The following is a 57,671-nucleotide window of genomic DNA, read 5'->3' as shown; positions in this document are numbered from 1 at the left end:
GCCGTCTCCCCCGGAGCCGGACGAGGTCCACAGTCAGGTGCGGGACACTGGTCCTCGGCCGCCTCTACGATCCTGGGCATAAGCAGGTACAGAGGAGGGTGTCGACACCCGTCGACGGGGCCGACAGGGGGAACCAGCCGATTCACCGGCGCGTGGATACGATCAGTAAGCAGTACCAGGTAAGCAGCAGGACGCGGGACGCAAGTCACGACGGAGGAGGTGCCCCATGGGAGTCCTGAAGAAGTTCGAGCAGCGTCTCGAGGGTCTGGTCAACGGCACCTTCGCCAAGGTCTTCAAGTCCGAGGTCCAGCCCGTCGAGATCGCGGGAGCGCTCCAGCGCGAGTGCGACAACAACGCGACGATCTGGAACCGCGACCGCACGGTCGTGCCCAACGACTTCATCGTGGAGCTCAGCGCGCCGGACCACGAGCGCCTGAGCCCCTACTCCGGCCAGCTCGGCGACGAGCTCGCCGGCATGGTGCGCGACTACGCCAAGCAGCAGCGCTACACCTTCATGGGGCCGATCAAGGTCACCCTGGAGAAGGCGGACGACCTCGACACCGGCCTGTACCGGGTGCGCAGCCGTACGCTCGCCTCCTCCAGCAGCCAGCAGGCCCCCGAGCGCGCGCCGGCCGGCGGCCAGCGCCCCGGCGGCTACGGCTACCCGCCCGCCGGCGCCCCCGCCGCACCGCCCATGCCGTCCGCGCCGCCGCCCGGCGCCCCCGGCGCCCGCCCCGGCGGCTACGGCTACCCGCCCGCCGCGGGGGCCCAGCGCCCCGGCGCGGCCGCGGGCGGCGGCCTGGCCGGCGCCCCGCAGCCCGGATCCCGCACCCGGCACTGGATCGAGATCAACGGCAACCGCCACCAGATCTCCCGCCCGACGCTCGTCCTGGGCCGCAGCACCGAGGCCGACGTGCGGATCGACGACCCCGGCGTCTCCCGCAGGCACTGCGAGATCCGGACCGGAACGCCCTCGACGATCCAGGATCTCGGATCCACCAACGGCATCGTGGTGGACGGGCAGCACACCACCCGCGCTACGCTCCGCGACGGCTCGCGGATCGTCGTGGGCAGCACCACCGTTATCTATAGGCAAGCCGAAGGGTGAAGCGGGGGCAATGTCAGAGCTGACCCTCACGGTCATGCGGCTGGGTTTCCTGGCCGTACTGTGGCTGTTCGTGATCGTGGCCGTGCAGGTCATCCGCAGCGACCTGTTCGGTACGCGCGTCACCCAGCGCGGCTCGCGCCGGGAGAGCGCGCGCCCGCAGCAGGCCGCCGCCCGGCAGGCCGCGCCCCCGCAGCAGCGCCAGCAGGCCGCCGGTGGCCGCCAGCGCCGTAACGCCCCCTCCAAGCTCGTGGTGACCGAGGGCACCCTCACCGGCACCACCGTCGCGCTCCAGGGCCAGACGATCACGCTGGGCCGCGCGCACGACAGCACGATCGTGCTGGACGACGACTACGCCTCCAGCCGCCATGCCAGGATCTACCCGGACCGCGACGGCCAGTGGATCGTCGAGGACCTGGGCTCCACCAACGGCACGTACCTCGACCGAACGCGGCTGACGACTCCCACACCGATCCCGCTGGGCGCGCCGATCCGTATCGGCAAGACCGTCATCGAGCTGCGGAAGTAGTACGACAATGAGCGAGCGGAGCGAGCACGCAACGGCGGCCGGCACCCCGGGCCCCGGCGCGCTCCCGACCGGAGGGTGGGCAGTGTGGCTCGACACGACCGGCTGTACCCGGGGCCGACGGGCGAGGTGGGCATGAGTCTGTCACTGCGCTTCGCCGCCGGATCGCACAAGGGGATGATCCGGGAGGGCAACGAGGACTCCGGTTACGCCGGTCCGCGACTGCTCGCCATCGCCGACGGCATGGGCGGCGCCGCCGCCGGTGAGGTCGCCTCCTCCGAGGCGATCTCCACGATCGTCGCGCTCGACGACGACGTGCCCGGCTCGGACGTGCTCACCTCGCTCGGCGCGGCCGTCCAGCGCGCCAACGACCAGCTGCGCGCCATGGTCGAGGAGGACCCCCAGCTCGAAGGCATGGGGACGACACTGACCGCGCTGCTGTGGACGGGCCAGCGACTCGGCCTGGTCCACGTCGGCGACTCGCGCGCCTACCTGCTGCGCGACGGCGTGCTGACGCAGATCACCCAGGACCACACCTGGGTGCAGCGGCTGGTCGACGAGGGCCGCATCACCGAGGAAGAGGCCACCACCCACCCCCAACGCTCCCTGCTGATGCGGGCGTTGGGCAGCGGCGAGCACGTCGAGCCCGATCTGTCGATCCGTGAGGTCCGGGCCGGCGACCGCTACCTGATCTGCTCCGACGGGCTGTCCGGGGTGGTCTCCCACCAGACCCTCGAGGACACCCTCGCCAGCTACCAGGGCCCGCAGGAGACCGTGCAGGAGCTGATCCAGCTCGCGCTGCGCGGCGGCGGCCCCGACAACATCACCGTCATCGTCGCCGACGTCCTCGACCTCGACACCGGCGACACCCTCGCCGGGCAGCTGTCCGACACCCCGGTCGTGGTCGGCGCCGTCGCCGAGAACCAGCACCAGCTGCACGACAACGGCATCATGCAGACCCCGGCCGGCCGCGCCGCCGGCCTCGGCCGCCAGGGCCAGGGACACGGCGGGGGCGGTGAGTTCGGCCCGCCCGGCTCCGGTGACGTGACCGGGTTCATCCCCACCGGCGGTTTCGGCGACTACACCGACGACGACTTCGTCAAGCCCCGCAAGAGCCGCAAGTGGCTGAAGAGATCGTTCTACACCGCCCTCACGCTCGCCGTCATCGGCGGCGGGCTGTACGGCGGCTGGCGCTGGACGCAGACGCAGTACTACGTCGGCACCAAGGGCGAGCACCTCGCGCTGTACCGCGGCATCAGCCAGGACCTGGCCTGGGTCTCGCTCTCGGAGGTGGAGAAGGACCACCCCGAGATCGAACTCAAGTACCTCCCCGAGTACCAGCAGAAGCAGGTCGAGGCGACGATCCCCGCGGGCAGCCTGTCCAGCGCCCGGAAGAAGATCGGCGAGCTGGCCGTGCAGGCCTCCGCGTGCAAGAAGCAGGTGGAGTCGGCCACGGCCCGGAGCCAGAAGACCTCCAAGACCGGCGAGGGCGAGGCCGGGGGCACCACGGGAACCACTCCCTCCTCCCTCACGTCCAAGGCGACACCGAGTCCCTCGGTGTCCGCGTCCCCGACCGCAACCGCGACCGCCACTCCCAGCCCCGGCCCCACCCTCTCGGAGGAAGAGCAGAAGGTCGTCTCGCTGTGCGGTAAGCAGTAGGCAAGCCGTGAGAGGCCCCGTCACACGATGAGCAGTACAACCAACACGCCGACGCACCACACGTCCACGATCGGCTCGATCGGTACACCGAGCCGGCGCAACACCGAGCTCGCGCTCCTGGTGTTCGCCGTCGTCATCCCGGTGTTCGCCTACGCCAACGTGGGCCTCGCCATCAACGAGCAGGTGCCGTCCGGCCTGCTCGCCTACGGCCTGGGACTCGGCCTGCTGGCCGGCGTCGCCCACCTCGTGGTCCGCAAGTTCGCGCCGTACGCCGACCCGCTGCTGCTGCCGCTGGCCACGCTGCTGAACGGACTGGGACTCGTCGCCATCTGGCGTCTCGACCAGTCCGAGCTGCTGCAGTCCATCCAGCAGGCCGGGACGGCCGCACCGCGCCAGCTGATGTACACGGCGATGGGCATCGCCTTCTTCGTCGTGGTGCTGATCTTCCTCAAGGACCACCGCGTCCTGCAGCGCTACACCTACATCTCCATGGTCGGCGCGCTGTTCCTGCTGCTGCTGCCGCTGGTGCCGGGCCTCGGCAAGAACATCTACGGCGCCAAGATCTGGATCCAGGTCGGCAGCTTCTCCATCCAGCCCGGCGAGTTCGCCAAGATCGTGCTCGCGATCTTCTTCGCCGGCTACCTGATGGTGAAGCGCGACGCGCTCGCGCTGGCCAGCCGCCGCTTCATGGGCCTGTACCTGCCGCGTGGCCGCGACCTCGGCCCGATCCTGGTGGTCTGGTTCATCTCGATCCTCATCCTGGTCTTCGAGACGGACCTCGGCACCTCGCTGCTGTTCTTCGGAATGTTCGTCATCATGCTGTACGTCGCCACCGAGCGGACCAGCTGGATCGTCTTCGGTCTGCTGATGTCGGCCGCCGGCGCGGTCGGCGTGGCCAGCTTCGAACCGCACGTCCAGCAGCGTGTCCAGGCCTGGCTCGACCCGATGAAGGAGTACACGCTCTCCCGGCAGGGCCAGGCGGGCCACTCCGAGCAGGCCATGCAGGCGCTGTGGGCGTTCGGCTCCGGCGGCACCCTCGGCACCGGCTGGGGCCAGGGCCACTCCGAGCTGATCCGCTTCGCCGCCAACTCCGACTTCATCCTCGCGACCTTCGGCGAGGAGCTGGGCCTGGCCGGCGTGATGGCGCTGCTGCTGCTGTACGGCCTGATCGTGGAGCGCGGCGTGCGCACCGCCCTCGCCGCCCGCGACCCGTTCGGCAAGCTGCTCGCCATCGGCCTGTCCGGCGCCTTCGCCCTCCAGGTGTTCGTCGTCGCCGGCGGTGTGATGGGCCTCATCCCGCTCACCGGTATGACGATGCCCTTCCTGGCGTACGGCGGTTCGTCCGTCATCGCCAACTGGGCGCTGATCGGCATCCTCATCAGGATCAGCGACACCGCGCGCCGCCCGGCCCCCGCCCCCGCCTCCAACCCCGACGCCGAGATGACCCAGGTGGTCCGCCCGTCATGAACAAGCCCCTGCGCCGGATCGCGATCTTCTGCGGACTGTTGATCCTCACCCTGCTCATCCGCGACAACTGGCTCCAGTACGCCAAGGCCAACGACCTGGCGACCGACGACGAGAACCGCCGCGTCAACATCGCGCGCTACGCGACCCCGCGCGGCGACATCATCGTCGACGGCAAGGCCATCACCGGATCGGTGGAGAACACCAGCGGCGACTACAAGTTCAAGCGCACCTGGACGAACGGCGCCATGTGGGCGCCGGTCACCGGCTACTCCTCGCAGGCCTTCGGCGCCAACCAGCTGGAGAAGCTCGAGGACGGCATCCTCACCGGCAACGACGACCGGCTCTTCTTCCGCAACACGCTCGACATGATCACGGGCAAGAAGAAGGAGGGCGGCAGCGTCGTCACCACCCTCAACGCCGCCGCGCAGAAGGCCGCGTACGAGGGGCTGAAGGAGCGTGGCAAGGGCGCCGTCGCCGCGATCGAGCCGTCCACCGGCAAGATCCTGGCGCTGGCCTCCACCCCGTCGTACGACCCGTCGAAGTTCGCGGGCACCTCCGACGCGGACGCCAAGGCCTGGAAGGCCGTCCAGAAGGAGAACAACCCCGACGACCCGATGCTGAACCGGGCCCTGCGCGAGACGTACCCGCCGGGTTCGACGTTCAAGGTCGTCACCGCGGCCGCCGCGCTGGAGAACGGCGTGGTCTCGGGCATCGACGACGCCACGAAGACGCCGGACCCCTACCCGCTGCCGCAGTCGACCACGCCCCTCACCAACGAGCACGGCGAGTGCGAGAACGCCTCCCTGCGGTACGCCCTGATGGTGTCCTGCAACACCGTCTTCGCGAAGATGTCCGACACCGTCGGCAACGAGAAGATGATCGAGCAGGCGGAGAAGTTCGGCTACAACGACGCGGAGCTGGACACCCCGGTCCGCGCCGCGGAGAGCGTCTACCCGGAGGACAACCGGCCGCAGAACGCCATGGACGGCATCGGCCAGGCCTCCAACCGCGCCACCCCGCTGCAGATGGCCATGGTCGCCGCGGCCGTCGCCAACGACGGCAAGCTGATGAAGCCGTACATGGTCGACCAGCTGAAGGCCGCGAACCTCGACACCATCGAGACGACCGAGCCGCAGGAGCTGTCGCAGGCCGTCTCCTCCGAGACCGCGCAGAAGCTCCAGCAGATGATGGAGACGGTCGTCAACGATCCCCAGGGCACCGGCGGCAAGGCGAAGATCAACGGCGTCACGGTCGGCGGCAAGACCGGTACCGCCCAGCACGGCCTGAACAACAGCGAGAAGCCGTACGCCTGGTTCATCTCCTACGCGAAGCTGTCCGACGGCAGCGCGCCGGTCGCCGTCGCCGTCGTCGTCGAGGACGGCTCGGCCAACCGTGACGACATCAGCGGTGGCGGTCTGGCGGCCCCCATCGCGAAGGCTGTGATGGAAGCAGTCATCGGCAGCAAGAAGTGACCCCGATCACGTCGCCTACACATCGGTGCACGTTGCGATACCGGTCCTGTATCGGGTGACGGGCTTGGCCAGGTCACACAGCGCCGTCCGGGTACGGTATGCCCGGACGGTAGCCTCCGGCCGCACACGTGTGCCGGTCGGGACCGACGGAGAGGGCTGGTAGGTAGCTATGGAAGAGCCGCGTCGCCTCGGCGGCCGGTACGAGCTGGGCCATGTGCTCGGCCGTGGTGGCATGGCCGAGGTCTACCTCGCGCATGACACCCGCCTCGGCCGCACCGTGGCGGTGAAGACGCTGCGCGTGGACCTCGCGCGCGACCCTTCCTTCCAGGCCCGGTTCCGCCGGGAGGCCCAGTCGGCCGCCTCGCTCAACCATCCCGCGATCGTCGCGGTCTACGACACGGGCGAGGACTACATCGACGGGGTCTCGATCCCGTACATCGTCATGGAGTACGTCGACGGCTCCACCCTGCGTGAGCTGCTGCACTCCGGCCGCAAGCTGCTGCCGGAGCGGACGCTGGAGATGACGATCGGCATCCTCCAGGCCCTGGAGTACTCGCACCGGGCCGGCATCGTCCACCGTGACATCAAGCCGGCGAACGTCATGCTGACGCGCAACGGCCAGGTCAAGGTGATGGACTTCGGCATCGCCCGCGCCATGGGCGACGCCGGCATGACGATGACGCAGACGGCGGCCGTCATCGGCACCGCCCAGTACCTCTCCCCGGAGCAGGCCAAGGGTGAGCAGGTCGACGCCCGCTCCGACCTGTACTCCACGGGCTGTCTGCTCTACGAGCTGCTGACCGTCCGCCCGCCCTTCGTCGGCGACTCCCCCGTGGCCGTGGCCTACCAGCACGTCCGTGAGGAGCCGCAGGCGCCGAGCGTCTTCGACCCCGAGATCACGCCCGAGATGGACGCGATCGTGCTGAAGGCGCTGGTCAAGGACCCGAACTACCGCTACCAGTCCGCCGACGAGATGCGCGCCGACATCGAGGCCTGCCTCGACGGTCAGCCGGTCGCGGCCACGGCGGCGATGGGCTCGGTCGGCTACGGCGGCTACCCCGACGACCAGCCGACCACGGCCCTGCGCTCCACCGACGCCGGCGCCACCTCGATGCTGCCCCCGATGAGCCCCGACGACGGCGGCTTCGGCTACGACGACCGCCCCGACCGGCGGCGCCAGAAGAAGTCCAACACCTCGACGATCCTGCTGGTCGTCGCGGCGGTGCTGGTGCTCGTCGGCGCGATCCTGATCGGCAAGTGGGCCTTCGGCGGCGGCGCCACGGACAAGCCGTTCGCGGCCCCGAACTTCGTCGGCCAGACCGAGGAACGCGCCCGCACGATGGCCACCAACGTCGAGCTGACGGTGCAGGTCACCAACAAGCCGTGCGAGGCCCAGCCCAAGGGCAGCGTCTGCGAACAGGACCCCGCGGCCGGCGCCGACGTCAACAAGGGCGACACCGTGAACCTCGTCGTCTCGACGGGCGCGCCGAAGGTGGCCGTGCCCAACGCCACCGGCAAGAGCCTGGAAGAGGCCAAGACGCTGCTGGAGGGCGACAAGTACGAGTTCGTCGTCGAGACCAAGGAGGAGGTCTCCCCGCAGGAGCCCGGCACGGTGCTGTCCCAGGACCCCGAGCTGGGCACCGAGGTGGAGAAGGGATCCACGATCACCCTCACCATCGCCAAGGCGGAGGAGAAGGCGACCGTTCCCGACGTCTCCGGCAAGACCTGTGACGAGGCCAAGGTGCAGATGGAGGCCAACAACCTCGTCGGCAACTGCGTCGAGGTCGACACCCAGGACCAGAACCTGGTCGGCAAGGTCATCCAGACCACGCCGTCGGCCAACTCCCAGGCCGACAAGGGCTCGACGGTCCAGATCCAGATCGGCCGCAGCTCCCAGACCCAGGTCCCGGGCAACCTCGCGGGCCTGAGCCTGAAGGACGCCAAGAAGGCCATCCAGGATGCTGGCCTCAACGTCGGCAACGTCACCGGCTCCAACGACGACAACGCCGTCGTCCTCAGCTCCGACCCGCAGCCGGGCAGCACGGTGAACAAGGGCCAGACGGTCAACCTGGTCACCGTCGGCGGCGGCAACGGGAACAACAACAACGGCGGCAACAACAACGGCGGGACGATCTTCTTCGGAGGAACCGACGGGGACGACTGACCCCACCGCCACCCGCCGTCTCCCAGGCGAAGACTTCGGGCCCTGCCGGATCGACCGGCAGGGCCCGAAGTCGTCTCAGGACGCGCTTCCCGCGGCGCTTCCCTCAGCCCAGCTCCTCGGGCGGGGTCCGGTCCGCGTCCACCTTCTCCACGCGCTTCAGCTCGCCCCACACGACGTACCGGTACCGGCTCGTGTAGACGGGCGTGCAGGTGGTCAGGGTGATGTACTTGCCGGCCTTCTTCTTGCCGGACTCCTCCGGGACGGCGCCGAGGACCTCGACGTTGTACTTCGAGGTCTCGGGCAGGACGGCGTACACCGTGTAGACGTACCAGTTGTCCCGCGTCTCGAAGACGATCGGGTCGCCCTTCTTCAGCTTGTCGATGTTGTGGAACTTCGCGCCGTGACCGTCGCGGTGGGCGGCCAGGGAGAAGTTGCCGTCCTTGCCGGTCGTGGGCAGCGTGGCCTTGACCGGGTCGGTGTAGTAGCCGGCGACGCCGTCGTTGAGGATCTTCGAGGAGGTGCCCTTCTCGACCAGGACCTCGCCGTTCTTCATGGCGGGCACGTGCAGGAAGCCGATGCCGTTCCTGGTGTCGAGCGCGCCGGGGCCGGTGTCCTCCTGGGCCCAGGTGTCGCGGACCTTGTCGCCCTGCCGGTCCGCCTTGCGGTCGGCGAGGACGTTGGTCCACCACAGGGAGTAGACGACGAAGAGGCCGAGCACCAGCCCGGCCGTGATGAGGAGTTCGCCGAAGAGACCGACCGCCAGGGCGATCCGCCCGCCGCGGCGCCGTGGCGCGGGCGGGGACGCGGTCGCGTCGGGGTGCTCTGCGTGCTCAGTGTCGTCGGTGGTCGCTGCCACGGTCATCTGTCCCTACTCGACGAGCGCATCCGGCTTGCCCTTGCTGCGCGGCCGTTCCTCGACCATCTTGCCCCAGACGATCAACCGGTACTTGCTGGTGAACTCCGGTGTGCACGTCGTCAGGGTGATGTACCGGCCCGGCCCGGTGAATCCGGAGTCCGGCGGCACCGGCTCGAGGACGCTCACATTGCTCGGTGAGGTCACCGGCAGCATCGACGCCATCTTGTAGACGTAGTACTCGTCCTGCGTCTCGACGACGATCGCGTCGCCGGGCTGGAGCCTGTTGATGTACCGGAACGGTTCGCCGTGCGTGTTGCGGTGGCCCGCGAGCCCGAAGTTCCCGGTCTTGGCGTCGGGCATGGCCGTCTTCAGCGCGCCTTCGCCGTAATGCCCGACCATGCCCTTGTCGAGCACCCTCTTGTTGCTGATGCCCTCGGCGATCGGCACCACCACGTCCAGCTTGGGGATGTGCAGGATGGCGAAGCCCTGCCCCGGCGAGAAGGTCCCCGGGTTGCGCTTTCCGTTGGCCCAGTCGTCCTGGAGGCTGCTGGCCTCCTGGTCCGCCTGCGCGTGCGCCCGGACGTTCGTCCACCACAGCTGGTAGGTGACGAACAGCAGCATCAGCACGCCGGTGGTGATGAACACCTCGCCGACGGCACGGCTGGCGACCACGGCCGCGCTCGGCTTGCGGGCCCGCGCCTGCCGGCGGGCCTCCACCCGTGAGAGCGGGCGCGGCTCCGACGCCGCCGAGCGGGAGGCCGCCGAGTGTGAGGCCGCCGAGTGTGCCGTTTCCGAGGAGGCGCCGCCGTGACGCCCATGGCGGCCCTTGGCGGCCTTTCTGCGGGCCGCTCGGCCGCCCGGGGTGATTCCAGTGGCAGGGGAGGCCACTGGGGCCTCAGAAGCGGATAGGGGCTCGCCGCCGAACACGGACTCGGGCGGCTGCGGTATCCGCAGGGCCACCGTCTCATCGTCGATGGGAGGCTCGTACGGCCCCCCGCCGTACAAGTCCTCGCGCTCGGGGCGCAGCGCGGTCACGCCGTGGCCCTGCCCACCACCGGGGCCAGCCCCGCCGACCTCGCCACCGCACCCTGGTCGCCGCACTCCACCAGCCAGTTGGCCAGCATCCGGTGCCCGTGCTCGGTCAGCACCGACTCCGGGTGGAACTGCACGCCCTCGACGGGCAGCTCCCGGTGGCGTAGGCCCATGATGATGCCGTCGTGCGTACGGGCGGTGACCAGCAGTTCGTCCGGGACCGTCGCCGGCTCGGCCGCCAGGGAGTGGTAGCGGGTCGCCGTGAAGGGCGAGGGCAGTCCGGCGAAGACACCCTTGCCCTCGTGTTCCACCAGCGACGTCTTGCCGTGCAGCAGCTCAGGCGCCCGGTCGACCACGCCGCCGTACGCCACCTGCATCGACTGCATGCCCAGGCAGACGCCGAAGACGGGTACGCCGGTCGCCGCGCAGTGGCGGACCATGTCGACGCAGACCCCGGCCTCCTCGGGGGTGCCCGGGCCCGGGGAGAGCAGGACACCGTCGAAGCCGTCCTGGGCGTGGGCCGTGGAGACCTCGTCGTTGCGCAGGACCTCGCACTCGGCGCCCAGCTGGTACAGGTACTGGACCAGGTTGAAGACGAAGCTGTCGTAGTTGTCGACGACGAGAATGCGCGCGCTCACTGGTTGTCCACCGTCACATCGTTGAAGGGAAGCAGCGGTTCGGCCCACGGGAAGACGTACTGGAACAGGGCATACACCACGGCCAGAACCAGCACGATCGAGATCAGCGCCTTCACCAAGGCGTTTCCCGGCAGATGCCGCCAGATCCAGCCGTACATGCCGTCCCTTCCGTCGCACCACGGCACCAGACTCACGCCGTACGTCACCAGACTAACGGCGCAGAGCCTTCGGTTTGCCTGCCTCCACAGGCTGTGTGGAGTCCAGGTGCGCCCAGACGATCAGCCGGTGACTGTGCCCCCACTCGGGTTCGCACGTGGTCAGCGTCAGATAGCGCCCGGGACGCGTATACCCCGACTTACGTGGCACAGGGCCGATCACCTCGACGTCCGTGGGCACTGTTCTGAAAGGGCCTCGGTCGACGCGATACGTGAACCACGTCGTCCCGTCGGTGAGCACCACCGCGTCCCCGCGCCGCAGCCTCGGAAAGTCCTTGAAGGGGTCGCCGTGGGTGCGGCGGTGGCCGGCGACGGAGAAGTTGCCGGTCTGCCCGAGCCGCGCGGTCCCCGCGTAGTGGCCGAGCCCCTTCTTCAGGGTGCCGGTGGCCGTCCCCTCGAGCACGGGCTTGTTCCACGTGAAACCGAACCGCGGGATGTACATGATCGCGAAAGGCTCACCGTTCCGGTACGGCTTCGGCGGTGCGGGGCTCGCCGACGCGCCGGGCGCCGGCGCGCGGGCCGGCACGGGCTCCCCCGCCCACCGGTCCTGCAGGCGGTCGACCTGGTCGTCCATGACGTGGTCGGCCTTCACGCCCGTCCAGAACAGCACGTGAACGACGAAGAGCACGATCACGGTGCCGACGGTGACGCACAGCTCGCTGACGGTCCGGACGATCACGCGCACCGGCGGCTCCCGTAAGGCGGCTACTTCCGGCTACTCCACTGGCTTCGCGTAGTGCAGATCCACTGTGCCCGAGTAACCCGGCAGAGTCACCGTGCCGTCCTCGCTGACTTTCCAGCCGAGCCCGTAGACGTTGACGTACACCATGTAGTTCTGGATCGCCGGCGAGTCCGCGAGCGCCTGCTTCAGCTTCTCCGGGTCGCCGACGGCCTGGATCTTGTACGGCGGGGAGTAGACGCGGCCCTGGAGGATCAGGGTGTTGCCCACGCAGCGCACGGCGCTGGTGGAGATCAGCCGCTGGTCCATGACCTTGATGCCCTGGGCCCCGCCCTGCCAGAGGGCGTTGACCACGGCCTGGAGGTCCTGCTGGTGGATGACCAGGTAGTCGGGCTGCGGCTCGGGATAGCCGGGGAGCTTGGCGGTGGCGTTCGGCGGGGCGTCGTTGAGCGTGACCGTGATCGCCTTGCCCTTGACCGCCTGTGTGCCCGCTGCCTTCTCCAGACGGGCGAGCTTGTCGTCCTCGGCCTTCGTGCTGCCGTCGTCGGCGTCGGCCAGTGACTCGACGTCGTCGCGCAGGGCCGCGTTGGACTCGTCCAGTTCGCCGTTCTTGTGACTGCGTTCCTGGATCAGGTCCGACAGCTTCAGCAGGGACGTGTCCGTACGGATGTTGGTGCCCTTGGCCGTGTTGAAACTGGTGAAGAAAATGAGCCCCGCGAGGGCGAAGACGCCCACGGTGAGCACCCGCACCGGCCGGAGGCGGGGCCGGCGGACGGGAGCGGAACCCGTTGAACCCGTCCCGGGGGAGTCGGCAGAATTGCTCAACGTACCCTTATCTCCTTCGGCGCCGTAGAAGCACTACGCTAACGGACGCCCGGGGGAGCGCTCAGTGTCCCCTTGTACGCTGCCCCGAGCCCGACCCAGTTCCCTGCGCGGCCACGCAGCGCATCGACAGGAGAGACCCTCGTGCCGAAGTCACGTATCCGCAAGAAGGCCGATTACACGCCGCCGCCGTCGAAGCAGGCGACCGCGATCAAGCTGAACAGCCGTGCCTGGGTCGCGCCGGTGATGCTGGCCATGTTCCTCATCGGGCTGGCCTGGATCGTCGTGTTCTACGTGACCGACGGATCCCTGCCCATCGACCAGCTCGGCAACTGGAACATCGTGGTGGGCTTCGGCTTCATCGCCGCCGGATTCGGCGTCTCCACCCAGTGGAAGTAGCCTCCCGGCCACCTCTCCCCACGGCTGTTCGCTGAGTTATCCACAACCTCGGCAGATTTCCACACCCCGCCTGGGGAAAAGAAAGACGATCTGTGGATAACCCGTCGGGGGTTGACACCGGTACGACTGACACACCGGCCTCCGCCAGACTGTTCGCCCCCCGCCTGACCAGCGAAAATACCCGGTCGATGGCGGGGGGCACACCTGTTCCCGCACGCTGTGCACAAGATCGGGCACTCTGTGGACACAAGGTCGCTCAGGTGAGCTGACCGGTCCTCAGAAGGGTCATCACCACGGCCACGGCGAGCACCAGCGCACAGGCGCCGCCCTGCACCAGCACCCGCCGCTCGCGCGGGGCGTGGACCATGCCGTACCCGATGACGACGCCGGCCACGAGACCGCCGATGTGGGCCTGCCAGGAGATGTTGAAGCCCGGGCTGAAGGTGAAGATCAGGTTGATCACCAGCAGGGCGATGATCGGCCGCATGTCGTAGCGCATCCGCCGCATCAGGACGGCGGTGGCGCCGAAGAGGCCGAAGACGGCGCCCGAGGCACCCAGCGAGGGCTGGTTCGGGGCGGCGAGGAGGTAGGTCAGCGCGCTCCCCGCGAGGCCGGAGACGAAGTAGAGCGCCAGGTAGCGGGCGCGGCCGAGGGCCTCTTCGAGAGGGCCGCCGAGCCACCACAGGCTGAGCATGTTGAAGACGATGTGGATGTAGCTGCCGTGCAGGAACATCGAGGTCAGCAGCCGGTACCACTCGCCCTCCGCGACGCCCCCGACCTCGCCGAGGAGGGGGATGTAGGCGCGTCCGAGCAGGTCGAAGCTGTCGGTGAAGCGGTCGCCGACGGAGAGCTGGACCAGGAACGCGGCGAGGCAGAGACCGATCAGGACCTTGGTGACCAGGCGGGGGTCGGCGGCGACGGTGCCCCCCGCGAGCGTGCGCGGGCGGGACGCCGAGGGCGCGTGGCCCGTGCCCGACCCGTCGCGGACGCAGTCGGGGCACTGGAAACCGACGGAGGCACTGACCATGCACTCGGGGCAGATCGGACGCTCACAGCGGGTGCAGCGCACGCCGGTCTCACGGTCGGCGTGCCGGTAGCAGGTGGGCAGGCCGCTGTGGGCGTCGTCCTGGCGGCTGCCGGGCGCCTGGTCCATGGGGTCCCCCAGAGTCGTCGTATGCAAGCCTTTGCCCCGCTCATCCATACGGACGAGCGGGGCAATTGGTTCCCCGGGGGGAACCGTGCGTCAGGCGGGCGGTCAGCGCTGCTCGACGACGACCGACTCGATGACGACGTCGTTGAGCGGCCGGTCGGTCCGCGGGTTGGTCTGCGTGCTCGCGATGGTGTCGATGACCTTCTGGCTGGCCGCGTCGGTGACCTCGCCGAAGATGGTGTGCTTGCGGTTCAGCCACGCCGTCGGGGCGACGGTGATGAAGAACTGCGAGCCGTTGGTGCCCGGACCCGCGTTGGCCATCGCCAGCAGGTAGGGCTTGTCGAAGCGCAGGTCCGGGTGGAACTCGTCCTCGAACTGGTAGCCGGGACCGCCGGTGCCGTTGCCCAGCGGGTCACCGCCCTGGATCATGAATCCGCTGATCACCCGGTGGAAGACCGTGCCGTCGTAAAGCCTCGCCGAGGACTTCTCACCGGTGGCGGGGTGGGTCCACTCGCGCCCGCCGGTGGCGAGGTCGACGAAGTTCTTGACCGTCTTGGGGGCGTGGTCCGGGAAGAGCCGGACCTCGATGTCGCCGTGGTTGGTCTTCAGGGTGGCGTACAGCTGCTCGGCCACGATCTGCCTTCCGTTGTCTTCCTGTGACCCCCCGATCCTCGCACGCCCGGGGCGCTACGTCGCCCGGCGGCCTCCTCCCGCGCCGTAAGACGCCGTTTCGGGGTACGGAAAAGCGTCCGCGTCGTCCGGGACGGGAGCGAGCGGAGCCGATCCGTGGCATTGTCGACGACAAGCTCCTGTTGCCCCGTATCCATCCCCTCTTGTATCCGATCACCACAAATCGGGACGTTCGGCACCCGTATGCCCGTCCGCGCATGCCCCGGCGGCCGTCGGCAGGCATGATCCGTAAAAGGGTGGAAAGTCGAAATACCGTACGCCACCGAGGAGGAGGAACCCGTGACCCGCATCGACAGCGTGCGCGCCGCGACCGGTTCGGCGAAGGACAGCGTGCTGCACGCCGCGGAAGTGGTGGCGCCCTACGCCGACACGGCCAAGGAGAGGGCCGCGCTCTATGCGCACGAGGCCCGCGTACGGCTCGCGCCCAAGGTGTCGCAGGCCGCCGGACAGGCCCGCGTCCACTACGACGCTCACGTCGCCCCTCGCCTGGAGCAGGCTCGGGCGCACGTCCCGCCGAAGGTCGACCTGGCCGCACACGAGGCGGCCGCCCGTACGCGCCTTGCCGCCCGGCAGGCCGCCGTCTACTCCCGGCCCAAGATCGAACAGGCCGTGGCCGTGGCCGGGCCCGTGACGTCGGAGGCAGCTGCCCGGGGCGCCGCAGCACTGGCCGCGTTGCGCGGCCAGGTGACACCCAAGGAGATCGAGAAGCTGGTGCGCAAGCACCGGCGCCGGGCCAGGGCGGGCAAGCTCGCCAAGGCCCTGGCCGTGGTGGGCGTCGTCGGCGCCGGCGCCATGGCGGCCTGGAAGTGGTGGGACAAGCAGGCCAACCCGGACTGGCTGGTCGAGCCGCCCGCCGCCACGGAGGTCCCCGCCGGAGGCGGTCTGACCTCGGTGGACGGCACCGGCGCGACGACCGCCCTCGACCCCGAGGTGCAGGCCAAGGAGGCCGAGGAGGAAGCGGCGAACCGCGAGGACCGCAGCTGAGGCAGCACTGAGGGCCTTCGCCGAAGCCGGAGGCCTTCGGTGAGGCCTGGGGCTTCGCCGAAGGCTCGAAGGCCTGAGGCTTCGCAGAGGCCGGAGGCCCTCGCTGAGGCCTCGGCGCGGACGTCCCGGCTGAGGCGCCCACCCGGAAGTACGGCGACACGACGCACCGCGAGCGATCGCAGGGCGTTTCACGTGAAACACCCCTCTCACCTCGTCGTCCGAGGTGAAAGGGGTGTTTCTGCTGCTGTGGAGCCTAGGGGAGTCGAACCCCTGACATCTGCCATGCAAAGACAGCGCTCTACCAACTGAGCTAAGGCCCCTCGACAGAAGCGTCCGGCCGGAGGAACCGCGTACCGGCGGGCGCCGCAGACCAGAGTACCGGGTCACCCCCCGGATCTAGCAAAAAGATTGGGGGTCCCCGCGGATGACCACTCTCCGTAAGATGCTCGGCGTGGTTCGCTACAGCGAACCGCGGTTTCTGGGGAAGCGATGGGGAGACGCACATGGACGCCGCACAGCAGGAAGCCACCGCGAGAGCGCGGGAACTGCAGCGGAACTGGTACGGGGAGCCGCTGGGGGCGCTCTTCCGTAAGCTCATCGACGATCTTGGCCTCAACCAGGCTCGTCTCGCGGGGGTACTGGGTCTGTCGGCGCCGATGCTGTCGCAGCTGATGAGCGGCCAGCGGGCGAAGATCGGCAACCCGGCCGTGGTGCAGCGCGTGCAGCTGCTCCAGGAGTTGGCGGCCCAGGTCGCCGACGGCAGCGTCAGCGCCGCCGAGGCGACCGAGCGCATGGACGAGATCAAGAGGTCGCAGGGGGGATCGGTGCTCAGCAACACCACGCAGACGACGAGCGGTTCGGGGGCGCCCACGGTCAAGCGGGTGGTCCGTGAGATCCAGTCGCTGCTGCGCTCGGTGGCCGCCGCCGGCGACATCATCGAGGCCGCCGACTCCCTCGCCCCGAGCCACCCCGAACTGGCGGAGTTCCTCCGGGTGTACGGCGCCGGCCGCACCTCCGACGCCGTCGCGCACTACCAGTCCCACCAGAGCTGAGCCCAAGGCCCGGTGACCGAAGGGGGTTCGGCAGCCGGGCCGGCGGGACGCAGGGGGCGTATCGCTCACCACGGGGGATGAATCGCTGGTTACGGGGGATGGGCCGCTCATGACGGGGGATGGGCCGCTCATCACGGGGGATGGATCGCTGGTTACGGGGGTTGTATCGCTCATCTCGGGGGTCGTATCGCTCATCCCGGGGGTAGCGAGGGGGTAGCAGGGGGAAACCGCAGGGGGAGGAGCGACGCACTGCCATGGGTGAGGTCTTCGCCGGACGGTACGAACTCGCCGACCCGATCGGCCGTGGAGGGGTCGGCGCCGTCTGGCGTGCCTGGGACCACCGGCGCCGCCGCTACGTGGCCGCCAAGGTGCTCCAGCAGCGCGACGCCCACGCGCTGCTGCGCTTCGTCCGCGAACAGGCGCTGCGGATCGACCATCCGCACGTCCTCGCCCCCGCCAGCTGGGCCGCCGACGACGACAAGGTCCTGTTCACCATGGACCTGGTCGCCGGCGGTTCGCTGGTCCACCTGGTCGGTGACTACGGCCCCCTGCCGCCCGCGTTCGTCTGCACGCTTCTCGACCAGCTCCTGTCCGGGCTCGCCGCGGTCCACGCGGAGGGCGTCGTGCACCGCGACATCAAGCCCGCCAACGTGCTGCTGGAGGCCACCGGAACGGCCCGGCCGCGGCTGCGGCTGTCCGACTTCGGCATCGCGATGCGGTTGGGCGAGCCCCGTCTGACCGAGACCAACCTCGTAGTGGGAACGCCCGGTTACCTCGCGCCCGAGCAGATGATGGGCAGTGACCCTGATTTCCCCGCCGACCTGTTCGCCGTGGGTCTGGTCGCGCTGTATCTGCTGGAGGGCGCCAAGCCGGACGCCAAGGCGCTCGTCCAGTACTTCGCGGAGCACGGAACTCCCGCCGCGCCCAAGGGCATTCCGGAGCCGTTGTGGCAGGTCGTGGCCACGCTCCTGCAGCCGGACCCGCAGGCCCGTTTCCGCACGGCCACCGGGGCGCGCAAGGCGCTGGCCGCGGCCGCCGAGCTGCTGCCCGAGCCCGGCCCGGACGACGAGCAGATCGAGATCTTCGACCAGATCGGGCCGCTGCCCTCGGGGTTCGGCCCGAGCGGCCCGCTGCAGCTCGCCTCGGGCGTCACCGTGACGCCGTCCGCCTTCGAGCGGACGTCCCCACAGCGGGAGCGGCAGGACCAACGGCAACAACAGGAGCAACGGGACACGGGCAACCGGCCCTCCGCCGGCCGGCACTCCACGGGCCGGTCGTCTCCCGACCGGATGTCCGACGACCCGGGCACGGATTCCCTCCCGGCGTGGCCCGGCACGGGGTCCGTGAGCGCCGGCGGGGGCACGGGGTCCGTGGGCGCCGGCGCGGGCACGGGGTCCATGATGAGCTCCGGCGACGGCCTCGGTGGCGTGACGTACGGCGCCGGTACGGGGAGCGTGCCGTACGGCTCGGCCACCGGCTCCGGCGCGTCCGGATCCCTTCCCCGCGGAGTCGGACCACGCGGACCAGGCACGGCACCGGACACTGGGCCACGCACCGGACCAGGCACGGGCACCGGCACCGGCCCGGAGTCCGTCCCGAGCGACCCACGTCAGCCCGCGCGACCGGCGCGTCCACCGGCGGCCCCCACCCCGGCCCCCTCGATGTCGGACACCGGCAGCTTCCACCTGCCGCCCCCTCAGCCGGCCCACACGCCCACGTCCTCTCCTCCTGAGCCCACGCACACGCCCGCCCCGGCGTCCGCTCCCGCTCCTCCTCCGCCTCCGCATCACTCCCACGCCGTCTCGCCGTACGAACCCACCTACGCGCTGCGTTCCCACGCACACCGCGCCGACGCCTCCACCGCTTCGTACACCGCTCAGAACCCGCGGCCCCCGGCCCCCGCCCAGCCGTCCCACCCGGACGCGGCTCCCATACGGCCGCACCCGACCCGGCGGGGGCACCGCCGCGTCCGTTCCGCCCGCCGTCCCGGCCCGCCCGTGAAGGTCGCGCTGCCGCTCCTGCTGCTCGCGCTGGTCTGTTACGCCGTGGGGTTCTGGGCCCTGTCGCGGATCTGAGCCGAGGCCCGGCGCCGGGCCGTGACCGTCCACACGCCGAGCACCAGCAGCAGCGCGCTGCCGGTGCCGATGCCGCCCGCGGCGACCGCCTTCATGGCGGTACGGCCGTCCCCGCCGTACCCGTCACCGCCTGCGGCCGGGCCACCGGCACCCGCGCCCCGACCTGCCCGCGCGCCCGCCTCGAAGACACCGCGCGGCACCGGCTGCCCCGCGTACCCCGGCGCGGACCGCGCCGTCCCGTCGACCCGCACGCGCAGCCGCAGGCCGTACGGGCCCTCCCCGAAACGGTCGGCGACCCGCGCGGACAGGTGCAGGACGAGGTAGTAGGAGCCGGCGAACCGCAGGCCGTCGGCCGGGGCGTTGGGGGCGTACCGGTTGACGTACCGGACCGGCGGCATCGGGGCCAGGGCGGCCGAGGTCTGTCTGCCGCCGTAGCCGATGCTGGTGGCCTCGACCTCGGCGCGCACCGGGTTGTGGAGGGTCATCTCCAGCGCGGGCACGACGAAGCCGGTGTCCTTGTCCGCGCTGTCCAGGTCGACGGTGGCGGACAGCTGCTGCCCCCAGTCGACGGGCACCTTGTAGAAGAGGGTCTGCCCGGGGGTGATCTCGTCGCGCCAGACGCCCTCCCCAAGAGCGGTCGCGGCGGCGAAGCCCGCACCGCCCCGGAGGCGTACGGGCTCGGCGACGGGGGGCGTGGGGGTGGCGGAGTCCCACTCCTCGGGCACGTCCGTGGCGCCGGTCCTCTCCAGGGGTGGCTCGGAGACGGGTGCGAGCTCCAGCTCCCAGGGCTGGTCCGACTCGGGGCCGGAGCCGGTGTCCGTGCGCTCGACGACGACGTAGTACGTGCCGGCCTCCTGGCACAGCCCCTTGCCGGGCTTGATCTCCCGCGCGCCCCAGGCGGTGAGCGGGCGCGGGCTGCGGGACGCCCCCACGGTCACGGTGTCGCGCGAGCAGCCGACGCTGTCGGCGTTCTGCACGGAGACCTTGATCCCGTCGCCGCTCGCGAGGGTGGCGTCGGCGCGGGGGACGGCCGTCACGGAGACGTAGGCGTTCGAGGTGTCGTCGAGTTCGAGACGGTAGTAGGCCTTGCCGCCTGCCGTGAAGGAGCTCCGGTAGGTGGTGCCGGGTTCCAGGCGTTCGGCGTTGCCGGTGCCCGTCGCGGCCGGGACGCTCCGGGCGTCGCCGTCGAAGCCGTAGGACGGCACGGCCGCCACGGCCACGGCTCCCGGGAGACCCGCCGACGCCGCACAGACCACCAGCGCCACGGCGGTGACCCGCACGACGGCCCTGACCACGACAGCCCTCACCACGACAGCCCTCACCACGACAGCCCTGACGACGACAGCTCGCCATACAGCGGGTCGCCATACAGCGGGTCGCCATACAGCGGGTCGTCCTACGGCGACCGCCCGTCCCGCACGCCGGCCCATGACACGCCCCCTCGTCCGCTCGCCGGCACCTGGTCCTGCCAGGGACCCGACCGTGGGCCATCCTGCCCCGCCGGCCCCCGCACCACCCCCGCATTCCGCACGAGCGTCCGATACGTACCGCCGCGTCCACGCCCTCTCACCGGAGACGGCGCGCCGCGCAACACAAAACCCCGACCGCGAAGCACGGCCGGGGTCTGTTCAGTTTCCGGTATCGGTACTCACGAACCCGTGGGCACGGAGTCGGTCGCCTCCGTCCACAGATCCTGCTCGGCGCGATCCGCCTGGATCTGGCGGTACACGAGGAGCCCGCCGATGGCGGCCAGTGCGACCAGGAGAAGCTTCTTCACCGCGCGACCTCGTCTTTCGTTGACGTAGGGGACCTCTGGCGCCCGACTATACACACCGACCGATATCGATCGGTGACCTGCGTCGGGCCCTCAACTCCCGCCCTCGGCGGCGCATTGGACGGCTCGGGGGGCAGCGGATCAGGCGCTCCGACCGGAGGGTGATCACGCCGCCACGGAGAGCGATTTCGCCCTGCCTGATCCTGTTTCTACTATTTTTCTCCCCTTTTGCGGCCATCCGAGTGGTGTTCATCGGAACATCCCCACGCCATGAGCGTCGGTCCACCACTTCGTTCCCCCCATACACATCATGAGGAAAGTACGCAAATCGCCCAGTCCGAAAGTGAGGGGACATGGCCGAGAACCGGGTCATGCAGCTCTGGACCACCATCATTTCCGCCCTCGTCGCCCTGTGCGCCGCGCTCGGATTCGTCACGGCGGCCGCCACGACCGCGGTAGCGCAGACCGAGCCGACCCGCAACAGCGACCTGAGCGACAGCACCGTGCACCCGGCCGTGCCGGCGGTGTCCCCCTGGTCCCGGCTCCTCGCCCGGTCCCTGCCCCCCACGATGAAGCAGCGCATCCGCGCCGAGGCCCACGGCAAGTCGCCCAGCTGCCGCCACCGCCCCCTCCCGGAAGCGGAACCGGCCGACCAGCTCCCGACGCCCTGTGACCCCGAAGCCGCGACGGACGATCTCAGGGCGCCGGTGCCGCTCCAGCGCTGAGCCCCCGGCCCGCAGCATCCGACAGCGCGAACCGACCGACCTCGACACCACGCTCACAGGCACGAGCACCAGCACCGCTGGTACTGCGACTCGTCCCACCAGCACCTGCACCACCAGCCCCACGGCACCACCAGCACGTAACGGCGACTCGCGTACAGCCGGTACAACGCCCACGAAGCAGGCCCGGAAGCTCCCCCAGGAGCCACCGGGCCTTCGGCGTGCGCGGACGTCCGGCGAGTCCCACCGTCAGCGCAGGGTCCTCTCCTCCCGTGCCGACTCCCTCGCGCCATCCGGCCGAGAAGCGGCGCACGCACACGGATAAGGGGAGTACGCGCCCCGTTCGTACGCCCCTGCCGGGCGGAGCCCTCCGAGCGGCCGTAGGCTGAGCCGCGGTTGTCAGCTTGTCGGCGGCACGCCAAACGACGGACGCCACACGGGACGAGGGACCAGGGACGACGGAGGCGTACGGCGTGAACGAGGAAGACCGGATCGACCGACCGCACGGCCGCGACGCCGCTGTCCGGCACCCCCGCGCCCCGTCCGTCCGTGACAACCGGCGGCACCAGTGGGAGAAGGACCGGGCGCGCGCGCCGCTGACCGAGCGGGCCGGTACCGGGGCGACGGAACGCGACACCGGCCTGGAGTCCCAGGACCTCGTGTTCCACGCGACGTACCGAGAGGTCAAGGCGCCGGGCGACCTCGCGGACGCGTTCGGGGTCCAGGACCGCACGGTGCTCGTCGAACGCACCTACCGGACCAGGTGCGCGGGCGAGAGCGCTCCCTTCGGCCTCGTGACCTCCTACCTCGTCCGCGACATGATCGCGGCCAACCCGGACCTGCTGGACGAGACCAAGGAGCCGTGGCCCGGCGGCACCCAGAACCAGCTCCACACCGTCGGCATCGAGGTGGACCGTGTCGAGGAACGCGTCACCGCCCGTGCGCCGACCCCCGAAGAGGCCCGGGAACTGGACCTGCCGGCCGGCACACCGGTGATCCTGCTCCGCAAGACCTCCTACGACATCGACGGCCGCGCGGTGAACATCGCCGACGTCACCCTGCCAGGCGACCGTACGGAGTTGCTCTTCACCACCCGCCTGGAAAGGTGGTGAGCGCGGTGGGCTCCGCCGTGGACGCCGCCGCGAGCCGGCGCATCGTCGTCCTCACCGCCGTGCACGCCCCGTCGGCCCCGTACCTGCCGGAGGCCTACGCGTCGCTGTGCGAGCAGGAGTTGTCCGACGGCTGGGAGTGGCACTGGGTGATCCAGGAGGACGGCACGACGGACGAGGTCTCCCCGTACGTCCCCGACGACCCGCGGGTGACCTTCCGCCAGGGGCGCCGGGGCGGGCCGGGTGTCGCCCGCACCATCGCGCTCGCCCACGCCGAGGGCGCGTACGTGAAGGTGCTGGACGCGGACGACCGGCTCACCCCGGGCGCCCTGGCCCGGGACCTGGCCGCCCTCGAGGGCGACCCCGCGATCGGGTGGGCGACCTCGCGCGTCCTCGACTTCCTTCCGGACGGGTCGACGGTCGGCTTCGCCGGAGACCCGCCCGACGGGCCGATCGAGCGCGGTGACGTCCTCGGCTTCTGGAAGGAGAACGACTTCCGGGCGCCGGTGCACCCGGCGACCCTGTGCGTACGGCGGGATCTGCTGCTCGCGCTGGGCGGCTGGATGGCCCTGCCCGCGTCGGAGGACACCGGGCTGCTGCTCGCCCTCAACGCGGTGAGCCGCGGGTGGTTCTCGAAGGAGGTGGGGCTCCTCTACCGGAAGTGGGGCGGTCAGGCCACAGGACAGGCGGCACACGTGGACCCGGCCGAGCGCGATGCCCGCATGGCCGTCGTGGAGGCGAGGGCGAGGGCGCTGGCGTCGTTCCGGTGGCGTCGCCCCTGAGCGGGGTTTCGGCCGGCCCCGGTACGGGTGGGCCGGGCTACCTGATGACGATGGCCTGGGAGGGGCACCTCTCCGCCGCCTCCCGCACCCGCGGATCGTCGCCCGCGTCCTCACGCCCCGGTATGACGGCTCCGAACCCATCCGCCTCGGTGAAGACGGACGGCACCCTGTAGACGCACTCGCCGGAGCCGTAGCACTGGTCGGGGTCCACGGAGATCCTCATGTGCACTCCAGTCGCGATGCGAACCAAGAGACCGTCACGACCTGACTGCCCTCCGTGCGGCTCGCTCAACCGGCTCGGTGGCCGGCCACGGCCATCCAGTGGGCGACCCTGCGCAGGGTGGCCTCGTCGAGCCGGTCCACGACGGTCCGGACGGCCGCCACGTCGTCCGGTGCCAGGTCGTAGAGGCCCGCTCTGCTCAGACCGGCCATGAGCACCTGGTGCCGGCGATCGTGCATCCGCTCCGCGAGTCGGCTCGGCTCCCCGGCGCCCTGGGACGCCGACCCGGACGTGGATCCGGACGCCGATCCGGACGCCGACCGGGACGACGTGTCCGGCGCTACGGCCGTGTCGGCCCTGGCTACGGCCGTGTCGGCCGTGGCTACGGCCGTGTCGGTCGTCGGGGCGGCCGTGTCGAAGCGCCGCCACGCGCCGTCCTGCGGGCCCCACAGCGCGACGGTGACCTCGTCGCCCCGCGCCCGCATGACCTGGGCCATCTCACCGATCGCGTACACCACCGGTGAACGGTCGGGCGATTCCGCACCCAGCCGCCACGTCCCCGACGACGCTTCGTAGAACATCGCGGCCCAACGGGGAACCCCCGGCGGCTGCGGGCTCTGGGCACGGGTCTCCATGGCATCCACCCCTTCGGAAGCGGCACGGCAGGGCGACGATAACTGACGGGCCGTCAGCTAGCCAGGGGTGTGAGGGCCCTCAGCCGAAGCCGTGGGCGTGGCCGAACTCGTCGCCGTGCTGTGGGGTGCCGTGCTGTGGGATGCCGGGGGCGTTCAAGCGCTCCCCTGCCGCACGCCGCACCGTTCGGCACCGGTCCCTCCCCTCGTGCGGACCGCTGCCGAACGGTGCGGGCGGCGTCGGTCCGCGCCGTGCGGGCGTGGACCGAGGTAAGCCGGGAACCCGTGGCGATGGAGGCAGCAGTCCGGACGTGGGACTGCTTGACGGGTTCCCGCACGCTCATGCGACGGGAGTGTCGCGACCGTCTGGGACATCCGGCGGAAATTGGCCGGGAACATGCGGCGCCATGAGCTGTCTCCTAGCGCTGAGCTGGTGGCCTGTGTGGGCGACGCCCGGTGGATGCGCTACTGCGACGGGATCCTGCCATCCCAGGGGTCGTTCGGAGGAGGTTCCGGTGTCCGGTCAGCCGCTTTACCGCAGGTCAGCTGTATAAAGTGAGTTTTCCGGACCGGATGCCAGCTGCGGGGGAGTAAAGGGGTGGAGACCTTGGGTTCCGGCTCGGGGGCACGCACAGCCTTCGCGGAACGTCTCGCGCTGCTCTACAAGGAGGCCGGCAACCCTCCCCTCAAGCGCGTGTCCGAGGCCGTCGCCCGTCTCCAGCGGTCCGACGAACGAGGCCGGCCCGTACGGGTCTCCGCCCAGCGGATCAGTGACTGGCGACGGGCGAGGAACGTGCCCGCCCAGTTCGCCGCCCTGGCGGCGGTGCTCCACGTCCTCATCCCCGAAGCACGCCGCCTGCGTCCCGTGCCCGTGTCCACGGGTCTGTACGACCTGGCCCAGTGGCAGCGCCTGTGGGAGCGCGCGCTGGCCGACCCGGTCGGTGACGGCCCCGAGCCGTCCGAGGAGGAGAGGCCCTCCGGCGAACCCCCGCCGGTGCCGCCCGGCGTCTGCCCGTACCGGGGCCTCGCCTCGTACCGCCAGGAGGACGCCCGGTGGTTCTTCGGCCGCGAGCGGAGCACGGAGGCCCTCGTCGCCCAGCTCGGCGCCGCGGAGGAGACCGGTGGCCTGGTGATGCTGGTGGGCGCCTCGGGAGCGGGCAAGTCCTCCCTGCTGAGCGCCGGCCTGGTGCCCGCGCTGCGCAACGGCCCACCGGGCGGGCCGGTGTCCACCGCCACCGAGGACGGCCGGTGCAGGAAGGTCCTCCAGCTCGTCCCGGGAGCCGATCCCCTCGGGGAGCTGACCCGCTCCGTCCCCGGACTCGCCGAGGTCCTCGCCGACGTCGCCCGGACCACCGCCGGGGGACCCGGTGCGGCGAAGGAGCCCGGCGCCCCGGACTTCGCACAGGCGGTACGGGACGCCGTCACGGCATGGGCCCACTCCGAACCCGCCGCCCCCGAACGCGCCGCCCCCGAGGCGACCGCCTCCGAACCCGCCGCCCCCGAGTCCGCCGACTCCACCGTGGTCTCGGGCCTCACCGAGGTCTCGGACTCCGCCGAGCCCGCCCGGCCCTCCACAGGCTCCGCGCCCTCCACAGGCTCCGCACCGTCCACAAGCTCCGCGCCCTCCGCGAGTTCCACGCCCTCCGCGCCCCCCACATCCGCCGCGGTCTCCCCGTCCCCCGCGGCCCCCGCATCCCCCGCGCCCTCCCGAGACCGCCCGGTCGTCATCGTCGACCAGTTCGAGGAGACGTTCACCCTCTGCCCCGACGAGGCGACCCGGCGCACCTTCATCCAGCTCCTCCACGCCGCCTGCACACCCGCCGCCCCGGGCGACCCGGCCCCCGTCCTCGTCATCCTCGGCATCCGGGCCGACTTCTACGAGCAGTGCCTCGGCTACCCCGAGCTGGCCGACGCGCTGCAGCACCGGCACATGGTGCTCGGCCCCCTGACCACCACGGAGCTGCGCGAAGCGGTCACCGGACCCGCCAAGGCCGTAGGGCTCGAACTCGAACCCGGGCTCGCCGAGTTGATCGTCCGTGAGGTCAGCGCGGACGGCCCCCGAGGCGCGCACGACGCGGGCGTGCTCCCGCTCCTCTCCCACGCCCTGCTCGCCACCTGGCAGCGCCGCAAGGCCGGCAGGCTGACGCTGGCCGGCTACCGCGCGGCCGGCGGCATCCAGGGAGCGGTGGCGGCGACCGCCGAGCGCGCCTGGTCCAGTCTCGACCCGGCGGCGCGTACGGCCGCGCGGCTGCTCCTGCTCCGCCTGGTCCGCCTGAGCGAGGACACCCAGGCCACCCGCCGGCGCGGAACCCGGCGCCAGCTGGCGGCGGAGTCGACGGACCCGGACAAGACCGAGGAGTCCCTCGAAGCGCTGGTCCGCGCCCGGTTGGTGACGCTCGACGCGGAGACCGTGGAGATCACCCACGAGGCCCTGCTGCACGCCTGGCCCCGGCTGCGCGACTGGATCGACGAGGACCGGGGCGGCAACCTGCTCCGCCAGCGCCTGGAGGAGGACGGCAGGGCCTGGGAGAGCTCGCTCCGTGACTCGTCGCTGCTCTACCGGGGTTCCCGTCTCGAACAGGCCCGCGCGTGGGCGGAGTCGGCCGGCGACACCTACCTGACCCGGAGCGCGGTGGAGTTCCTGGCCGCTTCGGTCAGGCTCCGCAAGCGCACGGTGTGGATCAGCCGGGCCGCCGTGTCGACCCTGGTCGTCCTGGCGATCGTGGCCGTCGGCGCGGCGGTCGTCGCCTGGCAGCAGCGCAATGACGCCGTGTTCGAACAGGTCGTCGCCGAGGCCGACCGCGTCCAGTACACGGACCCGTCGCTGTCCGCCCAGCTCGACCTGGTCGCCCACCACCTGCGGCCGGACGACGAGGGCACGATCAACCGGCTGATCTCGATCGTCAACGCCCCGCTGGCCACCCCGCTCCTCGGCCACACCGGCGCCGTCTACCTCACCTCCTTCAGCCCCGACGGACGGCTGCTGGCCACCGCCAGCTACGACCGGACCGTACGGCTGTGGGACGTGAGCGATCCGACGCGGCCCGAGCCGCTGGGCAAGCCCCTCAGGGGCCATACGAGTTGGGTGAGCAGCGCCGTCTTCAGCCCGGACGGCCGCACCCTCGCCAGCGCCGGGGACGACGGCACGATCCGGCTGTGGGACGTACGGGACCCCGGTCGCCCGAAGCCGCTCGGTACGCCCCTGACCGGGCACAAGGGCACGATCTACCTGCTCGCCTTCAGCCCGGACGGGCGCACGCTGGCCTCCGTCGGCGAGGACAGCACCGTACGCCTGTGGAACATGGCCGATCCGGGCCGTCCCGCGTCGCTGGGCGCTCTGACCGGACACACCGCCGCCGTGCGCTCGGTCGCGTTCAGCCCCGACGGACGGACGCTGGCGGCCGGCGGCGACGACGACACGATCATGCTGTGGGACGTCACCGCCCCGGCCCGTCCGGACCTCCTGCGGACGCTGACCGGCCACACCGACCTGGTGCACTCGGTGGCCTTCAGCCCCGACGGGCGCACCCTCGCGAGCGGCGGCGCCGACGACACCATCCGCCTCTGGGACGTGACCCACCCGCGCCGGGCCGCCCAGCTCGGCCCACCGCTCACCGGCCACACCGCCCCGATCTGGTCGGTGGCCTTCAATTCCGACGGCACCACGCTCGCCGCGGCCAGCGCCGACAGCACGGCGAGTCTGTGGAACGTCAGCGATCCGGCGTACCCGTCCCAGGTCGGCGAACCCCTCGCGGGGAGCAGCGGCGAGATGTACGCCCTGGGCTTCAGCCCCGACGGCCGCACCCTCGCCACCGGAAGCGGCGACAGCAAGGTCCGCCTGTGGTCGATCCCCACATCGGACATGATCGGCCGCAGCGGAGCCTTCCGCCCGGACGGGCGGGTGCTCGCCACGGCCGCGCGCGACGGAAGCGTCCGGCTGTGGAACGTGGAGACCCCCGACCGCCCGGTTCTGCTGAACCAACCGTTCATGCCCGGGGACGGCGGACAGCGCTCGCTGGTGTTCTCCCCCGACGGCCGCACCCTCGCGGTGCTGACGGGCAGCCGCGCGGTCCACCTGTGGAACGTCACCGACCCGGCCCACCCGGTCTCCTACGGGCCGCCCATCGAGCTGCGCACCCGGTTCATGGGCCCCGAGGCGCTGGCGTTCAGCCCCGACGGCCGCACCCTCGCCACCGCCTACGACGACCGCACCCTGCAGCTCTGGAACATCGCCGACCCCTCCCGCCCCGTCCCGTTCGGCGCCCCGCTCACCGGCCACAGGGGTTACGTCAACGCCCTGGTCTTCAGCCGGAACGGCCGGACCCTGGCCAGCGGCAGCGCGGACGGCACCATCCGCCTCTGGGACGTGACCGACCCCCGCCACGCCGCCCCCCTCGGCACGCCCCTCAAGGGCCACGCCGGACCGGTCAACACCCTCGTGTACAGCCCCGACGGCCGCACCCTGGCCAGCGGCAGCGACGACGACACGGTCCGCCTGTGGAACGTCACCGACCCCCTCGAGGCCACCCAGCGGCACTCCCCCCTCACCGGCCACACCGAAGCGGTCGTCTCCCTGACCTTCAGCCAGGACGGCCACACCCTCGCGAGCGGCGGCAACGACAACACGGTCCGCCTGTGGAACGTCACGGACCCCTCCGACGCGACCCCCATCGGCCAGTCGATGAGTCCCAACGCCAAGACGGGCAACTTCCTGTCCTTCAGCCCCAAGAGCCACATGATCGGGGTGTCGAGCGGCACGGACACCGTCCGGCTGTGGAACCTCGACGTCGACCAGGCCATCGACCACATCTGCTCGACCACGCGGGGCGTCCTGACCCGGGAGAAGTGGCACGAGTACCTGCCCCGCCTCTCGTACGAGCCGCCCTGCGACGAGTGACAGGAAAGTGATCCCGGTCACAACACCGGAGTCCACTCGAGCAGTCCCTCCCCCCGGCCCACCAGCCTTGTTAGCCTTGGCCATAGCCCGGTCGCTAGTGCATCCCCCGTCGCTAGCGGCCGGGCCTTCGCATGCCCTCCGCGACCAGCCCTCACGCCGGCAGGCGCCGCCCTGCCCCTCGACGGTGATCTTCTGTGCCCCCCAAGAAACTTTCAGAAGACAAACCGCTCGACTCATAAGGTGCCGGAATGAGTTACGGGCGACATAAAATAAAAAACGCTCTCCCCAACGTTTTCACGCGCCACGGTCACTCATTTGCCGCGCATCCGGAGGAGAGGAAGCGGCGTTAGCGAGGTATGACGAAAGCTAGGTTCAATGGCTTGCCTCACCGCAGTGCAAGGAAGGATAATCTGCCTGCGAGCCGTGATGTGACAGCGGGACAATCCACTTACCCGCCCGGTGTCGCACATTCGGCGCTTGAGGTACGTGACACCTTGCACGGGGACGGCGCGCGGGTCGAGCTCCTGGTGACCGAGTCACTGCTCCGCGAATTCCTCACACTGCTGGAGGCGGCCCAGGAGGAACTCAATCAGCGGTGGAAGGGCCGGGAAGACTCCGGCTGCCACGCGGACCGCGCCTGACGGGGGCGGATTTCCATGAATCACGACTATGCGGATCCCGCCTTTGTGCGGCGTGAATGGTATTCCGACGCATACCCCTACAGGTCGGGGACCAGCCGGCACGGTACCCCCGTCGACACCCTGCACTCAGGGGAACCCTTGGTACCCCCCGACTCGGGCTGGGACCCGGTTGAGGAACTCGCCTACCTCTTGCAGGAGGCCGCTCCGGCGGAGCAGGCGGCCACGGTGCCGCCACCTCGCAGCGAGCCACCGGCCGGCGTCGACTTCACCGACCCGATGGAGAACCTGGCCCAGATCACCGCTCAGCTGCCACCCATCCGACGCTCCTCCGCCGGGCACCGGAAGATCCGAGTCAGGAAACTCCGACTCAAGTGGTTGCAGACCGGTAGCTTCGTCATCGTCGCATTCGTTGCCGTCATCGTGGCAATGGTGAGTGTCTTCGGCGGAATGGTGGCCTACGGACCTCTGCAGAACATCACGTCCGGCACGAAGGGCGGGATGATTCCCTGGTGGCCCGTTCTCGTGTACGGCCCCTGGATGGTGGCCTCTCTCTCCATTCTGCGCAGCGCCTTGCACCAGCGCCGGGCCCTGCACTCATGGTTCATCGTTCTGCTGTTCTCCTCCGTCGCGATGATGCTGTGCGTAGCACAGGCCGAAAAAACCTTCACCGGTATCGCCGGAGCCGCTCTGCCCGCCCTCGCGTCTCTGGCGTGCTTCCAGCAACTCGTCCGACAAATCACCTTGACTCTGCCACCGCAACAGGGCACGCGCCGCCACCGCCGGTAGCGTCACCACCTCATACCCGCGCAGTCTTCCGACGCCACGAACAGGCTTTCGTTCACGCACCGATCCGCGCGGCCGCCGGGCGCAGCCTCCTGACGCGGCCGTCCGGGGCGGAGGCGGGGAGGCAGAAGGCAGGAGGCAGAACGGCGGCGGATCGACCCGACGGGCCGCTCCCGGACCGTCCACCGCCTCGTGGAACGGCCCGTGTGCGCCGCATCGCGAGGCGGCCGGCCTGGACCACCCCCGCGGCACCTGCTCGCCTTCTCACGGTGCGCCCAAGGCCGCCCCGGCGATCCTCGGGGGGCCGGATCAGCAGGACCATGAACGTGTCTGGACGCACGGGTGGGCGACAGCGAGCGGGAAGCCGTGGCGATGCCCGCCGACTCCCGGAAGCCCCGCTCATCGGCTGACGGGCTGCCCGCCACCGTTCACGGCCGTTGATGCCAGCCGGTGGATGACGAAGACCCCCGGTCCATCCGGACCGGGGGTCTTCTCGCTGGTTCGTGTCTGTTGGTGTCAGCTGCTGATGTCACGCGCCGGGGCGGCCGGGCTCATCAGCGATCCCGAAGCAGGAACCGTGAGATGGACATCAACGCAGACGGCGACACCGGGGGCTCGCGGACAAGGAGTCGACGCAGGGTGCGCCGCCCGCGACATGGTCCGTCGGACCGGCCGCAGCCGCCGGTGTCGGCCGGGTAGGTGACGACTCGCGTTCCTCGGTCTCCGCTCCCTGGTCTTCGACGGGCCTACTGCCCGCCCCTCGTCCTCTAGCCGACCTCGTACCGGCCGACCTCCAGGAAGTGGCGCAGCGCTTCCGGGGTGTTGTCGTCGAGGGCAGCGCCGGCCGCTGCGCGCAAGGCGTCGCTGATGTCGGGGTCGGCGAGGAGCCGGGAAATGGCGACCCGGTCGTCCTCGGCCTGGGCCAGGCGGTAGCCCGTCTCCAGCCAAGCGCGCGTCTGCTGGGGATTGTCGTTGTCGAGAAGCTGGTTGACTTCCGCCAGGACGCGCTTGCCGCTGTCCGGGTCAGCGAGAATCCTGGCGAGCGCGACCCGGTCGTCCTCGGCCTGGGCGAGGGGGTAGCCCGTCTCCAGCCAAGCGCGCATCTCCTCCACGGTGCCGCTGTCGAGGAGCGCGTTCGCCTCCCGGATCACGCGCTTGCCGCTGTCGGGGTCGGCGAGGATGCGGGATATCGCCACCCGCAGGTCGTCCGCACTCATCTCGTCGTAGGGCGAGCCGGCCGTCGCGACGGCGGCTGCGGGGGCGATGGAGGCGGCCATGGACGGTGTAGCGAGTAACAGCGCCGGGGCAAGAGCGCCTGCGGCCACAGCCAGGATCACGCGAGTCGATCTCATGAGGTCAACCACCTTTGTCATCTTCAAGGAGTGCAGGTGCTGGGATTCTCCCAGGAGGGGACGGGCTGGCGCAGTGCCTTGATCAGGCAGCCTTCGCCGATCCCGCTTGCCGGTGGCTCGCATCACTGCGGCTGACCCGCCGCCCGAAGGACCGCTGTGTCCCGTTGTGTATTCGCGGCACAAGCGGCTCGCTCTCCCTCGACCCACCACTCTCCCTGACCGTGGCTGGAGTGCGTCGGGTGCTCGACTCAGATGGACAGAGAGATGTCAAAGACCCCCGGCCCTGTCGGACGGGGGTCTTCTCGCTGGTGGGGCCAACAGGATTTGAACCTGTGGCCTCATCCCTGTCAGCTCGATCACGGTGAGCTGACGGCACCAGCTAACGAGCTCCCGGCCTCGGATGCGCTTCCGCTGGGAGCCGCGTCTGACCGCCCTCGTCCGCGTCTGTTGGTGTCAGGTGTCAGGGCTCCCCTTGACAGCTGCGCAGAGGAACTACCAAGGGAACCCGTGAACGGTGATTCAAACGGATCTTGCCCCAGAGCAGGAACGACGCGAGCGTGACCGCCGCCTCGTAGGAGGTGGCGGTCTTCTCATATCGGGTCGCGATGCCGCGAGGGTGTCGTACGGCGCGAAGGGGCTGCTCTCATAGGTCCACTCACGTGGTATTGCGCCGCTATCCCGATCCCCCTCCTCGGTCGCTTGGCCCGTCGGGACGCTGTCCGACCCAGACCGTACCCTGGCCGCGTTCACACGACTGAGGAGGTATTCCCGTGGATCCCACGACCGCCCGCTTCGTCTCGTCCGCCACGGCCCTACCGGCTGCCGCACTCGCGGCGGTGTACGAGGCTTTCATGGAGCGGTGGCCCCGGGGCGGCCGTGAGGGCAGCCGGGTGGCGCGAGTGTCCGCCTCGGAGCACTCCTGGATCGACCACGCCGTCAGATCGGCGTTGCTCCCCCGTGCCGTCGAGCTGGAGCAGGTCCGCGCAAGCCTTCACTCGAACAGCAAGTCTGCCTGCGTCATTGCCGCACGGGCGGTGCACAAGCGCATGAAACTGACCGAGGCTCAGTACCGCGCTCTCCTCGACCCCTTCACTTTGGCCGGTGTCCCCGTGCCCGACCGGGACGGCCTCCAGGGCCATGGCGGCACCTCGTGATGACCCCGAGGGGTTACGCGACGGCGTGCCCTGAGGACGATCTGATGATGCTCGCATGCCTCGAGCAGGTCAGCGGAGCGGAGGGCAGGCCGTGGGCGGCGCGTCCGAGGTAACGCACAGCTACCGGCTGCTGCGGGGCGGGCGGGTGGCGCTGGAGATTCGCGGAGAGCCGGGGCTCCTGGTCAGCACCTCCGTTCCGCCGCTCCCTGCGGGAACCTCCCCGGTGACGCATTCGTTCGCGACCGCCAGCTTCCAGCTGGCTGAAGCCGAGGGGGAGCTCGGTGCGCTTTTGCGCGAGTCATCCGACCTCGATGCTTTCCTTGAGGCGGCCGCCCGCGCGGGCTACCTGATCGAATTGACCGAGCCGGCAAGTGCCCAGGTGCGTCGGCCCTTGTCGGCTGTGGCCGCCGACGGCGCGGCCGCAGTCACCGGCGGTACCGATCGGCTCGTCGCGGTGGGGCTCAGCCTGCTCGCGGAGTTCACAACCGATCCGGTCGTGAACATCGTGGAATTGCCGGACGGACTGGGTATCTGCCTCGTCCACGCCGTGCGCGGCGGCGGCAAAATCTACGTGGCACCCGACGAGTCGACGTTGTTCGTCGGCTCAGCGGTCGACTTCGATGCCGGGCTCGGCGCGTTCCGCGACGGCATGCGTGACCCCATCAGGGAGGTGGACTGCTCGGGTGGGGGTGCGGGCGAGTGATTCGGCGGCACGTTGCGACCGACTCCGCCCGGCCATGGTCGCCTTTAAGACGGGCCCTAGTTACCCCTAGATGCGAACTACGGGCGGGACGGTCGCTGAAGTCATTCGCGCTGGTCGCGGGAGTGCTAGCAGTCTGTGGCGGTCGTCTGCGGTTGGGGCTCGGTTGCTGTGCCTCACTGCTGTACCGCCATCGGCTCACCGGGCTTCACCGGTCGGCCACATCCGCGCCTATTGCTGTCAGCCGCTGACGCCAGAAGAGTGCGCGCCGACCATGGCTGAAGTGCGTCGGGTGCTCGAGCGCGGGCGCCGCCGGCCGCCCGCGCCCGCCCGGAGGAGCGAAGCGACGACGGGTGCTTGATGAGGTGGAGAAATCCGTAACAGCTCAGATGGACAGAGAGATGTCACAAAGAGATGTCAAAGACCCCCGGCCCTGTCGGACCGGGGGTCTTCTCGCTGGTGGGGCTAACAGGATTTGAACCTGTGGCCTCATCCTTATCAGGGATGCGCTCTAACCAACTGAGCTATAGCCCCGCCGCGCTCTGCGGTGTGTGTCCCGCGCGCTGACTCCTGAAGATTAGCGCACGACCGGGGCAGTCCCAAAATCGATAGCCGGGGCAGGTCACTCGTCCTCGGCGAGCGTCAGCTCGATGCCGCCCACGAAGCCCGCGGAGAGGTTGTAGATGAACGCCCCGAGGGTCGCCAGGGCCGTCGCGAGGACGACGTCGATGACCGCGATGATCGACGTGAACATCAGGACGTGGGAGAGGGACAGGAACGACTGGAGGTCGAAGCCGTTCGACTCGTTCGAGCCGGTCGCCTCGGAGATCGTGCCGCCGACCGTCGAGAACACGCCCATCGCGTCCATGACCATCCACAGGACGGCGGCCGCGACGATCGTGCAGATGCCGAGCGCGATGGAGAGCAGGAAGCTGACCTTCATCACCGACCACGGGTCGGCCTTCGCCACGCGCAGCCGCGCCTTGCGCACGCGGGGCGTGGTGGTGGCGCCGGTGCGCGGACGGCGTACCGCGCCGGCCGGGGACTGGGCCGGATAGGCCTGCGGCGGGTGGTAGGGCCCGGAGGGCTGCTGCGATCCCCGTTCCCCGGGGAGCGGGGAGGCCTCCTGCCGGGTCTGCGGGCCTCGGGTGTCCGTCACGGTTCCCCCCTGGGATCCTCGGGATCCCTGCGATCCCTGTCCGTCGGGCGAGGGCGAGTCGGTCGTGGACGGCTTGATCGCCTTCAGCTGGGTGGTGTGCGTGTCCGCCGCCCGCCCCTCGGCGCCCCGCGCGTCCTTCGCCCCCGCGGCGGAGCCACGGCCCCCGTCGTCCGCTTCCTGACCGGCAGACGAACCGGCAGACGAACCGGCAGAGGTGCCGGCCGGCGTACCGACCGAACCGGCGCCCGTGGCTCCGCTCACGATGACTCACTCCTCGTGCTACTCGGACGAGGGCGACTCACCCTCGTCCGTGCCGCTGGTCGCGGCGTCCTCGGCGATCTCGTCCACGGCGATGTCGCCGTCGACCTCCTCCGCCTCGCGCCCCGCCTCGGCGTTACGTGCGATGCCGACCACGGCATCGCGCTTGCCCAGGTTGATCAGTTGGACGCCCATGGTGTCACGGCCCGTCTCCCTGACCTCGTTGACTCGCGTACGAATCACACCGCCGCCGAGCGTGATGGCGAGGATCTCGTCGGTCTCCTCGACCACCAGCGCCCCGACGAGCGAACCCCGGTCCTCGACGATCTTGGCGGCCTTGATGCCGAGGCCGCCGCGACCCTGGACGCGGTACTCGTCGACGGCGGTCCGCTTCGCGTACCCGCCGTCGGTGGCAGTGAACACGAACGTACCGGGTCGAACAACATTCATCGAGAGCAGCTCGTCGCCCTCACGGAAACTCATGCCCTTGACGCCCGAGGTGGCACGGCCCATGGGCCGCAGCGAGTCGTCCGTGGCGGTGAACCTGATCGACTGCGCCTTCTTGCTGATCAGAAGCAGATCGTCGTCCGCCGAAACGAGTTCGGCACCGATCAGCTCGTCGTCGGAACCGTCCTCCCGCTCCCGGAGATTGATCGCGATCACGCCGCCGGAGCGGGGCGAATCGTAATCCTTCAGCGGCGTCTTCTTGACCAAGCCCCCCTTGGTGGCCAGGACCAGGTACGGCGCCGCCTCGTAGTCGCGGATGGCGAGGATCTCGGCGATCGCCTCGTCGGGCTGGAAGGCGAGCAGGTTGGCGACGTGCTGACCACGCGCGTCACGGCCGGCGTCGGGCAGCTCGTACGCCTTGGCCCGGTAAACACGGCCCTTGTTGGTGAAGAACAGCAGCCAGTGGTGCGTGGTCGACACGAAGAAGTGGTCGACGATGTCGTCTTCCTTGAGCTTCGTGCCGCGGACGCCCTTGCCGCCGCGCTTCTGGGCGCGGTAGTCGTCCGTCTTGGTGCGCTTGACGTAGCCGCCGCGCGTGACGGTGACGACGATGTCCTCCTCGGCGATCAGGTCCTCGATGGACATGTCACCGTCGTAGGGCACCAGCATGGTCTTGCGGTCGTCGCCGTACTTCTCGACGATCGCGGCGAGTTCCTCGCTGACGATGCCGCGCTGGCGGACCGGGGAGGCGAGGATCGCGTTGTACTCGTTGATCTTCGCCTGGAGTTCGTCGTGCTCCTGGACGATCTTCTGTCGCTCCAGGGCGGCCAGGCGGCGCAGCTGCATCTCGAGGATGGCGTTGGCCTGGATCTCGTCGATCTCCAGGAGCTCCATCAGGCCGGTGCGCGCGACGTCGACGGTGTCACTGCGCCGGATGAGCGCGATGACCTCGTCGATGGCGTCCAGGGCCTTGAGCAGGCCGCGGAGGATGTGGGCGCGCTCCTCCGCCTTGCGCAGGCGGAAACGCGTCCGGCGGACGATGACCTCGATCTGGTGCGTCACCCAGTGGCGGATGAACGCGTCCAGGGAGAGGGTGCGCGGGACGCCGTCGACCAGCGCCAGCATGTTCGCGCCGAAGTTGGTCTGCAGGTCCGTGTGCTTGTACAGGTTGTTCAGGACGACCTTGGCGACCGCGTCACGCTTGAGCACGATGACCAGACGCTGGCCCGTACGGGACGACGTCTCGTCGCGGACGTCCGCGATGCCGCCGATCCTGCCGTCCTTCACCAGGTCGGCGATCTTCTGCGCGAGGTTGTCGGGGTTGACCTGGTAGGGCAGCTCCGTGACCACCAGGCACTGGCGGTTCTGGATCTCCTCGACCTCGACGACCGCGCGCATGGTGATGGAGCCGCGGCCCGTGCGGTACGCCTCCTCGATGCCCTTGCGGCCGACGACGAGCGCGCCGGTCGGGAAGTCGGGTCCCTTGATGCGCTCCATCAGCGCGTCCAGGAGCTCCTCGTGCGAGGCCTCCGGGTTCTCCAGGTACCACTGGGCGCCGGCCGCGACCTCGCGGAGGTTGTGCGGCGGGATGTTGGTCGCCATACCGACCGCGATACCGGCAGAGCCGTTGATCAGCAGGTTCGGGAAGCGGGCCGGCAGGACGGTCGGCTCCTGGGAGCGGCCGTCGTAGTTGTCCGTGAAGTCGACGGTCTCCTCGTCGATGTCCCGGACCATTTCCATGGACAGCGGCGCCAGCTTGCACTCGGTGTAGCGCATCGCCGCCGCCGGGTCGTTGCCCGGGGAGCCGAAGTTGCCGTTGGAGTCCACCAGCGGCATCCGCATCGACCACGGCTGGGCGAGGCGCACCAGGGCGTCGTAGATCGAGGAGTCGCCGTGGGGGTGGTAGTTGCCCATGACGTCACCGACGACACGGGCGCACTTGTAGAAGCCGCGCTCGGGGCGGTAGCCGCCGTCGTACATGGCGTACAGGACGCGGCGGTGAACGGGCTTGAGACCGTCACGTACGTCGGGCAGCGCGCGGGACACGATGACGGACATCGCGTAGTCCAGGTACGAGCGCTGCATCTCCGTCTCGAGCCCGACGGGCTCGACGCGCATCGCGACTTCGCCGCCCTCTTCAGGGGTGACGGGGGTGTTCTCGTCGGCCATTGCTGGTGAGGATCCTTCCTGGTGCGGTCAGCTGAGACCGACTCAGATGTCGAGGAAGCGGACGTCCTTGGCGTTGCGCTGGATGAACGCGCGGCGGGCCTCTACGTCCTCGCCCATGAGGACCGAGAACAGGTCGTCGGCCTGGGCGGCGTCGTCGAGGGTGACCTGGCCGAGGACCCGGTGCTCCTGGTCCATCGTGGTCACGCGCAGTTCCTCGGCGTTCATCTCGCCGAGGCCCTTGAAGCGCTGGATCGAGTCCTCGCGGATGCGCTTGCCGCGCTGCCGGCCCATCTCGATCAGCGCGTCGCGCTCACGGTCCGAGTAGGCGTACTCGATGTCGTCCCGGCCCCACTTGATCTTGTACAGCGGGGGACGGGAGAGGTACACGTGCCCGGCCTCGACCAGCGGCCGCATGAAACGGAAGAGGAAGGTCAGCAGCAGCGTGCTGATGTGCTGGCCGTCGACGTCGGCGTCCGCCATCAGGATGATCTTGTGATAGCGGAGCTTCTCGATGTCGAAGTCCTCGTGCACGCCGGTGCCGAAGGCGGAGATCAGCGCCTGGATCTCCTGGTTCTGCAGGATCTTGTCGATCCTGGCCTTCTCGACGTTGAGGATCTTGCCTCGGATCGGGAGGATCGCCTGGTACTGCGGGTTGCGGCCGGACTTGGCCGAGCCGCCGGCGGAGTCACCCTCGACGATGAAGATCTCGCACTTGGTGGGGTCGTTCGACTGGCAGTCGGACAGCTTGCCCGGCAGCGACGCCGACTCCAGCAGGCCCTTGCGGCGGGTCAGGTCACGGGCCTTGCGGGCCGCCACGCGCGCGGTGGCCGCCTGGATGCCCTTGCGGACGATGTCCGCCGCCTCGACCGGGTTGCGGTCCAGCCAGTCGTTGAGGTGCTCGTAGACCGCCTTCTGGACGAAGGTCTTCGCCTCGGTGTTGCCCAGCTTGGTCTTGGTCTGGCCCTCGAACTGGGGCTCGCTCAGCTTGACCGAGATGATCGCGGTCAGACCCTCGCGGATGTCGTCACCCGTGAGGTTGTCGTCCTTCTCCCGCAGCAGCTTCTTGTCGCGCGCGTACTTGTTGATCAGGTTCGTCAGCGCCGCGCGGAAGCCCTCCTCGTGGGTACCGCCCTCGTGCGTGTGGATGATGTTGGCGAAGGAGTAGACACCCTCGGTGTAGCCACCGTTCCACTGCATCGCGACCTCGAGGGACAGGCTCCGGTCCTTGTCCTCGGCCTCCAGGCCGATGACGGAGGGGTGCACCGCCTCGCCCTTGCGCGAGTTGAGGTACTTCACGAAGTCGACGATGCCGCCCTCGTAGTGGTACGTGACGGTCTTGACCTCGGACTTCTCGTCCGCACCGGCCTCGTCCGCGCCGGTCACGGCCTTGGCGGACTCACGCTCGTCGGTGAGTTTGATCGTCAGGCCCTTGTTGAGGAACGCCATCTCCTGGAAGCGCCGCGAGAGCGTCTCGAAGGAGTACTCGGTGGTCTCGAAGATGTCGCCGTCGGCCCAGAAGGTGACCGAGGTGCCGGTCTCCTCGGTGGCCTCGTGCTTGGCCAGCGGGGCCGTCGGGACGCCCATCTTGTAGTCCTGCGTCCACCGGTGGCCGTCGGTCTTGACCTCGACGGAGACCTTGCTCGACAGCGCGTTCACGACCGAGACGCCGACACCGTGCAGACCACCGGAGACCGCGTAGCCTCCGCCACCGAACTTGCCGCCCGCGTGCAGCACGGTCAGCACGACCTCGACGGCCGGCTTTCCCTCGGACGGGACGATGCCGACCGGGATGCCACGGCCGTTGTCGACGACGCGCACGCCGCCGTCGGCGAGGATCGTCACGTCGATCGTGTCCGCGTGGCCGGCCAGGGCCTCGTCGACGGAGTTGTCGACGACCTCGTACACGAGGTGGTGCAGGCCTCGCTCACCGGTGGAACCGATGTACATACCGGGTCGCTTGCGGACCGCGTCCAGACCCTCGAGGACGGTGATGGCGCTGGCGTCGTACGAGGCGGTGACCTCGCCGTTCGACGAGGTCACCGCGGCGTCGGCGCCGGCGTCGGTGGACGGGATGTTCTCGTTGGGGTTGCCGGAATCGGCCACGAAGCGCCCTTTCTGGCACAGCACGAGCCGGGCTCGTCGGCGGGTTGCCGGAGCGGCTGCGGCATGTTGCGTTGGTAAGCCCTGATCAGCGTTGCTCAGCTTTTCCCGGACGGTCCCCACGTTTGGGGCGGGATTGGCTTCCAGTCTACCGGTAGCGCCGACAGTGATGGGGGTTTGCCGGTACCTGAGTCCGCATGTGCCGCCCTCAACCGGTCTCGACCGGGTCCCCATATCTGGAAAGGGGCTCCAAGAGGCTCACGGAGGCACTCAGCGCTTCTGGCTCTCCACCCTTGGCTACCGAGGAGTCAGGTACGGATTCGCACCTGCGTGCGGACACGGACAGCAACGGCCGGGACGGTACGAGTCGACCGTCCCGGCCGTCGGATACGTGATGGATGTCACCCGTAGGTGTCGCCGGGGCCCGTGCTGCCCGGGGCGCGCAGAGGGCCGTAGCGGCGGGCGGGACCCGTGGGGCCCTGCACCCGGATCTGCCGCACCCGGCCGTGCCCCAGATCCTCGTTGAGACGCGCGACCAGTGTCGGAGCGAGCAGGCGCAGGTTCGTCGCCCAGGCCGTGGAGTCGCACCGCACGACCAGCACCCGCTCGTCCTCGTCGTACCGCTCCGGCTCGCAGTGCTTGGCCACGTCCTCGCCGACGATCTGCGGCCAGCGGCCCATCACCCCGCCGACCGCGGCCGGCGCCTCCCAGCCGCGCTCGGTGAGCAGCCGGTTGATCGCGGCGCCGAGCGCCATCGGGTCGCGGCCGTCCGCGCGCGCGCCGGAACGCAGACCGCCACCGCGCCGCGCCTGCTTCTTCTGCTGCGCCGCGTCCCCCCGCGCGCGTGCCTGCTCACGCGCCGCCCTCAGCGCCACGCGCGCGAGGTCGACTCCGGAGGGCTCGGGCGTCTTCTTCGGTTCCCGGTCGGTCATACGCGTTCCACCGTCCCGTCGGACACGGCGTACCGCGCCCCCGTGAGCACGTGCGGCACGTCGTCGTCGACCGCGGCCGTCACCAGGACCTGCTCACCGGGCGCGACCAGCTCCGCCAGCCGCTCACGACGGCGGGCGTCCAGTTCGGCGAAGACGTCGTCGAGGACCAGCACCGGCTCGTTGCCCTCGGCCCGCAGCAGGTCGTAGGAGGCCAGCCGCAGCGCGAGCGCGTAGGACCAGGACTCGCCGTGGGAGGCGTACCCCTTGGCGGGCAACTGACCGAGTTTGAGCACCAGATCGTCCCGATGAGGGCCTACGAGGGTGACGCCCCGTTCGATCTCCTGCTTGCGGGCGTCGGCGAGCGCGGCCATCAGCTGCTCGTAGAGGTGTTCGCGCGTGTGCGCCTCGCCCGGCGCCGACGGCTTGTACTCCAGGGCGACCGGTCCACCACCGGGCGCCAGCTGCTCGTACGCCTTGTCCGCGAGCGGCTGGATCGCGGCCACCAGGTCGAGCCGCTGGGCGAGCAGCTCGGCGCCCACGCGCGCGAGGTGCTGGTCCCACACGTCGAGCGTCGACAGGTCCATGGCACGGCCGCCGTGGCGACGGGCCAGCGCGGCCGACTTCAACAGGGTGTTGCGCTGCTTCAGCACCCGCTCGTAGTCGGAGCGCACACCGGCCATGCGCGGCGAACGCGCCGTGATCAGCTCGTCGAGGAAACGGCGCCGTTCGCCCGGGTCGCCCTTCACCAGGGCGAGATCCTCCGGCGCGAACAGCACGGTCCGTACGATCCCCAGGACGTCACGTGGTCTGACCTGCGAGGACCGGTTGATGCGGGCGCGGTTGGCCTTGCCCGGGTTCAGCTCCAGCTCGACCAGTTGCTGCCGCTCACCCTGGCGGACCTGCGCCCGGATGACCGCCCGGTCCGCGCCCATGCGCACCAGGGGCGCGTCGGAAGCGACGCGGTGGCTGCCGAGGGTGGCGAGGTAGCCGACGGCCTCGACGAGGTTCGTCTTGCCCTGCCCGTTGGGGCCGACGAAGGCCGTGACGCCCGGGTCGAGCGGGACTTCGACCCGGGCGTAGGAGCGGAAGTCGGCCAGCGACAGATGCGTGACGTGCATGGTCGTTTCGCCGACCTCCCCCAGCGTTGTGGACCGCCGAGCGGCCCGGTGGACTACTTCTTCTCGACCGCGTGGCCGCCGAACTGGTTGCGCAGCGCCGCGATCATCTTCATCTGCGGCGAGTCCTCCTGACGGGAGGCGAACCGCGCGAACAGGGACGCGGTGATCGCCGGCAGCGGTACCGCGTTGTCGATGGCGGCCTCCACGGTCCAGCGGCCCTCGCCGGAGTCCTGTGCGAAGCCGCGCAGCTTGTCGAGGTGCTCGTCCTCGTCGAGGGCGTTGACGGCGAGGTCGAGCAGCCAGGAGCGGATCACGGTCCCCTCCTGCCAGGAGCGGAACACCTCGCGCACGTCGGTGACCGAGTCGACCTTCTCCAGCAGCTCCCAGCCCTCGGCGTAGGCCTGCATCATGGCGTACTCGATGCCGTTGTGGACCATCTTCGCGAAGTGGCCGGCGCCGACCTTGCCGGCGTGCACCGAGCCGAAGTCGCCCTCGGGCTTGAGCGCGTCGAAGATCGGCTGCACCTTGGCCACGTTCTCCGCGTCGCCGCCGTACATCAGCGCGTAGCCGTTCTCCAGGCCCCAGACGCCACCGGAGACGCCGCAGTCGACGAACCCGATGCCCTTGGCCGCCAGCTCCTCGGCGTGCTTCTCGTCGTCGGTCCAGCGGGAGTTGCCGCCGTCCACGACGACGTCACCCGGCTCCAGCAGCTCGGCGAGCTCGTCGATGGTCGACTGGGTGGCAGCACCCGCCGGGACCATCACCCAGACGACGCGCGGGCCCTTGAGCTTGCCCACAAGCTCTTGCAGGCTGTGGACATCGGCGAGGTCCGGGTTGCGGTCGTATCCGATGACGGTGTGGCCTGCGCGGCGAATCCGCTCGCGCATGTTGCCGCCCATCTTGCCGAGGCCGACGAGACCGAGCTCCATCAGTTGTTCCTTAGGTCGCTGTGTGGCGTGGGGGGGCACCTTCGTACCCATGTCCGAGCCTAAACCCGGACCCTCACGCACACCTGTGGGCATACGCGCTCATACGTACGCCCACCTGTCGGCTCTCACCTGCGGGTTTCCCCAGCGCCCGACGGGTTGTCCACCGACCTGTGGACAATCGGCCGGGCTCGCGGCACCGGCGTCAGCCGCTGAGGCGCACCGGCATGATCAGGTACTTGTAGGCCTCGTCCGCCTCGGCGTCCACCGCCGGCTTGCCGCTGAGCAGCGCGGGCTTGGTGGACGTCGTGAAGGACAGCTGGGCCACCGGGGAGTCGATGGCGCTCAAGCCGTCCAGCAGGAAGGTCGGGTTGAAGGCGATGGAGATGTCGTCGCCCTCGAGCTGGGCGTCGACCCTCTCCACAGCCTGTGCGTCGTCGCTGGAGCCGGCCTCCAGGATGAGCACTCCCTGCTCGAAGCTGAGCCGCACCGGGGTGTTGCGCTCGGCGACCAGCGCCACGCGCTTGACGGCCTCCACGAAGGGGGCGGTCTCGATGACGGCGATGCTGTTGAACTCGGTCGGGAACAGCGTGCGGTACTTCGGGAGGTCGCCCTCCAGCAGGCGGGTCGTCGTCCGCCGGCCGGCGCCCTCGAAACCGATCAGACCCTCGCCCGCGCCCGAGCCGGACAGCGCCAGCGTCACGCTGTCGCCGCTGGTCAGCGCCTTGGCGGTGTCCAGGAGCGTCTTGGCGGGCACCAGGGCGACCGCGGAGGCGTCCGGGTTCTCCGGCTTCCACAGGAACTCGCGGACCGCGAAGCGGTAGCGGTCGGTGGAGGCCAGGGTGACGGTGTCGCCCTCGATCTCGATCCGCACACCGGTGAGCACCGGCAGCGTGTCGTCACGGCCGGCGGCGATGGCGACCTGGGCGGCCGCGGAGGCGAAGACCTCACCGGGGACCGTGCCCGTCGCGTTCGGCATCTGCGGCAGCGACGGATACTCCTCCACAGGCAGTGTGTGGAGGGTGAAGCGGGACGAGCCGCAGACCACCGTCGCCCGTACACCGTCTGTGGAGATCTCCACCGGACGGTTGGGGAGGGCGCGGCAGATGTCCGCGAGCAGGCGGCCGGAGACGAGGACCGTGCCCTCCTCGTCGACCTCGGCCTCCACCGACACGCGCGCGGAGACCTCGTAGTCGAAGCTGGAGAGGCTGAGGGCACCGTCCTCGGCCTTCAGCAGGAGGCCGGCGAGGACAGGAGCCGGCGGACGGGCCGGGAGGCTGCGCGCCGCCCAGGCCACTGCCTCCGCGAGTACGTCGCGTTCCACCCGGATCTTCACTCTTGCCGCCTCCTGCTGTTGCCGGCGCTTCTCGCCCTGCCTGGCCTTCGTCGTCTGTCTCGGTGTCGTCGGCCCCTGTGAGGGGAAGGACCACCGGGGACCAGTCTGACGCACCGCACTGACAGTAGGTGCCTCTCGGGGTCAAGTCGTGACGAGGGGCAGCCGGGAGCCGATGAGCGAGTTGTGCACAGGACCCCCTTCGAAACGGATTCCGAGCTCTCTCTAGTCGGGAGTAGTAGTAGGGCCTGTGGATACCGTGGATAACCGCGTCGTCGCAGCTCAGGACCGATATTTTGTCCACGGGCCCTGTGGGCGGAGGCGGTGGACAACCGGGGTCGTCTGTGGAGAACGAAAAGTTCTGCACACACCGTGCACAGGCTGAGGCGACTTCTCCCCAGCGGCGTCCCCAGGTTTACCCGTCTTTCCCACAGCCCAACCCGGCAGCTTCGTGTGACGCCTTTCACTCGACACGGTGAGGAGGCGCGGCGGCTTGCCGAACAGTGGACAGGCATGTGGAGAAGGCGACGATCGCTGGGGACAACCGGCTCGAGCCTGTGGGTTGCCGGTGGACAACTTTGTGCACAGGGTGTGGATCGTGGCGTTGTCCACAGTCTGTGGAGAATCTTCGTCCACGAATCCACAACCAGCTGACCTGGCCTGATGATGCTGCACCAGGGGCGCCTGTGGACGCGATCTGAACAACTTCCCCCTCCCCAGGCTGTGGAGGGGAAAAAGTCGCCGAATCTGTGGAGAGTGGCCGTAACGCGGCAGGTAATCGAACAACGGGTGACCCGCGGCCGCTCCGCCGAGCCCGTCGACGGCGACCGAATGGCGGGGTGAGGGGCCGCTGACAGCACCGGGCGGGGCATCGGGGCGGGGTCGTCGGTGGCGCCAACGGCGCGGCTTGCGGGCTGGGGGCGGGCTCGTTGGTGTGGGGTGGCCTCGTCGGTGTGCCGGGCGGGCCGAGGGGGCCTCTTCGGCGTGCTGGGTGGGCTCGGGGTGGGCTCGCCAGCGCGCCGGGTGGGCTCGGGGCGGGCTCGTCATCGGTGCCGACGGGGCACGGCATGGGCGCGGGTCGGCCCCACGGCGGCGGGCGGCCGCGCATCCGCCGCCCGCCGCCGACCGCCGGGCTCGCCCCGGTACGACGAGCAGGGCGCCCCCGGGCTCAGCTCCCCGAGGCGCCCTCGACGGCCGGGTACGGCCCGGGTCAGCGGCTTCGTACGGCCCTGTCAGCCGGCCTTGATGCGGTTGGTCAGCTCCGTCACCTGGTTGTAGATGGAGCGCCGTTCGGCCATCAGATTGCGGATCTTGCGGTCCGCGTGCATCACGGTCGTGTGGTCGCGGCCGCCGAACAGCGCGCCGATCTTCGGCAGCGACAGGTCGGTCAGCTCGCGGCACAGGTACATGGCGATCTGCCGGGCCGTGACCAGGGCGCGGCCGCGCGAGGTGCCGCACAGGTCCTCGACCGTGAGCCCGAAGTAGTCGGCGGTCGCGCTCATGATGGCCGTGGAGGTGATCTCGGGGGCCGAGTCCTCGCCGCCGGGGATCAGGTCCTTCAGGACGATCTCCGTGAGCCCCAGGTCCACCGGCTGCCGGTTGAGCGACGCGAACGCCGTCACCCGGATCAGCGCGCCCTCCAGCTCGCGGATGTTGCGCGAGATCCGGGAGGCGATGAACTCCAGGACCTCCGGCGGGGCGTTCAGCTGCTCCTGCACCGCCTTCTTCCGCAGGATCGCGATACGCGTCTCCAGCTCGGGCGGCTGGACGTCGGTGATGAGACCCCACTCGAAACGGTTCCGCAGCCGGTCCTCCAGCGTCACCAGCTGCTTGGGCGGCCGGTCGCTGGACAGCACGATCTGCTTGTTGGCGTTGTGGAGCGTGTTGAAGGTGTGGAAGAACTCCTCCTGCGTCGACTCCTTGTCCGCCAGGAACTGGATGTCGTCGACGAGCAGGATGTCCATCTCGCGGTAGCGCTTGCGGAAACTGTCGCCCTTGCCGTCGCGGATGGAGTTGATGAACTCGTTGGTGAACTCCTCCGAGCTCACGTACCGCACCCGCGTGCCGGGGTACAGGCTGCGCGCGTAGTGCCCGATCGCGTGCAGCAGGTGCGTCTTGCCGAGACCCGACTCCCCGTAGATGAACAGGGGGTTGTACGCCTTCGCGGGCGCCTCCGCGACGGCGACCGCGGCCGCGTGCGCGAAGCGGTTGGACGCGCCGATGACGAACGTGTCGAAGAGGTACTTCGGGTTCAGCCGCGCGGTCGGCTCACCGGGGCCGCTCGTCGGCGAGGACGGGGCGGCCGACGGGCCGGACGCGCCGGCACCGGACTGGCCGGGACCGACCGGGCCGCGGCGCGGGTGGCCCCCGGCCGACGGCTCGGGCAGCTCACGCCGGGCCGGGTCCCGCTGGTCGTACTCGGGGCGCGACTGCTCGTACTCGGAGCGCTTCTGCTCGTACGGCGACGGGTCGTAGGGCGGCCGGTCCATCGCCTGGGGGCGGTAGTCCTGCCCGCGCGAGCCGTAGGTGTCCTGGGACGGCGACCCGTAGGAGTCCTGCCCGGGCGGGCCGTAGGCGTCCTGCGACGGGGACGCGTAGGGGTCGCGCTCGGGAAAGCCGAGGCGCTGCTGCTGCCAGCCGTACTCGTCCTGGCCGGGCCGCGGCCAGGCGCCGCGCTCGGGTCGCTGGTACTCCGACGGGTATGCCGGCCGGACGGTGGGCAGCTGGTCCTGCCGGGAGTCCTGGTCGCCGGAGGGCGCCGGGTGCTGGTCGGCGCGGTGGCGGCCGTAGCCGCCCTCGTACTGGCTCTCGTAGGGCTTGTCGTACTGGCCGTCGTACGGGCCGGAGGGCAGCTCCGGCTCCTCGTAGCGCGGCTGGGCGGGCCGTGCCGGCGGGGCAGGGGGCTCGCCGGCGGAGTCGTCGACGGTGATCGCGATGCGGATCGGCCGACCGCACTCACGGCTCAGCGTCTCGCTGACGATGGGGGCCAGACGGCCCTCCAGCACACCCTTCGCGAACTCGTTGGGTACGGCGAGCAGGGCGGTGTCGGCGACCAGCGCAAGCGGCTGGCAGCGCCGGATCCAGTGCTCGTCCTTGGTCTCGACGCCCTGTCCGCGGCCCTCTCCCAGGAGATGCTCCAGTACGCGTGGCCACACTGCGGCAAGATCGGCAGGTACGTCAGCCACAGGGCACGCTCTCTCACAGGTCCCACGAACGTGTGACGGTGGGACGGGTCGGTTTCAAATCGGGTGGGGTCAGTGACAAGGGAACGAATCGGAGTTCAGCCACGGTAGTCAGCGCGGCGGGTACGGTTCAAGTCGTTGTCCCCAGGCTGTGGACAGTGTCTCCCGGTGGCCGTCGGTTTGACCGGATGGCGTAGCCCCGCGTACCGTAACCAGGTCGAGTTGTCGATGGCTGCTGCCGCCTGCCTCCGATGGGCACAGATCGCGTCAGGTGATCGGGAAGCGGTGCACTCGGGCGTTAACGCGAGCTACTCGTGGGCGCACGGTGACAGCCAGGACGGCACCCCGCCACTACCGATTGATTTCTGGAGCCCCCGAGTGAGCAAGCGCACCTTCCAGCCGAACAACCGTCGTCGCGCCAAGACCCACGGCTTCCGGCTGCGGATGCGCACCCGTGCCGGCCGCGCGATCCTCGCGTCCCGCCGTAGCAAGGGTCGCGCCCGTCTGTCCGCCTGATCCCGGTCAGGTCATGCCGTCGTGCTGCCCACCGAGAACCGGCTGAGGCGGCGCGAGGACTTCGCGACCGCGGTACGACGGGGCCGTCGGGCCGGACGCCCGACTCTCGTCGTTCATCTTCGAAGCGGTACCACGGACCCGCACGCGCCTGGGGAGAGCGCTCCCCCGACGCGTGCGGGTTTCGTCGTCAGCAAAGCCGTGGGTGGAGCGGTCGTGCGCAACTCGGTGAAGCGCCGACTGCGCCATCTGATGCGCGATCGAGTCGCCCTGTTGCCCCCCGGTAGCCTGGTAGTCGTACGGGCGCTGCCCGGTGCGGGCGACGCCGACCACGCACAGCTGGCCCAAGACCTTGATGCCGCCCTTCAGCGGCTGCTGGGAGGGGGCGCGCGATGAAGTACCCGCTGCTGGCCCTGATCAAGCTGTACCAGTGGACGATCAGTCCGTTGCTCGGGCCGGTGTGCAAGTACTACCCGTCGTGCTCCCACTACGGCTACACGGCCATCGACCGGCACGGCGCGATCAAGGGAACAGCCCTCACCGCCTGGCGCATCCTGCGGTGCAACCCGTGGTCGCTGGGAGGCGTGGACCATGTCCCGCCGCGCAAGCGCCCGCGGTGGCACGAGATGCTGCGCGACGCCTGGCGGGCACGCAAGGGCGGGCCCTCCGCCGCCGAAACGGCCACCGAGGAGAATCATCCTTCGAGCCCGGCCGCAGAGACCCCGTCCCATGCCCAAGGAGCATGATTAGTGGACACGATTGCAAGCCTCTTCAGTTTCATCACGACACCTGTCTCCTGGGTCATCGTCCAGTTCCACACGGTGTACGGCGCCCTCTTCGGCCCTGACACCGGATGGGCCTGGGGCCTGTCCATCGTGTCCCTGGTGATCGTGATCCGGATCTGCCTGATCCCGCTCTTCGTGAAGCAGATCAAGGCGACCCGGGCCATGCAGACGCTCCAGCCCGAGATGAAGAAGATCCAGGAGCGCTACAAGAACGACAAGCAGCGTCAGTCCGAAGAGATGATGAAGCTGTACAAGGAGACGGGCACCAACCCGCTCTCCTCGTGCCTTCCCATCCTGGCGCAGTCTCCGTTCTTCTTCGCCCTGTACCACGTGCTCAACAGCATCGCCAACGGTGACACCATCGGGGTGATCAACCAGAACCTGCTGGAGAGCGCGCAGAAGGCACACATCTTCGGCGCTCCGCTGGCGGCGAAGTTCACCGACAGCGCCTCGGACGTCTCGGCCCTCGACGCCTCGCTGACCAGCGTCCGCATCGTCACCGCGATCATGATCGTGATGATGTCGGCCTCGCAGTTCTTCACGCAGCGACAGCTGATGACGAAGAACGTCGACACCACGGTGAAGACGCCGTTCATGCAGCAGCAGAAGATGCTGATGTACGTCTTCCCGATCATGTTCGCCGTCTTCGGCATCAACTTCCCGGTCGGTGTCCTCGTCTACTGGCTGACCACCAACGTGTGGACCATGGGCCAGCAGATGTACGTCATCCACAACAACCCGACCCCGGGTTCCAAGGCACAGGCCGCCTACCTGGAGCGCCTGCACAAGCGGGTCACCCACCACGGCAAGACGCGCGGCCGTGGCGAGAAGGCCATCGTCAAGGCCATCGTGGCCAAGGGCCGCGACCGCAACGAGTTCGAGCGCAAGTTCATCAACGGTCTGAGCAAGGCGGGACTGGTGGCCCAGGCCGACGGCACCGTCGCCAAGGGTGAGGCTCAGACCGTCGTCCAGACCGAGGACGGCGCAGCCGCGGCAGCCGCCGCCAGGCGCCAGCAGCCCAAGCGCCAGACCAAGGCCCAGCGCCAGTCCGGGGGGCCCAAGGCGGCCGGCGAGACCATCTCGCTGAGCAAGTCCGACGAGCCGGAGGACGCCAAGCCCGTCGGCTCCGCCAAGCCGAAGCCCGGCAACAACGGTCGCAGCAAGGCCCAGTCCGGGCAGCGCAAGGGCGGCCCGCAGCGCCCCAAGTCCCCGTCCAAGAAGTAAGAAGGAGCCCATCCCGTGACGGAAGGCACCACCTCCGCCGCCGCCGAGGGTGCAGACACCCTGACCCGCCTGGAGCAGGAGGGCGAGATCGCGGCGGACTACCTCGAGGGTCTGCTGGACATCGCCGACCTCGACGGCGACATCGACATGGACGTCGAGGCCGACCGTGCCGCTGTGTCGATCATCAGCGACACGGGCAGCCGCGACCTGCAGAAGCTGGTCGGCCGGGACGGCGAGGTGCTGGAGGCATTGCAGGAGCTGACGCGCCTGGCCGTGCACCGGGAGACCGGCGACCGCAGCCGGCTGATGCTGGACATCGCGGGCTACCGCGCCAAGAAGCGCACCGAGCTCTCCGAGCTGGGCGCCAAGGCCGCGGCCGACGCGAAGAACGGCGGCGAGCCGGTGAAGCTCAAGCCCATGACCCCCTTCGAGCGCAAGGTCGTCCACGACGCCGTCAAGGCAGCTGGCCTGCGCAGCGAGTCCGAGGGCGAGGAGCCGCAGCGGTTCGTCGTCGTACTCCCCAACTGATTCGGTACGTACGTTCCTCCGGCCCCGTCTGTTGCGCAGGCGGGGCCGGTCTTTGTCAGCCTGGTAGTTCTGGTGGTCGGCGCCGAACGCGCCGATGCGGTACGGAAGGACGGTCCCCGTGACGGAGGCAGCGGAGCTCCCCCCTGCGCCCGAGCAGGCACGCGAGGTATTCGGTGATCGCTTCGCGGATGCGGTCCGGTACGCCGAGCTCCTGGCCGAGGCGGGCGTACAGCGAGGGCTCATCGGTCCCCGGGAGGTGCCCCGCCTGTGGGAGCGGCACCTGCTGAACTGCGCGGTGCTCTCGGAGGCGGTACCCGAGGACGTGACGGTGTGCGACGTCGGCTCCGGCGCCGGCCTGCCCGGGATCCCGCTGGCCCTCGTCCGCGAGGACCTGAAGATCACCCTGCTGGAGCCGCTTCTGCGACGCACCAACTTCCTCACCGAGGTCGTCGAGCTGCTCGGCCTTGACCATGTGACCGTCGTCCGCGGCCGTGCCGAGGAGGTCATGGGCAAGCTTCCGCCGGTCCACGTGGTGACCGCCCGGGCAGTGGCGCCGCTGGACCGCCTGGCCGCCTGGGGCATCCCGCTGCTGCGTCCGTACGGCGAGATGCTCGCGTTGAAGGGTGACACTGCCGAGGAGGAACTGAAGAGTGCGGCCACCGCACTGAGCAAGCTCGGCGCGGTCAGCACGTCGATCCTTCATGTCGGTGAGGGCATCGTCGATCCGCTCTCCACGGTCGTCCGGGTCGAGGTCGGGGAGAGCCCCGGCGGTGTGAGGTTCGCGGCCAAGCGGGCCAAGGCGGCCCGGACAGGGCGCACGCGTCGCCGCCGCTGATGTGGCCTGAAGACCAGCCGTACTCCACACAAGCTGCCAAACCTACGCACGACGGAGTGTCGCGACAGTTCGGCCGTGGGCGCTGTGCATCGTGTTTCACGTGAAACGTCGCTCACTGCTGCAGGGCATCATCAGTCGGGGCCGCGCTGCGGCCGAACCCCGCGACCGGAAGCCTCTCGGCTCACTCGACAAGGGAACGGAGTTGTCCACAGAGGTGGATTTCTCCACAGAAGACCAGGCCTCACTGGTTCACGACCCCGGAGACATGGGAGGCTCTGTTCATTGTGAGCCTGAAGTCGAGGAGAGTGAATCCTTGCGGTCCGACGCCAACATCGCGGGACCGATGACCGAACCGGTCCCCGGTCCCCGTACCGAGTCGATGGGGGACGATGTTTCACGTGAAACACCGCCCCCGATGGACGACACTCCGATCGGTCGTGCTGCCCAACTGGCGGTGGAGGCTCTGGGCCGTGCCGGCGAGGGCCTGCCACGGCCCGAGCAGACCCGCGTCATCGTGGTCGCCAACCAGAAGGGTGGCGTGGGCAAGACGACGACGACCGTCAACCTTGCCGCTTCCCTGGCGCTGCACGGTGCCCGTGTCCTGGTGATCGACCTCGACCCGCAGGGCAACGCGTCCACCGCCCTGGGCATCGACCATCACGCCGAGGTGCCGTCCATCTATGACGTGTTGGTCGAGAGCCGTCCGCTCTCGGAGGTCGTTCAGCCGGTTCCCGACGTCGAGGGCCTGTTCTGCGCTCCGGCCACGATCGATCTCGCCGGTGCGGAGATCGAGCTGGTGTCCCTGGTGGCGAGAGAGAGCCGACTGCAGCGAGCGATCCAGGCCTACGAACAGCCGCTGGATTACATCCTCATCGACTGCCCGCCCTCGCTCGGCCTGCTGACGGTGAACGCGTTGGTGGCGGGCCAGGAGGTTCTGATCCCGATTCAGTGCGAGTACTACGCACTGGAAGGCTTGGGCCAGCTGCTCCGCAACGTCGACCTGGTGCGGGGGCACCTCAACCCCACACTGCATGTGTCGACCATCCTGCTCACCATGTACGACGGCCGGACGCGTCTCGCGTCGCAGGTCGCGGAGGAGGTGCGCACCCACTTCGGTGACGAGGTGCTGCGGACGAGCATTCCTCGCTCGGTCCGTATCTCCGAGGCGCCGAGCTATGGGCAGACGGTGCTGACTTACGATCCTGGATCGAGTGGTGCCCTCTCCTATCTTGAGGCGGCCCGAGAGATCGCGCTGAAGGGCATCGGTGTCAGTTACGACGCCACGCACGCCCATATCGGCGCACAGAACAACCCGAGCATGGTGGAGGGGATCCAGTGAGTGAGCGACGGAGGGGGCTGGGACGAGGTCTCGGCGCACTGATCCCTGCTGCCCCGACGGAGAAGACGCCGGCACCTACCGCAGTGGCTGGCGGGGCCTCGGCGTCCCCCGCGGCGGTTCCACTGCTGACGACGGACCGCGGAGTGGCCGCGGCCAAGGTGGCGACGCTGCCGCCTGTTTCACGTGAAACCGAGGAGCCGGCGACGAACGGCGCAGGGGAGACGCCTGCGCCTCCCCTGGGCGCTCACTTCGCTGAGATCCCTCTCGACGCCATCACTCCCAACCCGCGCCAGCCGCGAGAGGTCTTCGACGAGGACGCGCTGCAGGAACTGATCACGTCCATCAGGGAAGTCGGTCTCCTCCAGCCGGTCGTCGTACGGCAACTGGGTCCCTCACGCTACGAGCTCATCATGGGCGAGCGGCGCTGGCGGGCCTGTCGTGAAGCCGGCCTGGAGGCGATCCCGGCGATCGTGCGGGCCACGGAGGACGAGAAGCTCCTGCTGGACGCCCTCCTGGAGAACCTCCACCGGGCGCAGCTGAACCCGCTGGAAGAGGCAGCCGCCTACGACCAGTTGCTGAAGGACTTCAACTGCACCCACGACCAGCTGGCGGACCGCATCGGTCGGTCCCGTCCGCAGGTCTCCAACACGCTGCGTCTGCTGAAGCTCTCGCCGGCGGTCCAGCGCCGGGTCGCGGCCGGGGTGCTCTCCGCCGGCCATGCCCGGGCCCTGCTCTCCGTCGAGGACTCGGAGGAGCAGGATCGTCTGGCTCACCGGATCGTGGCCGAGGGGCTCTCGGTGCGGGCCGTCGAGGAGATCGTGACCCTCATGGGCTCCCGGCCTCAGACCCCGCAGCGCGCCAAGGGTCCTCGGGCCGGCGGCCGGGTCTCTCCGGCCCTGTCCGACCTTGCCACGCGTCTCTCCGACCGCTTCGAGACGCGGGTGAAGGTCGATCTGGGGCAGAAGAAGGGCAAGATCACCGTCGAGTTCGCCTCCATGGAGGACCTCGAGCGCATCCTCGACACGCTCGCCCCCGGAGAGGGTCCCGTCCTTCAAAAGGGTCTTGTCGACGGCGAGTCCGAGGCCACGGACGACTGAGCCGTCCAGCGGCCGGGCATCCCCCGACCTGACGACCAAAAGAGCGAGCCGTGTCCGGTGTGCACCGGAACACGGCTCGCTCTTTGCTTTCATGCAGTATTGATGGAATCGCATCGTGGATACGATGCGTGGGGATATGGCGCATCCACCGGCAGCGACCTCTGAGGGGGAGGCGGGGGCCATGCGAACGATGAGCCGGACCGGACTGGTGAGTGCGGGACTGGGGCTGGGCGCCGTGGGAGGCTTCGTCGGCAGCCTGCTCAGGGAACGGAGTGCTCTGACAGCCGCTCGCGATGCCGCGGGCGAAGGAAGCGAGGAACAGCCTTCATGGGGCGTCGGCTCGTACCGCTCACGTTGGACAACCTTAAGGACCTCCCCCAGCGCTGCCGCTCGTGCGTCTTCTGGGAGCTGGACCCCGTCAGTGGGGAAGCCGCGGTAAGGGCGGGAACGGCCGCCCTCGAGAAGGAAGCCTGGATCTCCGCCGTCCTGCTGGACTGGGGCTCCTGCGGCCGGGTCGTCTACGTGGACGACGTCCCCGTCGGCTTCGTGCTCTACGCCCCGCCCGCGTATGCGCCTCGCTCGACGGCGTTCCCCACCAGTCCGGTGTCTCCGGACGCGGTGCAGTTGATGACGGCGTTCATCATGCCGGGATACCAGGGGCAAGGGCTCGGCCGGGTGATGGTGCAGACGGTCGCCAAGGATCTCCTGCGCCGCGGTTTCAAGGCGATCGAGGCGTTCGGAGACGCCCGCTGGAAGGAGCCCGCCTGCCTTCTGCCGGCCGACCATCTGCTGGCGGTGGGCTTCAAGACGGTCCGCCCTCACCCCGCACACCCGCGGCTGAGACTGGAACTGCGCACCACGCTCTCATGGAAGGAAGACGTGGAGATGGCGCTCGACCGGCTCCTCGGGGCGGTACAGAAGGAGCCGGCGCTCCGACCTCTGTGAGCGATACCGGGACGACGTGGCGAGGGGCCCTGCGGCTCCGTGCATGCAGTGAGCCAAGGAGATGCGAAAGGGGCCGATCCCCAAGGGTCGGCCCCTTTCGTGTTTCACGTGAAACATCGGCCATCGGAGCGACGGCCACTCAGAACGTCACTCGGCGATGAAGTCCTCGAGGTCGCGGACGATCGCGGCCTTCGGCTTGGCGCCGACGATGGTCTTGGCGACCTCGCCGTTCTGGTAGACGTTCAGAGTCGGGATGGACATGACGCCGTACTTGGCGGCCGTACCCGGGTTCTCGTCGATGTTGAGCTTGACGACCTCGATCTTGTCCCCGTACTCGTTGGCGATCGCCTCGAGGGACGGAGCGATCTGGCGGCACGGACCGCACCAGGCGGCCCAGAAGTCCACCAGAACGGGCTTGTCGCTCTTGAGGACGTCCTGCTCGAAGGAGTCGTCGGTCACGTTCTTCAGGTCGGCCACGGCGGGCTCCTTAACTGGTGTGCGGTGGGGCGGGAGGGGGGTCAGACTGTGGTCTTCTCGGGCTCGGCCTGCTCCTCGTCCGCGAGGGCGGCGAGGAAGCGCTCGGCGTCGAGGGCGGCGGAGCAGCCGGTGCCGGCGGCGGTGATCGCCTGGCGGTAGGTGTGGTCGACCACATCACCGGCGGCGAAGACACCGGTCAGGTTGGTCCGGGTGGAGGGCGCGGCGACCTTCAGATAGCCCTCCTCGTCCAGGTCGAGCTGGCCCTTGAAGAGCTCGGTGCGCGGGTCGTGGCCGATCGCGATGAACAGGCCGGTCACCGGCAGCTCGGAGAGCTCACCGGTCTTGAGGTTGCGCAGCTTCAGACCCGCCAGCTTCTGTTCGCCCTGGATCTCGGCGACCTCGCTGTCCCAGATGAACTTGATCTTCGGGTCGGCGAAGGCACGCTCCTGCATCGCCTTGGAGGCGCGCAGGGTGTCCCGGCGATGGACGATCGTCACGGACTTGGCGAAACGCGAGAGGAAGGTGGCCTCCTCCATCGCGGTGTCGCCGCCGCCGATCACGGCGATGTCCTGGTCCTTGAAGAAGAAGCCGTCGCAGGTGGCGCACCACGAGACGCCACGGCCGGAGAGGGCGTCCTCGTTCGGCAGGCCGAGCTTGCGGTGCTGCGAGCCGGTGGTGACGATGACGGCCTTGGCCTGGTGGACCGTACCGGCGGTGTCCGTGACGGTCTTGATCTCACCGGAAAGGTCGACGGAGACGATGTCGTCGGGAATGAGCTCGGCGCCGAATCGTTCGGCCTGGGCGCGCATGTTGTCCATGAGCTCGGGGCCCATGATGCCGTCGCGGAAGCCGGGGAAGTTCTCCACATCGGTGGTGTTCATCAGCGCACCGCCCGCGGTGACAGCCCCTTCGAACACCAGCGGCTTCAGCGACGCTCGCGCGGTGTACAGCGCCGCCGTGTAGCCGGCGGGCCCGGAGCCGATGATGATCACGTTACGGACGTCGCTCACGGCTAAGTTCCTCGTCTCTGGTCTGCGTCGTTCGACCGGTGGGAGCTTCTTTGAACTCTCACCCCACCCAACGGATCCTAAGGGGCGCGCATTCCCGGTGTGTCCGGGCACACGCGGGGGGCGACACCGTACGCGATACCACGCGGAACGGAGACGATGCCTGGGTTGTCAGCGGTGTGTGTAGGTGTCCTTGAGGAGGACTTCGGCGGTGCCGGCCGAGGGGTGCTCCACACAGGTCGCGTCCATCAGGTAGGCGGTGACCTTGGTGCTGTCGGAAGCGTCGGGCAGAACGACGAGGAGGGCGTCCTTCCCCTGGTAGGTGCCCTTCTCGGTGGCGAGGGCCGCGTCGCTCGGGCCGATGCCCTTCTGGACGCACGCGGGAACCGTGGGCTGCTGGAAGGTCATGGGGCCCCTGCTCTCGGGATCGCCCTGCGTCCCCAACGTGTCAGGGGTCCGCGAGTCCTGGGCCTTGGAGAGAAGATCCGAGACCTGTTGTTCCAGGGTGCTCTCGGCGAAGGTGTCGACGGCAGTGGACGTCGGCCGTTGCGTCGAGGTGGCGGGTCCTCCGTCATCCGTCAGTGACGACACCAGGACCGAGCCGAGCCCCAGGGCGGCGACAGCGAAGACGGCGCCGAGGGCAGCGACCTTACGGCGCCCACTGCGCTTGCGTTCCTTACGACCCGGACCGGTGGTGGAGCTGCGGGCCTGGCCTGCGGGACGGGACGCTCCGCTCGATGTTTCACGTGAAACATGCGCCGCGGTGTCGGTGTCAGCGTCGGTGCCGACGACGGCGTCGGCGTCCGATGCGGTGGTGGAGGCGGTGGAGACCGCGAGGCTGTCCTCGGCGGAGCCGGCAGTCTCCGGTGCCGTCGCGTCCAGTAGGGCCTCAGCGGCGAGCGCGGCGTCGATGCGGTGGGCGACGTCGTCCGGCATCCGCGGGGGGCCGGGCAGCGTGCCCAGGAGACCACGGATCTCCTCTAGGGACGCGTGGACGTCCGCGCAGAGGGAGCACGCGTCGAGATGCCTTCGGACATCGGCGCTGCGGGAGGGCGGCAGCAGGCCCTCGGTGAGGTCGGAGATCTCCGCGACGTCCGGGTGCCCGGTCGTGTCCGTCGTCGATGTCACGCTCGCCCACCTCCGCCCTTCACAGCAGCTGAATCGCCCGTCCCGGCGCCGTCCGAGGCCTCGTCACGAGGTCCCGCTGCGGGTGGGACGGATGTCCCGTCCGTCCGGTTCCGCCCCGACGCGCTTTCTCTCTCCTCACCGGTGTTGTCCGGTCGGAGATGGGCGAGCAGCGGCAGCAGTTTGGCTCGGCCCCGGGCGCAACGGCTCTTCACCGTCCCGGTCGGCACGTCGAGCAGGCCGGCGGCCTCGGCGACCGGGTAGCCCTGCATGTCGACGAGTACGAGCGCGGCGCGCTGGTCGGGCGGGAGCGTGCCGAGCGCCTCCAGGAGCTGGCGGTGCAGATCGTTGCGCTCCGCGGGGGCCGAGGCCGACTCGTGCGGCTCCAGCAGTTGCTCCAGGCGTTCGGTGTCGTCGACCG

At 69.8% G+C, this 57,671-nt stretch carries 52 protein-coding genes and 2 tRNA genes (1 of these 54 only partly in view); 27 read left to right on the top strand and 27 right to left on the bottom strand.

Annotated features, from left to right (window positions below):
- Positions 1-226 precede the first annotated feature (226 nt).
- From ACIBBD_RS07645 to pknB, 6 genes are all read left to right on the top strand, one after another.
- Entirely contained in the window at positions 227-1,108 is an 882-nt protein-coding gene (locus tag ACIBBD_RS07645) for an FhaA domain-containing protein (protein ID WP_399418374.1), read from the top strand.
- Between the two features lie 10 nt (positions 1,109-1,118).
- Positions 1,119-1,634 (top strand): FHA domain-containing protein, encoded by a 516-nt coding sequence (locus tag ACIBBD_RS07640; protein WP_399418373.1) that lies wholly within the window; start codon positions 1,119-1,121, stop codon positions 1,632-1,634.
- A gap of 132 nt (positions 1,635-1,766) precedes the next feature.
- On the top strand, positions 1,767-3,290 hold the full coding sequence (locus ACIBBD_RS07635) for a Stp1/IreP family PP2C-type Ser/Thr phosphatase (RefSeq protein ID WP_399418372.1): 1,524 nt from the start codon (positions 1,767-1,769) through the stop codon (positions 3,288-3,290).
- 27 nt (positions 3,291-3,317) lie between these two features.
- Positions 3,318-4,757 carry an FtsW/RodA/SpoVE family cell cycle protein gene (locus ACIBBD_RS07630; protein WP_399418371.1) on the top strand — a complete coding sequence of 480 codons (1,440 nt, stop codon included), beginning with the start codon at positions 3,318-3,320 and terminating at the stop codon, positions 4,755-4,757.
- Positions 4,754-6,229: a penicillin-binding transpeptidase domain-containing protein gene (locus tag ACIBBD_RS07625; RefSeq protein WP_399418370.1), complete on the top strand. Its 1,476-nt coding sequence runs from the start codon at positions 4,754-4,756 to the stop codon at positions 6,227-6,229. The genes ACIBBD_RS07630 and ACIBBD_RS07625 overlap by 4 nt, the downstream gene beginning before the upstream one ends.
- A gap of 169 nt (positions 6,230-6,398) precedes the next feature.
- Complete coding sequence (gene pknB, locus ACIBBD_RS07620) at positions 6,399-8,393, top strand: Stk1 family PASTA domain-containing Ser/Thr kinase (RefSeq protein WP_399418369.1); 1,995 nt, start codon at positions 6,399-6,401, stop codon at positions 8,391-8,393.
- Between the two features lie 103 nt (positions 8,394-8,496).
- Here pknB and ACIBBD_RS07615 read toward each other — a convergent pair whose 3' ends face one another.
- Genes ACIBBD_RS07615 through ACIBBD_RS07590 form a run of 6 tightly spaced genes read right to left on the bottom strand, consistent with a single transcriptional unit; the run spans position 8,497 to position 12,638 of the window.
- A complete protein-coding gene (locus ACIBBD_RS07615; RefSeq protein WP_399418368.1) occupies positions 8,497-9,255 on the bottom strand; it encodes a class E sortase in 759 nt (252 codons plus the stop codon).
- 6 nt (positions 9,256-9,261) lie between these two features.
- The gene (locus ACIBBD_RS07610) at positions 9,262-10,362 is read right to left on the bottom strand and encodes a class E sortase (protein WP_399418669.1); all 1,101 of its coding nucleotides are present in this window, start codon (positions 10,360-10,362) and stop codon (positions 9,262-9,264) included.
- Entirely contained in the window at positions 10,281-10,919 is a 639-nt protein-coding gene (locus tag ACIBBD_RS07605) for an aminodeoxychorismate/anthranilate synthase component II (protein WP_399418367.1), read from the bottom strand. The genes ACIBBD_RS07610 and ACIBBD_RS07605 overlap by 82 nt, the downstream gene beginning before the upstream one ends.
- Positions 10,916-11,077: a hypothetical protein gene (locus ACIBBD_RS07600; RefSeq protein ID WP_363087685.1), complete on the bottom strand. Its 162-nt coding sequence runs from the start codon at positions 11,075-11,077 to the stop codon at positions 10,916-10,918. Before ACIBBD_RS07600 ends, ACIBBD_RS07605 begins: the two co-directional genes overlap by 4 nt.
- A 52-nt stretch (positions 11,078-11,129) precedes the next feature.
- Entirely contained in the window at positions 11,130-11,819 is a 690-nt protein-coding gene (locus ACIBBD_RS07595) for a class E sortase (protein WP_399418366.1), read from the bottom strand.
- Between the two features lie 30 nt (positions 11,820-11,849).
- Positions 11,850-12,638: a DUF881 domain-containing protein gene (locus ACIBBD_RS07590; protein ID WP_399418365.1), complete on the bottom strand. Its 789-nt coding sequence runs from the start codon at positions 12,636-12,638 to the stop codon at positions 11,850-11,852.
- A gap of 141 nt (positions 12,639-12,779) precedes the next feature.
- On the opposite strand from ACIBBD_RS07590, the gene crgA reads away from it, so the two are divergent.
- Positions 12,780-13,034 (top strand): cell division protein CrgA, encoded by a 255-nt coding sequence (gene crgA, locus ACIBBD_RS07585; protein WP_399418364.1) that lies wholly within the window; start codon positions 12,780-12,782, stop codon positions 13,032-13,034.
- A 256-nt stretch (positions 13,035-13,290) separates the two neighbouring features.
- Here the strand turns inward: crgA and ACIBBD_RS07580 are convergent, their stop codons facing one another.
- Both ACIBBD_RS07580 and ACIBBD_RS07575 read right to left on the bottom strand, forming a co-directional pair.
- Positions 13,291-14,187, bottom strand: coding sequence for a rhomboid family intramembrane serine protease (locus ACIBBD_RS07580; RefSeq protein ID WP_399418363.1), 897 nt, complete (start codon positions 14,185-14,187; stop codon positions 13,291-13,293).
- A gap of 102 nt (positions 14,188-14,289) precedes the next feature.
- Positions 14,290-14,817 carry a peptidylprolyl isomerase gene (locus ACIBBD_RS07575; protein WP_399418362.1) on the bottom strand — a complete coding sequence of 176 codons (528 nt, stop codon included), beginning with the start codon at positions 14,815-14,817 and terminating at the stop codon, positions 14,290-14,292.
- A gap of 336 nt (positions 14,818-15,153) precedes the next feature.
- On the opposite strand from ACIBBD_RS07575, the gene ACIBBD_RS07570 reads away from it, so the two are divergent.
- Positions 15,154-15,858 (top strand): DUF5324 family protein, encoded by a 705-nt coding sequence (locus ACIBBD_RS07570; RefSeq protein ID WP_399418361.1) that lies wholly within the window; start codon positions 15,154-15,156, stop codon positions 15,856-15,858.
- Positions 15,859-16,105: 247 nt separating this feature from the next.
- Here the strand turns inward: ACIBBD_RS07570 and ACIBBD_RS07565 are convergent.
- Positions 16,106-16,178 (bottom strand) — tRNA-Ala (locus tag ACIBBD_RS07565).
- Between the two features lie 183 nt (positions 16,179-16,361).
- Between ACIBBD_RS07565 and ACIBBD_RS07560 the strand changes: the two genes are divergently transcribed.
- Positions 16,362-16,910 (top strand): helix-turn-helix domain-containing protein, encoded by a 549-nt coding sequence (locus ACIBBD_RS07560; protein WP_399418360.1) that lies wholly within the window; start codon positions 16,362-16,364, stop codon positions 16,908-16,910.
- Between the two features lie 254 nt (positions 16,911-17,164).
- The gene (locus ACIBBD_RS07555; protein WP_399418359.1) at positions 17,165-18,985 is read left to right on the top strand and encodes a protein kinase; all 1,821 of its coding nucleotides are present in this window, start codon (positions 17,165-17,167) and stop codon (positions 18,983-18,985) included.
- On the opposite strand, the gene ACIBBD_RS07550 is transcribed toward ACIBBD_RS07555, so the two are convergent.
- Together ACIBBD_RS07550 and ACIBBD_RS07545 are read right to left on the bottom strand one after the other, a co-directional pair.
- Positions 18,949-20,292 carry a hypothetical protein gene (locus ACIBBD_RS07550; protein WP_399418358.1) on the bottom strand — a complete coding sequence of 448 codons (1,344 nt, stop codon included), beginning with the start codon at positions 20,290-20,292 and terminating at the stop codon, positions 18,949-18,951. The genes ACIBBD_RS07555 and ACIBBD_RS07550 overlap by 37 nt on opposite strands.
- Before the next feature lie 341 nt (positions 20,293-20,633).
- Positions 20,634-20,762, bottom strand: a complete 129-nt coding sequence (locus tag ACIBBD_RS07545; RefSeq protein WP_003999697.1) for a DLW-39 family protein — start codon at positions 20,760-20,762, stop codon at positions 20,634-20,636.
- 350 nt (positions 20,763-21,112) lie between these two features.
- Between ACIBBD_RS07545 and ACIBBD_RS07540 the strand changes: the two genes are divergently transcribed.
- The 3 genes from ACIBBD_RS07540 to ACIBBD_RS07530 all read left to right on the top strand — a co-directional run bounded on the left by ACIBBD_RS07540 (position 21,113) and on the right by ACIBBD_RS07530 (position 23,372).
- Positions 21,113-21,484: a DUF6344 domain-containing protein gene (locus tag ACIBBD_RS07540; protein WP_399418357.1), complete on the top strand. Its 372-nt coding sequence runs from the start codon at positions 21,113-21,115 to the stop codon at positions 21,482-21,484.
- Between the two features lie 470 nt (positions 21,485-21,954).
- Positions 21,955-22,593 (top strand): UTRA domain-containing protein, encoded by a 639-nt coding sequence (locus ACIBBD_RS07535; RefSeq protein ID WP_399418356.1) that lies wholly within the window; start codon positions 21,955-21,957, stop codon positions 22,591-22,593.
- A gap of 5 nt (positions 22,594-22,598) precedes the next feature.
- On the top strand, positions 22,599-23,372 hold the full coding sequence (locus tag ACIBBD_RS07530; RefSeq protein ID WP_399418355.1) for a glycosyltransferase family 2 protein: 774 nt from the start codon (positions 22,599-22,601) through the stop codon (positions 23,370-23,372).
- 37 nt (positions 23,373-23,409) lie between these two features.
- On the opposite strand, the gene ACIBBD_RS07525 is transcribed toward ACIBBD_RS07530, so the two are convergent.
- On the bottom strand, positions 23,410-23,595 hold the full coding sequence (locus tag ACIBBD_RS07525) for a ferredoxin (RefSeq protein WP_399418354.1): 186 nt from the start codon (positions 23,593-23,595) through the stop codon (positions 23,410-23,412).
- Between the two features lie 65 nt (positions 23,596-23,660).
- Entirely contained in the window at positions 23,661-24,227 is a 567-nt protein-coding gene (locus ACIBBD_RS07520; RefSeq protein ID WP_399418353.1) for a hypothetical protein, read from the bottom strand.
- Positions 24,228-24,822: 595 nt separating this feature from the next.
- Between ACIBBD_RS07520 and ACIBBD_RS07515 the strand changes: the two genes are divergently transcribed.
- The 3 genes from ACIBBD_RS07515 (at position 24,823) to ACIBBD_RS07505 (ending at position 30,548) form a co-directional block, all read left to right on the top strand.
- Positions 24,823-29,121: a hypothetical protein gene (locus ACIBBD_RS07515; RefSeq protein WP_399418352.1), complete on the top strand. Its 4,299-nt coding sequence runs from the start codon at positions 24,823-24,825 to the stop codon at positions 29,119-29,121.
- Positions 29,122-29,615: 494 nt separating this feature from the next.
- Positions 29,616-29,762 (top strand): hypothetical protein, encoded by a 147-nt coding sequence (locus tag ACIBBD_RS07510; protein WP_399418351.1) that lies wholly within the window; start codon positions 29,616-29,618, stop codon positions 29,760-29,762.
- A 15-nt stretch (positions 29,763-29,777) separates the two neighbouring features.
- Positions 29,778-30,548, top strand: a complete 771-nt coding sequence (locus ACIBBD_RS07505) for a DUF2637 domain-containing protein (protein ID WP_399418350.1) — start codon at positions 29,778-29,780, stop codon at positions 30,546-30,548.
- 764 nt (positions 30,549-31,312) lie between these two features.
- Here ACIBBD_RS07505 and ACIBBD_RS07500 read toward each other — a convergent pair.
- Positions 31,313-31,897: an ALF repeat-containing protein gene (locus ACIBBD_RS07500; protein ID WP_399418349.1), complete on the bottom strand. Its 585-nt coding sequence runs from the start codon at positions 31,895-31,897 to the stop codon at positions 31,313-31,315.
- A gap of 770 nt (positions 31,898-32,667) precedes the next feature.
- On the opposite strand from ACIBBD_RS07500, the gene ACIBBD_RS07495 reads away from it, so the two are divergent.
- Together ACIBBD_RS07495 and ACIBBD_RS07490 are read left to right on the top strand one after the other, a co-directional pair.
- Positions 32,668-33,051 carry a hypothetical protein gene (locus tag ACIBBD_RS07495; RefSeq protein ID WP_399418348.1) on the top strand — a complete coding sequence of 128 codons (384 nt, stop codon included), beginning with the start codon at positions 32,668-32,670 and terminating at the stop codon, positions 33,049-33,051.
- Between the two features lie 91 nt (positions 33,052-33,142).
- Positions 33,143-33,754, top strand: a complete 612-nt coding sequence (locus tag ACIBBD_RS07490; RefSeq protein WP_399418347.1) for a hypothetical protein — start codon at positions 33,143-33,145, stop codon at positions 33,752-33,754.
- Between the two features lie 454 nt (positions 33,755-34,208).
- Here ACIBBD_RS07490 and ACIBBD_RS07485 read toward each other — a convergent pair.
- The 9 genes from ACIBBD_RS07485 to dnaA all read right to left on the bottom strand — a co-directional run bounded on the left by ACIBBD_RS07485 (position 34,209) and on the right by dnaA (position 47,378).
- Positions 34,209-34,285, bottom strand: a tRNA-Ile gene (locus tag ACIBBD_RS07485).
- A gap of 88 nt (positions 34,286-34,373) precedes the next feature.
- Positions 34,374-35,171 (bottom strand): DUF3566 domain-containing protein, encoded by a 798-nt coding sequence (locus ACIBBD_RS07480; RefSeq protein ID WP_399418346.1) that lies wholly within the window; start codon positions 35,169-35,171, stop codon positions 34,374-34,376.
- A gap of 18 nt (positions 35,172-35,189) precedes the next feature.
- Positions 35,190-37,784 carry a DNA gyrase subunit A gene (gene gyrA, locus ACIBBD_RS07475; protein WP_399418345.1) on the bottom strand — a complete coding sequence of 865 codons (2,595 nt, stop codon included), beginning with the start codon at positions 37,782-37,784 and terminating at the stop codon, positions 35,190-35,192.
- Between the two features lie 42 nt (positions 37,785-37,826).
- Positions 37,827-39,887, bottom strand: a complete 2,061-nt coding sequence (gyrB, locus tag ACIBBD_RS07470) for a DNA topoisomerase (ATP-hydrolyzing) subunit B (RefSeq protein ID WP_399418344.1) — start codon at positions 39,885-39,887, stop codon at positions 37,827-37,829.
- Positions 39,888-40,285: 398 nt separating this feature from the next.
- On the bottom strand, positions 40,286-40,816 hold the full coding sequence (locus ACIBBD_RS07465; RefSeq protein ID WP_399418343.1) for a DUF721 domain-containing protein: 531 nt from the start codon (positions 40,814-40,816) through the stop codon (positions 40,286-40,288).
- Positions 40,813-41,934: a DNA replication/repair protein RecF gene (gene recF, locus ACIBBD_RS07460; RefSeq protein ID WP_399418342.1), complete on the bottom strand. Its 1,122-nt coding sequence runs from the start codon at positions 41,932-41,934 to the stop codon at positions 40,813-40,815. Before recF ends, ACIBBD_RS07465 begins: the two co-directional genes overlap by 4 nt.
- 53 nt (positions 41,935-41,987) lie before the next feature.
- The gene (gene gnd / locus ACIBBD_RS07455) at positions 41,988-42,863 is read right to left on the bottom strand and encodes a phosphogluconate dehydrogenase (NAD(+)-dependent, decarboxylating) (protein WP_399418341.1); all 876 of its coding nucleotides are present in this window, start codon (positions 42,861-42,863) and stop codon (positions 41,988-41,990) included.
- A 202-nt stretch (positions 42,864-43,065) separates the two neighbouring features.
- Positions 43,066-44,196, bottom strand: coding sequence for a DNA polymerase III subunit beta (gene dnaN, locus ACIBBD_RS07450; protein ID WP_399418340.1), 1,131 nt, complete (start codon positions 44,194-44,196; stop codon positions 43,066-43,068).
- 1,229 nt (positions 44,197-45,425) lie between these two features.
- Positions 45,426-47,378: a chromosomal replication initiator protein DnaA gene (gene dnaA, locus ACIBBD_RS07445; RefSeq protein ID WP_399418339.1), complete on the bottom strand. Its 1,953-nt coding sequence runs from the start codon at positions 47,376-47,378 to the stop codon at positions 45,426-45,428.
- 375 nt (positions 47,379-47,753) lie between these two features.
- On the opposite strand from dnaA, the gene rpmH reads away from it, so the two are divergent.
- The 9 genes from rpmH (at position 47,754) to ACIBBD_RS07400 (ending at position 54,641) form a co-directional block, all read left to right on the top strand.
- Positions 47,754-47,891, top strand: a complete 138-nt coding sequence (gene rpmH / locus ACIBBD_RS07440; RefSeq protein ID WP_003956500.1) for a 50S ribosomal protein L34 — start codon at positions 47,754-47,756, stop codon at positions 47,889-47,891.
- Between the two features lie 21 nt (positions 47,892-47,912).
- Complete coding sequence (rnpA, locus tag ACIBBD_RS07435) at positions 47,913-48,284, top strand: ribonuclease P protein component (protein ID WP_399418338.1); 372 nt, start codon at positions 47,913-47,915, stop codon at positions 48,282-48,284.
- A complete protein-coding gene (yidD, locus tag ACIBBD_RS07430; protein ID WP_391645757.1) occupies positions 48,281-48,634 on the top strand; it encodes a membrane protein insertion efficiency factor YidD in 354 nt (117 codons plus the stop codon). The genes rnpA and yidD overlap by 4 nt, the downstream gene beginning before the upstream one ends.
- 3 nt (positions 48,635-48,637) lie before the next feature.
- A complete protein-coding gene (yidC, locus tag ACIBBD_RS07425) occupies positions 48,638-49,897 on the top strand; it encodes a membrane protein insertase YidC (RefSeq protein WP_399418337.1) in 1,260 nt (419 codons plus the stop codon).
- A gap of 15 nt (positions 49,898-49,912) precedes the next feature.
- Positions 49,913-50,425, top strand: coding sequence for a protein jag (locus ACIBBD_RS07420; RefSeq protein ID WP_399418336.1), 513 nt, complete (start codon positions 49,913-49,915; stop codon positions 50,423-50,425).
- A gap of 118 nt (positions 50,426-50,543) precedes the next feature.
- Positions 50,544-51,260 (top strand): 16S rRNA (guanine(527)-N(7))-methyltransferase RsmG, encoded by a 717-nt coding sequence (gene rsmG, locus ACIBBD_RS07415; protein WP_399418335.1) that lies wholly within the window; start codon positions 50,544-50,546, stop codon positions 51,258-51,260.
- A 265-nt stretch (positions 51,261-51,525) separates the two neighbouring features.
- On the top strand, positions 51,526-52,599 hold the full coding sequence (locus ACIBBD_RS07410; RefSeq protein ID WP_399418668.1) for a ParA family protein: 1,074 nt from the start codon (positions 51,526-51,528) through the stop codon (positions 52,597-52,599).
- The gene (locus tag ACIBBD_RS07405) at positions 52,596-53,696 is read left to right on the top strand and encodes a ParB/RepB/Spo0J family partition protein (RefSeq protein WP_399418334.1); all 1,101 of its coding nucleotides are present in this window, start codon (positions 52,596-52,598) and stop codon (positions 53,694-53,696) included. The genes ACIBBD_RS07410 and ACIBBD_RS07405 overlap by 4 nt, the downstream gene beginning before the upstream one ends.
- A 327-nt stretch (positions 53,697-54,023) precedes the next feature.
- Complete coding sequence (locus ACIBBD_RS07400) at positions 54,024-54,641, top strand: GNAT family N-acetyltransferase (RefSeq protein WP_399418333.1); 618 nt, start codon at positions 54,024-54,026, stop codon at positions 54,639-54,641.
- Between the two features lie 147 nt (positions 54,642-54,788).
- Here ACIBBD_RS07400 and trxA read toward each other — a convergent pair whose 3' ends face one another.
- The 4 genes from trxA to sigM form a co-directional block, all read right to left on the bottom strand.
- Complete coding sequence (gene trxA / locus ACIBBD_RS07395; protein ID WP_189931557.1) at positions 54,789-55,118, bottom strand: thioredoxin; 330 nt, start codon at positions 55,116-55,118, stop codon at positions 54,789-54,791.
- Between the two features lie 41 nt (positions 55,119-55,159).
- The gene (trxB, locus tag ACIBBD_RS07390; RefSeq protein WP_399418332.1) at positions 55,160-56,128 is read right to left on the bottom strand and encodes a thioredoxin-disulfide reductase; all 969 of its coding nucleotides are present in this window, start codon (positions 56,126-56,128) and stop codon (positions 55,160-55,162) included.
- 168 nt (positions 56,129-56,296) lie between these two features.
- Positions 56,297-57,253, bottom strand: a complete 957-nt coding sequence (locus ACIBBD_RS07385; protein ID WP_399418331.1) for an anti-sigma factor family protein — start codon at positions 57,251-57,253, stop codon at positions 56,297-56,299.
- Positions 57,250-57,671, bottom strand: the 3' portion of a protein-coding gene (sigM, locus tag ACIBBD_RS07380; protein ID WP_399418330.1) for an RNA polymerase sigma factor SigM. The gene runs 304 nt beyond the window's last position; only the last 422 of its 726 coding nucleotides appear in the window; the start codon falls outside the window, past its right edge; its stop codon occupies positions 57,250-57,252. Before sigM ends, ACIBBD_RS07385 begins: the two co-directional genes overlap by 4 nt.

Origin of the sequence: Streptomyces sp. NPDC051315 (assembly GCF_044455165.1) — a bacterium.
Lineage (GTDB): Bacteria > Actinomycetota > Actinomycetes > Streptomycetales > Streptomycetaceae > Streptomyces.
The sequence above is the reverse complement of the archived record's forward strand: the minus strand, read 5'-3'. Positions and strand labels throughout refer to the sequence as shown.

Coding starts and splice junctions, on each gene's coding strand:
- ACIBBD_RS07465 (WP_399418343.1), bottom strand. CDS start 40,816: ATGACCGACCGGGAACCGAAGAAGACGCCCGAGCCCTCCGGAGTCGAC.
- ACIBBD_RS07625 (WP_399418370.1), top strand. CDS start 4,754: ATGAACAAGCCCCTGCGCCGGATCGCGATCTTCTGCGGACTGTTGATC.
- ACIBBD_RS07580 (WP_399418363.1), bottom strand. CDS start 14,187: ATGGACCAGGCGCCCGGCAGCCGCCAGGACGACGCCCACAGCGGCCTG.
- ACIBBD_RS07560 (WP_399418360.1), top strand. CDS start 16,362: ATGGACGCCGCACAGCAGGAAGCCACCGCGAGAGCGCGGGAACTGCAG.
- ACIBBD_RS07615 (WP_399418368.1), bottom strand. CDS start 9,255: ATGACCGTGGCAGCGACCACCGACGACACTGAGCACGCAGAGCACCCC.
- ACIBBD_RS07400 (WP_399418333.1), top strand. CDS start 54,024: ATGGGGCGTCGGCTCGTACCGCTCACGTTGGACAACCTTAAGGACCTC.
- yidD (WP_391645757.1), top strand. CDS start 48,281: ATGAAGTACCCGCTGCTGGCCCTGATCAAGCTGTACCAGTGGACGATC.
- ACIBBD_RS07600 (WP_363087685.1), bottom strand. CDS start 11,077: ATGTACGGCTGGATCTGGCGGCATCTGCCGGGAAACGCCTTGGTGAAG.
- ACIBBD_RS07520 (WP_399418353.1), bottom strand. CDS start 24,227: ATGGAGACCCGTGCCCAGAGCCCGCAGCCGCCGGGGGTTCCCCGTTGG.
- ACIBBD_RS07540 (WP_399418357.1), top strand. CDS start 21,113: ATGGCCGAGAACCGGGTCATGCAGCTCTGGACCACCATCATTTCCGCC.
- ACIBBD_RS07640 (WP_399418373.1), top strand. CDS start 1,119: ATGTCAGAGCTGACCCTCACGGTCATGCGGCTGGGTTTCCTGGCCGTA.
- gyrA (WP_399418345.1), bottom strand. CDS start 37,784: ATGGCCGACGAGAACACCCCCGTCACCCCTGAAGAGGGCGGCGAAGTC.
- pknB (WP_399418369.1), top strand. CDS start 6,399: ATGGAAGAGCCGCGTCGCCTCGGCGGCCGGTACGAGCTGGGCCATGTG.
- ACIBBD_RS07555 (WP_399418359.1), top strand. CDS start 17,165: ATGGGTGAGGTCTTCGCCGGACGGTACGAACTCGCCGACCCGATCGGC.
- ACIBBD_RS07635 (WP_399418372.1), top strand. CDS start 1,767: ATGAGTCTGTCACTGCGCTTCGCCGCCGGATCGCACAAGGGGATGATC.
- ACIBBD_RS07505 (WP_399418350.1), top strand. CDS start 29,778: ATGAATCACGACTATGCGGATCCCGCCTTTGTGCGGCGTGAATGGTAT.
- gnd (WP_399418341.1), bottom strand. CDS start 42,863: ATGGAGCTCGGTCTCGTCGGCCTCGGCAAGATGGGCGGCAACATGCGC.
- ACIBBD_RS07645 (WP_399418374.1), top strand. CDS start 227: ATGGGAGTCCTGAAGAAGTTCGAGCAGCGTCTCGAGGGTCTGGTCAAC.
- ACIBBD_RS07500 (WP_399418349.1), bottom strand. CDS start 31,897: ATGAGATCGACTCGCGTGATCCTGGCTGTGGCCGCAGGCGCTCTTGCC.
- ACIBBD_RS07525 (WP_399418354.1), bottom strand. CDS start 23,595: ATGAGGATCTCCGTGGACCCCGACCAGTGCTACGGCTCCGGCGAGTGC.
- ACIBBD_RS07410 (WP_399418668.1), top strand. CDS start 51,526: ATGGGAGGCTCTGTTCATTGTGAGCCTGAAGTCGAGGAGAGTGAATCC.
- recF (WP_399418342.1), bottom strand. CDS start 41,934: ATGCACGTCACGCATCTGTCGCTGGCCGACTTCCGCTCCTACGCCCGG.
- ACIBBD_RS07630 (WP_399418371.1), top strand. CDS start 3,318: ATGAGCAGTACAACCAACACGCCGACGCACCACACGTCCACGATCGGC.